Source organism: Nakamurella lactea DSM 19367, assembly GCF_000426645.1.
GTDB lineage: Bacteria > Actinomycetota > Actinomycetes > Mycobacteriales > Nakamurellaceae > Nakamurella > Nakamurella lactea.
On the sequence record NZ_AUFT01000018.1, the window covers coordinates 115,344 to 173,014 of the forward strand.

At 69.9% G+C, this 57,671-nt stretch carries 49 protein-coding genes (1 of these 49 only partly in view); 26 read left to right on the top strand and 23 right to left on the bottom strand.

Features of this window, described 5'->3' with window-relative positions; translation table 11 throughout:
- Positions 1-152: the end of an FABP family protein gene (locus K340_RS0117360; protein ID WP_084614594.1), read on the top strand. The gene continues 685 nt to the left of window position 1, outside the view; only the last 152 of its 837 coding nucleotides appear in the window; its start codon lies beyond the left edge, outside the window; it ends in the stop codon at positions 150-152.
- A gap of 7 nt (positions 153-159) precedes the next feature.
- Here K340_RS0117360 and pgm read toward each other — a convergent pair whose 3' ends face one another.
- The 3 genes from pgm to K340_RS0117375 all read right to left on the bottom strand — a co-directional run bounded on the left by pgm (position 160) and on the right by K340_RS0117375 (position 3,820).
- The gene (gene pgm, locus K340_RS0117365) at positions 160-1,797 is read right to left on the bottom strand and encodes a phosphoglucomutase (alpha-D-glucose-1,6-bisphosphate-dependent) (RefSeq protein WP_037365307.1); all 1,638 of its coding nucleotides are present in this window, start codon (positions 1,795-1,797) and stop codon (positions 160-162) included.
- A 17-nt stretch (positions 1,798-1,814) separates the two neighbouring features.
- On the bottom strand, positions 1,815-2,663 hold the full coding sequence (locus K340_RS0117370; RefSeq protein ID WP_037365309.1) for an aminotransferase class IV: 849 nt from the start codon (positions 2,661-2,663) through the stop codon (positions 1,815-1,817).
- Positions 2,664-2,785: 122 nt separating this feature from the next.
- Entirely contained in the window at positions 2,786-3,820 is a 1,035-nt protein-coding gene (locus tag K340_RS0117375; RefSeq protein ID WP_029137637.1) for an ERCC4 domain-containing protein, read from the bottom strand.
- Positions 3,821-3,906: 86 nt separating this feature from the next.
- On the opposite strand from K340_RS0117375, the gene K340_RS31050 reads away from it, so the two are divergent.
- Both K340_RS31050 and K340_RS34480 read left to right on the top strand, forming a co-directional pair.
- Complete coding sequence (locus tag K340_RS31050) at positions 3,907-4,650, top strand: MerR family transcriptional regulator (RefSeq protein ID WP_051266685.1); 744 nt, start codon at positions 3,907-3,909, stop codon at positions 4,648-4,650.
- Positions 4,651-4,795: 145 nt separating this feature from the next.
- On the top strand, positions 4,796-5,242 hold the full coding sequence (locus K340_RS34480; protein ID WP_029137638.1) for a hypothetical protein: 447 nt from the start codon (positions 4,796-4,798) through the stop codon (positions 5,240-5,242).
- On the opposite strand, the gene coaA is transcribed toward K340_RS34480, so the two are convergent.
- The gene (gene coaA, locus K340_RS0117390; RefSeq protein WP_407662237.1) at positions 5,224-6,093 is read right to left on the bottom strand and encodes a type I pantothenate kinase; all 870 of its coding nucleotides are present in this window, start codon (positions 6,091-6,093) and stop codon (positions 5,224-5,226) included. The two genes, K340_RS34480 and coaA, sit on opposite strands and share 19 nt — an antisense overlap.
- A 379-nt stretch (positions 6,094-6,472) precedes the next feature.
- Here coaA and tdh point away from each other — a divergent pair, with 379 nt between their 5' ends.
- The 8 genes from tdh to K340_RS0117430 all read left to right on the top strand — a co-directional run bounded on the left by tdh (position 6,473) and on the right by K340_RS0117430 (position 20,124).
- A complete protein-coding gene (gene tdh, locus K340_RS0117395) occupies positions 6,473-7,519 on the top strand; it encodes an L-threonine 3-dehydrogenase (protein WP_029137640.1) in 1,047 nt (348 codons plus the stop codon).
- Between the two features lie 166 nt (positions 7,520-7,685).
- The gene (locus K340_RS0117400) at positions 7,686-9,488 is read left to right on the top strand and encodes a sialidase family protein (protein ID WP_029137641.1); all 1,803 of its coding nucleotides are present in this window, start codon (positions 7,686-7,688) and stop codon (positions 9,486-9,488) included.
- 76 nt (positions 9,489-9,564) lie between these two features.
- Positions 9,565-10,755, top strand: a complete 1,191-nt coding sequence (locus tag K340_RS0117405; RefSeq protein WP_029137642.1) for a glycine C-acetyltransferase — start codon at positions 9,565-9,567, stop codon at positions 10,753-10,755.
- 34 nt (positions 10,756-10,789) lie between these two features.
- A complete protein-coding gene (ygfZ, locus tag K340_RS31060; protein ID WP_084614595.1) occupies positions 10,790-11,932 on the top strand; it encodes a CAF17-like 4Fe-4S cluster assembly/insertion protein YgfZ in 1,143 nt (380 codons plus the stop codon).
- An 83-nt stretch (positions 11,933-12,015) separates the two neighbouring features.
- Entirely contained in the window at positions 12,016-13,008 is a 993-nt protein-coding gene (locus tag K340_RS0117415) for a threonine ammonia-lyase (RefSeq protein ID WP_029137643.1), read from the top strand.
- On the top strand, positions 13,005-13,868 hold the full coding sequence (locus K340_RS0117420; protein ID WP_051266687.1) for a class I SAM-dependent methyltransferase: 864 nt from the start codon (positions 13,005-13,007) through the stop codon (positions 13,866-13,868). The genes K340_RS0117415 and K340_RS0117420 overlap by 4 nt, the downstream gene beginning before the upstream one ends.
- A gap of 183 nt (positions 13,869-14,051) precedes the next feature.
- Entirely contained in the window at positions 14,052-16,043 is a 1,992-nt protein-coding gene (locus tag K340_RS0117425) for an elongation factor G (RefSeq protein ID WP_029137645.1), read from the top strand.
- A gap of 262 nt (positions 16,044-16,305) precedes the next feature.
- Entirely contained in the window at positions 16,306-20,124 is a 3,819-nt protein-coding gene (locus tag K340_RS0117430) for a S8 family peptidase (protein WP_029137646.1), read from the top strand.
- Here the strand turns inward: K340_RS0117430 and K340_RS31065 are convergent.
- The gene (locus K340_RS31065) at positions 20,084-20,776 is read right to left on the bottom strand and encodes a GNAT family N-acetyltransferase (RefSeq protein WP_051266689.1); all 693 of its coding nucleotides are present in this window, start codon (positions 20,774-20,776) and stop codon (positions 20,084-20,086) included. The two genes, K340_RS0117430 and K340_RS31065, sit on opposite strands and share 41 nt — an antisense overlap.
- A 185-nt stretch (positions 20,777-20,961) precedes the next feature.
- Between K340_RS31065 and K340_RS0117440 the strand changes: the two genes are divergently transcribed.
- Together K340_RS0117440 and K340_RS0117445 are read left to right on the top strand one after the other, a co-directional pair.
- Positions 20,962-21,930, top strand: coding sequence for an asparaginase (locus K340_RS0117440; protein ID WP_029137647.1), 969 nt, complete (start codon positions 20,962-20,964; stop codon positions 21,928-21,930).
- A gap of 80 nt (positions 21,931-22,010) precedes the next feature.
- Positions 22,011-22,241 (top strand): DUF3073 domain-containing protein, encoded by a 231-nt coding sequence (locus tag K340_RS0117445; protein ID WP_029137648.1) that lies wholly within the window; start codon positions 22,011-22,013, stop codon positions 22,239-22,241.
- Positions 22,242-22,520: 279 nt separating this feature from the next.
- Here K340_RS0117445 and purM read toward each other — a convergent pair whose 3' ends face one another.
- Together purM and purF are read right to left on the bottom strand one after the other, a co-directional pair.
- Positions 22,521-23,603: a phosphoribosylformylglycinamidine cyclo-ligase gene (purM, locus tag K340_RS0117450; RefSeq protein WP_029137649.1), complete on the bottom strand. Its 1,083-nt coding sequence runs from the start codon at positions 23,601-23,603 to the stop codon at positions 22,521-22,523.
- On the bottom strand, positions 23,600-25,186 hold the full coding sequence (purF, locus tag K340_RS31070) for an amidophosphoribosyltransferase (protein WP_084614610.1): 1,587 nt from the start codon (positions 25,184-25,186) through the stop codon (positions 23,600-23,602). Before purF ends, purM begins: the two co-directional genes overlap by 4 nt.
- A gap of 140 nt (positions 25,187-25,326) precedes the next feature.
- Between purF and K340_RS0117460 the strand changes: the two genes are divergently transcribed.
- Entirely contained in the window at positions 25,327-25,764 is a 438-nt protein-coding gene (locus K340_RS0117460) for a hypothetical protein (protein WP_029137650.1), read from the top strand.
- A gap of 70 nt (positions 25,765-25,834) precedes the next feature.
- Here K340_RS0117460 and K340_RS31075 read toward each other — a convergent pair whose 3' ends face one another.
- On the bottom strand, positions 25,835-26,197 hold the full coding sequence (locus K340_RS31075) for a sterol carrier family protein (RefSeq protein ID WP_029137651.1): 363 nt from the start codon (positions 26,195-26,197) through the stop codon (positions 25,835-25,837).
- A 38-nt stretch (positions 26,198-26,235) separates the two neighbouring features.
- Between K340_RS31075 and K340_RS31080 the strand changes: the two genes are divergently transcribed.
- Complete coding sequence (locus K340_RS31080) at positions 26,236-26,895, top strand: alpha/beta hydrolase (RefSeq protein WP_051266691.1); 660 nt, start codon at positions 26,236-26,238, stop codon at positions 26,893-26,895.
- Positions 26,896-26,951: 56 nt separating this feature from the next.
- On the top strand, positions 26,952-27,425 hold the full coding sequence (locus K340_RS0117475; RefSeq protein WP_211229507.1) for a UbiA prenyltransferase family protein: 474 nt from the start codon (positions 26,952-26,954) through the stop codon (positions 27,423-27,425).
- Here K340_RS0117475 and K340_RS31085 read toward each other — a convergent pair.
- The 5 genes from K340_RS31085 to K340_RS0117500 are packed head-to-tail and all read right to left on the bottom strand — an operon-like array spanning position 27,402 to position 32,851.
- The gene (locus K340_RS31085; RefSeq protein ID WP_211229508.1) at positions 27,402-28,238 is read right to left on the bottom strand and encodes a copper homeostasis protein CutC; all 837 of its coding nucleotides are present in this window, start codon (positions 28,236-28,238) and stop codon (positions 27,402-27,404) included. The genes K340_RS0117475 and K340_RS31085 overlap by 24 nt on opposite strands.
- A 17-nt stretch (positions 28,239-28,255) precedes the next feature.
- Positions 28,256-30,556, bottom strand: a complete 2,301-nt coding sequence (purL, locus tag K340_RS31090) for a phosphoribosylformylglycinamidine synthase subunit PurL (RefSeq protein WP_037365313.1) — start codon at positions 30,554-30,556, stop codon at positions 28,256-28,258.
- The gene (purQ, locus tag K340_RS0117490; RefSeq protein WP_029137653.1) at positions 30,553-31,260 is read right to left on the bottom strand and encodes a phosphoribosylformylglycinamidine synthase subunit PurQ; all 708 of its coding nucleotides are present in this window, start codon (positions 31,258-31,260) and stop codon (positions 30,553-30,555) included. The genes purL and purQ overlap by 4 nt, the downstream gene beginning before the upstream one ends.
- Positions 31,257-31,550 (bottom strand): phosphoribosylformylglycinamidine synthase subunit PurS, encoded by a 294-nt coding sequence (gene purS, locus K340_RS31095; RefSeq protein WP_051266695.1) that lies wholly within the window; start codon positions 31,548-31,550, stop codon positions 31,257-31,259. The genes purQ and purS overlap by 4 nt, the downstream gene beginning before the upstream one ends.
- Positions 31,551-31,600: 50 nt before the next feature.
- Complete coding sequence (locus tag K340_RS0117500; protein WP_029137654.1) at positions 31,601-32,851, bottom strand: acyltransferase family protein; 1,251 nt, start codon at positions 32,849-32,851, stop codon at positions 31,601-31,603.
- A 98-nt stretch (positions 32,852-32,949) separates the two neighbouring features.
- On the opposite strand from K340_RS0117500, the gene K340_RS37325 reads away from it, so the two are divergent.
- The 4 genes from K340_RS37325 (at position 32,950) to K340_RS0117520 (ending at position 37,309) form a co-directional block, all read left to right on the top strand.
- Positions 32,950-33,690 carry a CPBP family intramembrane glutamic endopeptidase gene (locus K340_RS37325; protein WP_051266697.1) on the top strand — a complete coding sequence of 247 codons (741 nt, stop codon included), beginning with the start codon at positions 32,950-32,952 and terminating at the stop codon, positions 33,688-33,690.
- Positions 33,691-33,884: 194 nt separating this feature from the next.
- Positions 33,885-34,514 carry an MBL fold metallo-hydrolase gene (locus K340_RS0117510; protein ID WP_029137656.1) on the top strand — a complete coding sequence of 210 codons (630 nt, stop codon included), beginning with the start codon at positions 33,885-33,887 and terminating at the stop codon, positions 34,512-34,514.
- 172 nt (positions 34,515-34,686) lie between these two features.
- The gene (locus tag K340_RS31100) at positions 34,687-36,795 is read left to right on the top strand and encodes a spermine/spermidine synthase domain-containing protein (protein WP_084614611.1); all 2,109 of its coding nucleotides are present in this window, start codon (positions 34,687-34,689) and stop codon (positions 36,793-36,795) included.
- A 10-nt stretch (positions 36,796-36,805) separates the two neighbouring features.
- Positions 36,806-37,309 (top strand): OsmC family protein, encoded by a 504-nt coding sequence (locus K340_RS0117520; RefSeq protein WP_029137657.1) that lies wholly within the window; start codon positions 36,806-36,808, stop codon positions 37,307-37,309.
- An 11-nt stretch (positions 37,310-37,320) separates the two neighbouring features.
- On the opposite strand, the gene K340_RS0117525 is transcribed toward K340_RS0117520, so the two are convergent.
- Positions 37,321-41,619, bottom strand: coding sequence for a glycosyl hydrolase (locus tag K340_RS0117525; protein WP_029137658.1), 4,299 nt, complete (start codon positions 41,617-41,619; stop codon positions 37,321-37,323).
- Between the two features lie 238 nt (positions 41,620-41,857).
- Positions 41,858-42,361, bottom strand: a complete 504-nt coding sequence (locus K340_RS34485; protein WP_029137659.1) for a hypothetical protein — start codon at positions 42,359-42,361, stop codon at positions 41,858-41,860.
- Between K340_RS34485 and K340_RS0117535 the strand changes: the two genes are divergently transcribed.
- The 5 genes from K340_RS0117535 to K340_RS0117555 are packed head-to-tail and all read left to right on the top strand — an operon-like array spanning position 42,327 to position 47,441.
- On the top strand, positions 42,327-43,103 hold the full coding sequence (locus K340_RS0117535; RefSeq protein ID WP_154674327.1) for a cupredoxin domain-containing protein: 777 nt from the start codon (positions 42,327-42,329) through the stop codon (positions 43,101-43,103). The two genes, K340_RS34485 and K340_RS0117535, sit on opposite strands and share 35 nt — an antisense overlap.
- 41 nt (positions 43,104-43,144) lie before the next feature.
- A complete protein-coding gene (locus K340_RS0117540) occupies positions 43,145-45,343 on the top strand; it encodes a sensor histidine kinase (RefSeq protein WP_029137661.1) in 2,199 nt (732 codons plus the stop codon).
- Positions 45,340-46,008 carry a response regulator gene (locus K340_RS0117545; protein WP_029137662.1) on the top strand — a complete coding sequence of 223 codons (669 nt, stop codon included), beginning with the start codon at positions 45,340-45,342 and terminating at the stop codon, positions 46,006-46,008. The genes K340_RS0117540 and K340_RS0117545 overlap by 4 nt, the downstream gene beginning before the upstream one ends.
- On the top strand, positions 45,989-46,351 hold the full coding sequence (locus tag K340_RS0117550; RefSeq protein WP_037365316.1) for a DNA polymerase ligase N-terminal domain-containing protein: 363 nt from the start codon (positions 45,989-45,991) through the stop codon (positions 46,349-46,351). Before K340_RS0117545 ends, K340_RS0117550 begins: the two co-directional genes overlap by 20 nt.
- Positions 46,352-46,388: 37 nt before the next feature.
- Positions 46,389-47,441, top strand: coding sequence for an aldo/keto reductase (locus tag K340_RS0117555; protein WP_029137664.1), 1,053 nt, complete (start codon positions 46,389-46,391; stop codon positions 47,439-47,441).
- On the opposite strand, the gene K340_RS31110 is transcribed toward K340_RS0117555, so the two are convergent.
- Together K340_RS31110 and K340_RS0117565 are read right to left on the bottom strand one after the other, a co-directional pair.
- The gene (locus tag K340_RS31110) at positions 47,391-48,062 is read right to left on the bottom strand and encodes a nitroreductase/quinone reductase family protein (protein WP_154674328.1); all 672 of its coding nucleotides are present in this window, start codon (positions 48,060-48,062) and stop codon (positions 47,391-47,393) included. The two genes, K340_RS0117555 and K340_RS31110, sit on opposite strands and share 51 nt — an antisense overlap.
- Before the next feature lie 99 nt (positions 48,063-48,161).
- Positions 48,162-49,055 carry a hypothetical protein gene (locus tag K340_RS0117565; RefSeq protein ID WP_154674329.1) on the bottom strand — a complete coding sequence of 298 codons (894 nt, stop codon included), beginning with the start codon at positions 49,053-49,055 and terminating at the stop codon, positions 48,162-48,164.
- Between the two features lie 154 nt (positions 49,056-49,209).
- On the opposite strand from K340_RS0117565, the gene K340_RS0117570 reads away from it, so the two are divergent.
- A complete protein-coding gene (locus K340_RS0117570; RefSeq protein WP_029137666.1) occupies positions 49,210-50,127 on the top strand; it encodes an RNA polymerase sigma-70 factor in 918 nt (305 codons plus the stop codon).
- A gap of 132 nt (positions 50,128-50,259) precedes the next feature.
- Here the strand turns inward: K340_RS0117570 and K340_RS0117575 are convergent, their stop codons facing one another.
- The 6 genes from K340_RS0117575 to K340_RS0117600 all read right to left on the bottom strand — a co-directional run bounded on the left by K340_RS0117575 (position 50,260) and on the right by K340_RS0117600 (position 57,666).
- A complete protein-coding gene (locus K340_RS0117575) occupies positions 50,260-51,105 on the bottom strand; it encodes an ABC transporter permease (protein ID WP_029137667.1) in 846 nt (281 codons plus the stop codon).
- Positions 51,102-52,097 (bottom strand): daunorubicin resistance protein DrrA family ABC transporter ATP-binding protein, encoded by a 996-nt coding sequence (locus K340_RS0117580; RefSeq protein WP_029137668.1) that lies wholly within the window; start codon positions 52,095-52,097, stop codon positions 51,102-51,104. The genes K340_RS0117575 and K340_RS0117580 overlap by 4 nt, the downstream gene beginning before the upstream one ends.
- Before the next feature lie 92 nt (positions 52,098-52,189).
- Positions 52,190-52,948, bottom strand: coding sequence for a helix-turn-helix domain-containing protein (locus tag K340_RS31115; RefSeq protein ID WP_084614598.1), 759 nt, complete (start codon positions 52,946-52,948; stop codon positions 52,190-52,192).
- Positions 52,949-53,293: 345 nt separating this feature from the next.
- Entirely contained in the window at positions 53,294-54,604 is a 1,311-nt protein-coding gene (locus K340_RS31120) for an MFS transporter (protein ID WP_051266699.1), read from the bottom strand.
- A 69-nt stretch (positions 54,605-54,673) separates the two neighbouring features.
- Positions 54,674-55,594 carry a phosphoribosylaminoimidazolesuccinocarboxamide synthase gene (locus tag K340_RS0117595; protein WP_245599600.1) on the bottom strand — a complete coding sequence of 307 codons (921 nt, stop codon included), beginning with the start codon at positions 55,592-55,594 and terminating at the stop codon, positions 54,674-54,676.
- Complete coding sequence (locus K340_RS0117600; RefSeq protein WP_029137670.1) at positions 55,591-57,666, bottom strand: M3 family metallopeptidase; 2,076 nt, start codon at positions 57,664-57,666, stop codon at positions 55,591-55,593. The genes K340_RS0117595 and K340_RS0117600 overlap by 4 nt, the downstream gene beginning before the upstream one ends.
- Between the last annotated feature and the right edge of the window lie 5 nt (positions 57,667-57,671).

Genomic DNA, 57,671 nt, shown 5'->3' on the forward strand with positions numbered 1-57,671 from the left:
TGCGCACGCCGACCGCGACGCCGGTGATCGGCGCCACCCGGCTCTACGGGATCACTGCCGACGGCCGGCTCGCGTACGTCGAGGAACGCGCCCACACCGACGCCGAGCTGGCCCCGCACTCATCCGCGCTGCTGGAGCGGTTGGTCGGCTGACGCCTGCTCAGCCGGCGAGGGCAGCGGCGACCACCTCGCGGGCCTCGGCCTGCACCAGCGCGAGGTGCTCCGGCCCCTTGAACGACTCGGCGTAGATCTTGTAGACGTCCTCGGTGCCCGACGGGCGGGCGGCGAACCAGGCGTTCTCGGTGACCACCTTGAGCCCGCCGATCGGCGCCCCGTTGCCGGGCGCCGTCACCAGCCGGTCGACGATCTTCTCGCCGGCCAGCGTGTCCGCCTTCACCGCGTCCGCCGACAGCCTGCCGAGCTTGGCCTTCTCGTCCTTGGTGGCCGGCGCGTCCACCCGGGCATAGGCCGCGTCGCCGAACTGTCCGGTGAGTTCGGCGTACCGGGCGCTCGGCGACTTCCCGGTGACCGCCTGGATCTCCGAGGCCAGCAGGTCAAGAAGGATGCCGTCCTTGTCGGTGGTCCAGACCGTGCCGCGGCGCCGCAGGAACGAGGCACCGGCCGACTCCTCGCCGCCGAACCCGATGCTGCCGTCGATCAGGCCCGGGACGAACCACTTGAAGCCCACCGGAACCTCGACCAGCGTCCGGCCCAGCTCGCCGACCACCCGGTCGATCATCGACGAGGAGACCAGCGTCTTGCCGACGCCGGTGCCCGCCGGCCAGTCGGTCCGGTGCCGGTACAGGTAGTCGATGGCCACCGTCAGGTAGTGGTTCGGGTTCATCAATCCGGCGTCGGGGGTGACGATGCCGTGCCGGTCGGCGTCCGCGTCGTTGCCGGTGGCGATGTCGTACCGGCCGGCGTTCGCGACCAGCGACGCCATCGCGTACGGGGAGCTGCAGTCCATCCGGATCTTGCCGTCCCAGTCCAGGGTCATGAAGGCCCAGCGCGGGTCGACGGTAGTGTTCACCACCTCCAGGTCCAGCCGGTGCCGCTCGGCGATGGCTCCCCAGTAGTCGACCGAGGCGCCGCCCAGCGGGTCGGCGCCGATCCGGACCCCGGCCGAGCGGATCGCATCGAGGTCGATCACGTTGTCAAGGTCGCCGACGTAGGAGGACAAGTAGTCGAAGAAGCCGGTGGTGTCGGCGTCGCGGGCGGCCCGGTACTCCATCCGCTGGACACCATCGAGCCGGCTCTCCAGCAGTTCGTTCGCCCTGGCCGCGATCCAGCCGGTGGCGTCGGAATCCGCCGGGCCGCCGTTCGGCGGGTTGTACTTGAAGCCGCCGTCCCGCGGCGGATTGTGCGACGGCGTCACCACGATGCCGTCGGCGAGCTTGCCGGTCCGGCCGCGGTTGGCCTTGAGGATGGCGTGGCTGACGGACGGTGTCGGGGTGTAGCGATCGTTCACGTCGAGCATCACCGTCACCCCGTTGGCGGCCAGTACCTCCAGGGCGGTCCTGGTGGCCGGCTCGGTGAGCGCGTGGGTGTCGCCGGCCAGGAACAGCGGCCCTGTGGTGCCCTGCTGTGCCCGGAACTCGCAGATCGCCTGGGTGATGGCCAGGATGTGGTTGCGGTTGAACGCCGCGTCCAGGCTCGACCCGCGGTGTCCCGAGGTGCCGAACACCACCCGCTGGTCGGGCACGGACGGGTCGGGTTCGATGTCCTCATAGGCGGCGAGGAGGGCATCGACGTCGATCAGATCTCCCGGCTCGGCCGGCTTTCCTGCACGCGGATCCATGCCGCTATTGAACCCCGTCAGCGGCCGTTCGGCGCACCAGGCAGTTCCAGCAGCGCCGCCAGTTCCGCGGTGCGCGGCCCGATCGGCCGGGCCGTGCCGTCGACGCTGACGATCGGCGCCAGGATCCGGGCACTGGACAACAGGTAGGCGCCCCCGGCACTCAGCAGCCGCTCCGTCTCGAACTCGGCCCTGCGGGTGGTCCAGCCGGCCTTCTCGGCGGCGGCGAACAGTCGGCGGACGGTGATGCCGTCCAGGATGCCGTCCCGCGGCGGCGTGGTCAGCGTGTCACCAACGGCCAGCACCACGGTCGCGGTCGGCCCCTCGAGCACGGTCCCGTCGGTGCCGACGAACACCACGTCCTGGTCGCCCAACGACTTGGCGTGCCGGATGGCAGCCATGTTGATCGCGTACGACAACGTCTTCGCGCCGGGCAGCAACCACGGCATCACGACGATTTCCCGACCGGCGAAACCCCTTGGCAGGACCCGGATCCGGACTCCGTCGCGTTGCGCACAGGTGGCCTCGGGCAATGGGCCGCCGGTGACGTAACAGGTGGGGACGTCGGCGTGCTCGGGGCCGCGGGTGGCGATCAGCCTGAGCACCATTTGTCGATCAGGCAGCGGGGTCCAGGCCTGCAGCACCGCGTCGATGCCGCGGCGCCATTCATCATCCGCCGGTAGTTGCAGGTCGATCATCGTCGCCGACACCGCCAGCCGGGCGAGGTGTTCCTCCAGATCACGGGGCACACCGTCGACCACCAAGGTGGTCTCGAAGACACCGTCGCCGCGGAGCACTCCGACGTCGTCCGGTCGTAGCAGCGGTTGGTCGGAAGGATGCAACACGCCATCGAGGGTGGCGACGATCATTTCGGTCACGATCGTCAGCGTAAGCGGGCCCCGCGCCGATCCGTCGCCGCACCCCGGGCTGACGTCGACCCGAGTGCGCGAGGGACATGGTCCGTGACGTGACCCAGCTCCACCGACAGGGTTCAGCCGGCTCCGTCGGTCGCCCGGTGGGCGAGGTGCCAGGCGGCCCAGACCGACGGCTTGAGCCGGCCACGGTCGGGCACCTCGAGGCCGACTTCCCGGGCCCAGCGCCGCACCTCGGCAGTCTCCGGCTCGGGGGCGAGTGGTGCGGCATCAGCCGCGTCGGCAGCTTCGTCGTCAGCTCCGTCGTCAGGTCCGGCGAAAGTCCGCACGGCGATGTCCGGCCGAAGACTGATCGCGGCCTCGGTCTCGGCCCAGACCCTGGCGGCGCCCAGGAACCGGTAGGTCCACTCGGCCGCCAAGGTCCTGGTCTCGCAGAAAACGATCGGCACGTTCGGGTAGCGCACCTGCAGCTCGGCCAGCCCCTCGGCGACCACCGCCGGCCGGATGACGTCGAGCTTGAACACCGCCGAGTACCGCTCCTCCACCACCACCGCGGCCCGCGGTAGCGCCGCCAACTCACCGAGGGCGAACCGCAGCTTGCCGTTGGTCAGGCTGGACACCAGGTCCGGCAACGACTTCCGCTCCACCGAGGCGACCAGCCGGCCGCCCTCGATCAGCCCGTAGTCCCCGCACGGTAGCGCCCGCCGGACGGTGGTCGCCTGCCGGTCGGCGAACGTGTACGGGTACCGCTCATGCGCGTCGACCACGATCTGCAGGTCCGTCAGCCCCGATGCCCTGGCGGTCGGCACCCGCACGTTCGGGCGGGCCTGCTTGCGGGTCCGCGGTGCCTGCCAGAACACCACGTCGCGGCCCCGCGCCTTCGTATAGACGATCTGCGAACGACTCTCCCGGCCGCGGTCGGCGATCAGGTCGATCGCCGCCCCGCGTCGGATGCAGGATCGCAGGGCGACCCGCTCGACGATCTCCGGTTCTTCCGGCCACTCGTCGGCCGACACGGAATAACAGAACAGTGCCTTGGTCCGCGGCCAGGTGTCGCTGGTCCGAAAGACCGTGCCCCCGGCCAGCGGCAACCTGATCAGGAATCCCAGCCGGGAATCCGGTGACGGGTTGCGTGCGATCAGCAATTCGCTCACGACGGCAGCCTACGGCCGGCTGCGCGATCCAACCGATTCCGTCCGGTTCTTGACATTGACGCGGCGTCAACGTTCATCATCGGTGCATGCGGATCGGCGAATTGGCGGCGTTGGCGGGGGTGAGCACCAGGGCGGTGCGCCACTACCACGCCAGCGGGGTGCTGCCGGATGCCGCGCGCCGGTCCAACGGCTACCGCGACTACACCGCCGCCGACCTGATCCGGCTGCTGCGCGTGGTCCGGCTGACCGCGCTCGGACTGACCCTGGCCGAGGTCAGGTCCGTGCACGCAGATGAACAGGACCTGCGGGTGCTGCTGGCCGATGTGGTGGCCGATCTCGCCGAACAGCAGGCGACCCTGGACCGGCAGCGCGCGGACCTGCTGGCGCTGATGGCCTCCGACCACGACCTGACCTCCTCCCCAGGAGTGGCCGCGTTGCTCGTCGAACTGGCCGCCGTGGCGCCCGAGGTCGCCGGGCGGTCGAGCGAGCGGACATTGCTGGAGCTGATGCGCGCCGGCAGCACCGATACCGAGTTCGCCGAGTTCGCCGGCGCCTATCGGGACTCGCTGCGGGATTCCGAAGCGGTGGCCACCGGCCGCCGGATCGACCGGCAGCTGGCGGAGCTGGCCGACGCGGATCCGGGCGATCCGCGCCTCGAGGCGGTTGCCGCCGAGCTGGCCGCGGTCGGACGTCAGCACTTCGGCTCGATGACGGCCGCCGGATCCGCACTCGCCTGGGAGCTTGCCCTCGACACCATGACCCCCGCCCAGCGCCGCTGCCTGGAACTGGCCGCCGAAGCCTTCGAAACCGAAACCGGATCGACGTCATGAGCTTCCCGCCGCAATGGTTGCTCGCCACCGGCCGGCAGCTTCGGGATGCGCTCGCCTGGGCCAGGGCCACCGCGACATCCCGCCGGGCGCAACGGCTATCGCCTATGGCCGATCGACGACCACCTTCCTCTGGGTCATCATCGCGATGACGGCGGTGGAGACAGCGATCGTCGAGCTGGCGGTGCCGTGGTGGTGGCTGCGGGTCGCGCTCGCCGTGGTGTGCATCGGCAGCCTGCCGCTGATGGCCGGGATGGTGGCCGGCTATCGGATCCGCCCGCATCTGCTGACCGAACGGTCCCTGTTGGTGCGGTGCGGCAACGCGATGGAGGTTCAGATCCCGCTGTCGTTGATCGCCTCGATCGGCACCACCCTCGGCACCCCGCCGCGGCGGCCCGGCGTGGTCGGCCGTGCCCTGGAGTTGGGCATCGGCACCACCGACGTGGTGATCACCCTGCGGTCGCCGCAGCAGGTTCCGGCCGACGAGTCAGGGGCAACGGCAGAGGTTGACCGGATCCGGTGCTCGGCCGACGACCCCGGCACGTTCGTCCGGCTGATCTCCGATGCGCTCTCGCGTCAGAGCTTGCGCAGGTAGATCTTCTCCACCGCGTGCTGAGGGCCCTTGCGGAGCACCAGGTGCGCCCTGGCCCTGGTCGGCAGGATGTTCTCCCGCAGGTTGGGCTCGTTGATCGAGCGCCAGATGCCGGTGGCCAGTTCCACTGCCTGGCCGTCTGTGAGCGCCGAGAACCGGTGGAAGAACGAGTCTGGATCGGCGAAAGCGGTGCGGCGCAACGACAGGAAGCGCTCCACGTACCAGCGTTCGATGTCGTCCGGCGATGCGTCGACATAGATGGAGAAGTCGAAGTAGTCGCTCACCACCTGGGCTCCGGTGGCCGCCTCGCTGGCCCTGGCCGGCTGCAGCACGTTCAGCCCCTCGACGATCAACACATCGGGATGACGGACCACGACCTCGTCATCCGGCACGATGTCGTAGGTCAGGTGGTCGTACTTCGGCGCTCGCACCTCGGTCGCCCCCGACTTGACCTCGGCAACGAAGTTGAGCAGCGCCCGCCGGTCGTACGACTCGGGAAAACCCTTGCGGTTCATCAGGTCCCGCCGCTCCAACTCGGCGTTCGGGTAGAGGAACCCGTCGGTGGTGAGCAGTTCCACCCTGGGGGTGTCCGGCCAGCGGGCCAGCAACTCGCGCAGCACCCTGGCGGTGGTGGACTTGCCGACCGCGACCGATCCGGCCACGCCGATGACGAACGGGGTGCGTTCGGCGCGTTCGCCCAGGAAGGTGGAGGTGATCTTGTGCAGGACGCCGGTGCCGGCCACGTACAGGCTCAGCAGCCGCGACAGCGGCAGGTAGATCTGCTCGGCCTCCCCCGAATCGATCGGGTCGGTGAGGCCACCGAGCCTGGTGACCTCCTCCTGGGTCAGCGTCATCTCGGTCTGCTGACGCAACCCGGCCCATTCGGCCCGGTCCAGTTCCAGGTACGGGCTGACGCCGTTGGCGCCGCCCAACTCCCGGACCGGCGCGTCGGACGGCGGTGGGACCACCGGATCGATCCCGGCCAGCTGGGCCAACTCGTCGGCGACGACCCTGTTCGGGTTGTTCACAACGATCCAGCGATCGTCGGGCCGAAGGTTCGGCGTGGGCGATCGTTCGGGGTGGAACTTCGCGATGGGCGCTCACCCGAGGGAACAACCCGAACCTTGAAGACGACATTGTCTGGTGCCATAGCCAGCGATTGTGCACGGTGCACGGGCCCGATGGTGCCCGGCCGACTGTGAACTATCGCACCCGACAGGACACAATGTGCCGGTGCGAGCACTCTTCAAGGCGACCGCGGCGCCTGGCTTCGAGATGACCGAACGACCCGAACCCGAGGCCGGCCCAGGCGAGGTGAAGATCCGGGTGCTGCGTACCGGGATCTGCGGCACCGACCTGCACATCCACCGCTGGGACGGCTGGGCACAGGGCGCGATCCACCCGCCGCTGATCCCCGGGCACGAGTTCTGCGGCGAGGTGGTGGATCTCGGCGAGGGCGTCCAGGACGTGCGGCTGGGCGATTTCGTCTCCGGCGAGGGGCACATCGTCTGCGGCACCTGCCGCAACTGCCGGGCCGGTCGGCGGCACCTGTGCATCCGCACCTCCAGCATCGGGGTCGACCGCGACGGCGCGTTCGCCGAGTTCGTGGTGATTCCGGAGACCAACGTCTGGGTGCACAAGAAGCGACTCGACGACGCTTCCGGGGTCGACCTGGACATCGGCGCGATCTTCGACCCGTTCGGCAACGCGGTGCACACCGCGTTGAGTTTCCCGCTGGTCGGCGAGGATGTGCTGATCACCGGCGCCGGCCCGATCGGGTTGATGGCCGCGGCGGTGGCCCGCAAGGTCGGCGCCCGGTTCGTGGTGATCACCGACGTCAGCGAGCCGCGGCTGGCGCTGGCCCGGCAGCTCGGGGTCGATCTGGCGGTGAACGTCGCCGACACCCAGGTGTCCCAGGCGCAGGCCGAACTGGGCATGGTCGAGGGCTTCGACGTGGCCATGGAGATGTCCGGCAACCCGGCCGCGCTGCCGGAGATCATCGCCAACCTCAACCACGGCGGGCGGATCGCCATGCTGGGGCTGCCCAGCCAACCGATCCAGATCGACTGGGCGAAGGTGGTGAGCCACATGATCACCATCCGCGGCATCTACGGCCGGGAGATGTTCGAGACCTGGTACGCGATGAGCTCGCTACTGCGCTCCGGACTGGACATCTCGCCGGTGATCACCGACCGGTTCCCGGCCTCGCAGTGGCAGGCAGGGTTCGACGCAGCCGCCCACGGCACCGGCGGCAAGGTGGTCCTCGACTGGACGGTGTGACGGTCGGCCGCCGACTTCCCGGGGACTATTGACCCGCCGAAACACCGGGCCTAGCTTGAACATCGATGCTCTGGCATCACCCGCACGCGACGGCCCATCTGGTCGAGGACGTGACCCACCAGGCCACGTAGGGTGCCCCGCTGCCTCCATACCCAGGAGGTTGTCCATGAGAAAGATCCTGACCCTGTCCGCCGGCGCGGCCGTCATCGCCGCGTTGCTGTTGGCCGGCCCGCCCGCCAACGGTGCGTCCAACGGCGGTGCATCCAGCACCGCGCCGGCGTCCGCACCCAAGTACGACATCTCGACCCTGGCCGGAAAGGTTGCCTCGCTGCACGGCACCGCCGGCCTGCAGATCCGATTCTCGGCCTATCTGGAGGAAGAGGCCGAAGAGGATTCCGCACCGACGGCGCCGCCGATCACCCCGATCAACATCCTGAGCAGCCCGCTGGACGGCACCTCGATCACCCCACCGGCCGTCACGGTGAACCAGGACACCGCCGCCGCCCCGCAGAACGAGACGGCGATCGCCGTCGACCCGAACAACCCGCACCGGGTGGTGGCCGCCGCCAACGACTACGTGACCCGCAGTTGGACCTGCACCATCGCCGGTACCCCGTGCAGCGCCCTCGGCGACGGCTACTCCGGCACCTACTACTCGAACAACGGCGGCACCACCTGGTGCTGCACGTCTTCCGACCCTGCTCATCTCGGCACGCTGATCCCGGGCGTCAACCGGCTGGCCGGCGGCCAGTACGACGCCGGTGGCGACCCGGCGCTGGCCTTCGACAGTCGCGGCACCGTCTACTACGCCGGTCTCGGCTTCAACCGGACCAGCGCACCGAACACGGTCGCGGTGAACCGGGGCACCTTCGACGGCGCCGGCGCCCTGCACTGGAGCGCACCGACGTTGATCAACCCGACGACGTCACCGGCGACGCTGAACGACAAGGAGTGGATCGCGGCCGACGCGTCGACCAGCAGCCCCTTCCGCGACCGGGTCTACGTCACCTGGACCCGGTTCATCTTCAATGCGCACAACGGCAACTACGTCCAGTCGCCGATCTTCTTCGTCTCCTCCTCCGACGGTGGGCGGACCTTCACCACTCCCGCATCGATCAGCCGGAATGTGCTGTACGACCAGGGATCTCGGCCCGTTGTCGGCCCGGACGGCACGGTATACGTGTTCTTCGAAGGGTCGACGAGACAGGCCACCGCCAGTTCCACCTACGTGGTTCGCTCGACCGACGGCGGGGCGAGTTGGGATGCACCGCATGCCATCGCCACCGTGGCGGACAGCCATGTACTGACCGACACCGCGTTCCGGGACAACAGCTTCCCGGCCGCGGCGGTCGCCCCGAACGGTGACCTCTACGCCACCTGGACGACGATGATCGGGAACGTCTCGACGGCCGTCTACAGCAGGTCGACCGATCGCGGCGCCACCTGGACGGCGCCCGCTCGGGTCTTCGCCGCCGCGAACCGAATGCCGGTCGGCTATCCGGCCACGCAGCCCGGCGGCGGCACACTGGCGGCGCCGACGCCGGCCGGCGCGGTGGAGGACATCTTCCCGGCCGTCGATGTCGGTACCAACGGTCACGTCTATTTCGGCGCCTACCGCGGCGACGTGGTCTCGCCGTGGCAGACCTGCCAGGTCGAGCAACCGGCTCCGGTCGGCCGGATCACCTGCGACACGCTGGGTCCGTACATCCACAACACCAGGCTCGACTACGTGGTGACGGATCTGAGCAGCACCTCGACGGTGAGCACTCAGCCGATCAACACCCGCTACGGGTTCGGCGGCGGCTTCTTCGGCGACTACACCGATCTGGCGGTCGGGTCCGACGGCATGTTCCACGCACTCTGGACCGATAGCAACAATGTCCAGACGGTGGTGTGGTTCTACGGCGCCGAGTTCACACCCAGCCAGATCCACCAGGAGGACGTCGCGCACGCCGCCGGCCACCTCTGACCGCCGTCGCTGGAAGACCGGACGCCGTCCTTCGGTACTGTGACGGCGTCCGGCCAGCCAACCCCGGGAGGATCCGATGTACGGAACGGTTCGCGAGCAGCTCGAGGCCACCCTCACCGAGATTCGCGACGCCGGCCTGTACAAGGCAGAGCGGCAGCTCGGCGGACCGCAGGCGGCGACGGTGAGCGCCGGCGGCGCCCGGGTGCTGAACTTCTGCGCCAACAACTATCTCGGGCTGGCCGATCATCCGGCGGTGCTCGACGCTGCTCGAAACGCGTTGGACGACTGGGGATTCGGCATGGCCAGCGTCCGGTTCATCTGCGGCACCCAGACCCAGCACGCCGACCTGGAGAACGCGATCGCGGAGTTCCTGCACACCGACGCGGCGATCCTGTACTCGTCCTGTTTCGACGCCAACGGTGGTCTGTTCGAGGTGCTGCTCGGGCCGGACGACGCGGTGATTTCCGACGAGCTGAACCACGCATCGATCATCGACGGTATCCGGCTGTGCAAGGCCCAGCGGTACCGCTACAAGAACCGGGACATGGCCGACCTCGAGCAGCAGCTGATCGCCGCCGGCGGCGCCGGCCGGCGGTTGATCGTCACCGACGGGGTGTTCTCGATGGACGGCTATCTGGCGCCGCTGGACGAGATCTGCGATCTGGCCGAGAAGTACGACGCGTTGGTGATGGTCGACGATTCGCATGCGGTCGGATTCGTCGGCCCCGGCGGGGCCGGCACCCCCGAGCTGTTCGGCGTGCAGGACAGGGTGGACATCGTCTCCGGCACCCTCGGCAAGGCCCTCGGCGGAGCCTCCGGCGGCTACCTGGCAGCCCACCAGGCGATCGTCGACCTGCTGCGACAACGGTCCCGGCCGTACCTGTTCTCCAACGCCGTCGCACCGCCTGTCGTGGCCGGTTCGCTCGCCGCCCTGCAGCTGATCGCCGGGGGTGACGAACAACGGAAGACCTTGCGGGCGAACACCGAGCTGTTCCGCGAGCTGATGGCCGAGGCAGGCTTCGACCTGCTGCCCGGCGAGCACCCGATCACCCCGGTGATGTTCGGCGACGCCAAGCTGGCCGGCCGGATCGCCGACGCGATGCTGCAGCTGGGGGTGTACGTGATCGCCTTCTCCTACCCGGTGGTGCCGCAGGGCAAGGCCCGGATCAGGGTGCAACTGTCGGCGGCGCATTCCGCCGACGACGTGCGGCGCTGCGTCGAGGCGTTCGTGGCGGCCAGGGCGCAGGTGACGGCGGACGCCGGCTGACCTGGTCGGAATCGGCCACGCCTACCATGGGGTCATGAGTTCCGCTCTGCTCGACCTGCCAGGTGCCGTTTCCAGGGTGACGCAGCCCGGCGGGCTGCAAAAGGGCATCCAAGGCCTCGTGCAGCACGAGACCGCCGCAACGTCCGACCCGGACGACGCCATCGCCTGGCACTACGGCGACCCGATCGGTGAACAACGAGCCGCGGAGGATCGGTCGGCGCTGTTCGACCTGTCGCACAGGGAAGTGCTGGCGATCACCGGCGAGGACCGGTTGAGCTGGCTGCACACCCTCACCACCCAGGCACTGGACACCGCCACCGACGGCACGGTGACGCAGGCGCTGCTGCTCTCGCCGACCGGTCACGTCGAGCACCAGATGGGGGTGACGGTGCTCGGTGACACCGTCTACCTGGACACCGAGCCCGGCCGCGGCGAGGCGCTGCGCGCGTTTCTGGAGTCGATGAAGTTCTGGTCCAAGGTGGAGATCGGCGAGACCGACCTCGGGCTGCTGCGGATCACCGGACCGGAGCGCGCCTTCGCCGGCGCCCCGGAGATCGGCGCCGCGTCGCTTCCCGAGATCGACGGGTTCGGCCGGGTGTCCGGTACCGCGATCGAGATCGCGGTACCGGCGGGTCGGATCGGGGCGGTGGCGGCCGGCATCGTGGCTGCCGGCACCCGGGCCGCCGGCAGTTGGGCGGCCGACGCGCTACGCATCCCCACCAGGGAACCCCGACTGGGCATCGACACCGACGAACGGACCATCCCGAACGAGACCGGATGGCTGGAATCGGCGGTGCACCTGAACAAGGGCTGCTACCGCGGTCAGGAGACGGTGGCCAGGGTCAACAACCTCGGCCGACCCCCTCGGCGGCTGGTGATGTTGAACCTGGACGGCAGCGTCGACCGGTTGCCCGCCAACGGATCCGCCGTACTCACCGTGGACGGCGGCCGGCAGGTCGGCCGGGTCGGCAGCGTCGGCTACCACCATGAGCTCGGGCCGATCGCGCTCGCCCTGATCAAGCGCACGCTGCCGGTCGACACCCCGCTGCTGGCCGACGGGGTCGACGCGCTGATCGACCCGGACGGCTACGCCGACGCCGCCGACAGCGGCACCGAAGGCGGATCTCCGCGCTCGGCGATCGACCGCAAGGCGCTGCCGAACATCCGCCGCCGCTGACGACCGATCCTCGGTCAACACTCGTCATACCCGACCGCATTGACCGCCTCCACCCGCGCAGCAGCCAGACAACAGGGAGCAGCATGTCCGACACGGTGACCACCGACCTGGTAACCATCGATGAGATCCACGCCGCCGCCCGGCGAATCGCCGGCCATGCGCTGCGGACCCCGCTGTTGCCGGCGCCCTGGGCCGACACTGCCGGGGCAGGATCGGACGCCGATGCCCAGTTGTGGTTGAAAGCCGAACTGCTGCAACCGATGGGCGCCTTCAAGATCCGCGGCGCGATCAACGCGATCGCGGCGCTCGATCCGGCGGTGCGGGCCGGCGGAGTACTCGCCCACTCGTCCGGCAACCATGCGCAGGCAGTCGCGTTGGCGGCGAAGTTCTTCGGCATCGACGCGCACATCGTGATCCCGGACAACGCGCCGCCACGGAAGATCGCCGCCACCGAGGCCCTCGGCGCCACCGTCGAGCTGGTCCCGCTGCAGCAGCGGTTCACCCGGCCGCTGGAGATCCAGGCCGAGACCGGTAAGCCGATGATCCCGCCGTACGATGACCGGAACGTCATCGCCGGGCAGGGCACCATCACCCTCGAGATCGCCGAAGAAGCACCGGATGTCGCCGTCATCCTGGTCCCGGTGTCCGGCGGCGGTCTGATCTCCGGCATCGCCGCGGCGGCCGCCGCCGTGCTGCCGAACGCGAAGGTGATCGGCGTCGAGCCGGAACTGGCCGGCGACGCCGCCGCATCGTTCGCGGCCGGTGAGAAGCTCACCTGGAAACCCGAGCAGACGGCCCGCACGATCGCCGACGGCCTGCGCACCTTCAGCGTCGGAGACCTGCCGTGGCAACACATCCGGGCCCAGGTGCACGACATCATCACCGTCACCGAGGACGAGATCCGGGACGCCACCCGGCAGCTCACCCTGCGGGCGCACCTGGCGTCCGAGCCCAGCGGCGCGGTGGCCACCGCCGCACACCTGCATCACAGTGCCCAGCTGCCGCCCGGCAAGCGGGTCGCCATCGTCTCCGGTGGGAACATCGATCCTGCGGTGCTGCGCGACATCCTGTCGTGACCGATCTGCGGGAGCCGAGCCGGACGGCCCTCGGCGCCGCCAGGCACCGGGCGACCCATCAGATCGTCGAACGGGGCCGTACCTTCGCCGACCCGTTGGCCCACCGCATCGTCGGCCTGTCCGCACCGGAGCTGCTGGCCGAGGACCGGGCACATCCCGAACGGCGCCGGATGCGGCTGTTCATCGCCGCCCGCAGTCGATTCGCCGAGGACGCGCTGGCCGCCGCGGTCGACGGCGGCGTTCGTCAGCTCGTGGTACTCGGCGCCGGCCTTGACACCTTCGGCTACCGCAATCCGTATCCAGGGCTGCGGGTGTTCGAGGTCGATCACCCCGCCACCCAGGCCTGGAAGCGGGCCCGACTGGCCGATGCCGGTATCGACGTCCCCGGTTCGGTTCGGCACCTTCCGGTCGACCTCGAACGCGACGAGCTGATGCCGGCCCTGCTGACCGGCGGCGTCGATCCCGGCGCCCCGCTGTTCGTCAGCTGGCTCGGCGTCGTGCCGTACCTGACCTCCGAGGCAATCATCGGCACGCTGGCCGCCATCGGCCGCCTGCCGGGCGCGCACCTGGTGTTCGACTACGCCAATCCGGCGGACGAGCTCACCCCACGGCAGCGCGCCGACCGGGATCGCCGGGCGGCCAACGTGGCTTCGGTCGGCGAACCGTGGCGAACCCACTTCGGCACCGCCGACCTTCATCAGTTGTTGCGGGCCAACGGCTTCACCGTTGCCGACGACCTCGGCCCGACCGAGATCGCGGTTCGCTACTTCGGTGCCCCGGCCGACACCGCGAGCCGGCCGGGCGGCCACGTCGTTCATGTTGTCGCCGCCGGCCGGGTCGCGGCCGAAGACCTCCGCTGAGCCCGGCACCACCTACTGCGTGACTCCCGGGTCGACAGCCATCCGGGCCGCGCACCGAAAACCGTTCGCCCTGGCCGTCGGCAACATGTCATTCTCGGCGCAGATCGACCCGACTTCCAGGAGACGACATGCGAGCAGCTTCCACGCCCCGGACCCCCTTCCGTCCCAGTGTGGAGCTGACCCTTGTCCCCTGCGCCGCCGGTACCGCCGCGGTACCTCAATCTCGGCATCGTCGCGCACGTTGATGCCGGCAAGACCAGCCTGACCGAGCGCCTGCTCTACGAAGCCGGCGCCATCGAGGCGCCCGGCAGCGTCGATGCCGGCACCACCAGCACCGATTCGATGGAGCTTGAGCGCCGCCGCGGGATCACCATCCGTGCCGCCGTCACCTCGTTCGCGATCGGCGGGCTGTCCGTCAACCTGTTGGACACCCCCGGCCATCCGGACTTCATCGCCGAGGTCGAACGCTCCCTCGGGGTGCTCGACGCGGCCGTGCTGGTGCTCTCCGCCGTCGAGGGTGTGCAGCCGCAGACCGTCGTCATCTGGCGTGCGCTGCAACGCATCGGCGTGCCGACGGTGTTGTTCGTCAACAAGATCGACCGATCCGGGGCCGATGTCGGCGCCGTGCTGGACCAGGTCCGGCGCCGCCTCACCCCGCAGCTGGTCGAGTTGGCCCGGCCGGTCGACCAGGGCACCCGCGGCGCCGCCGTCGCCGGCGTGCCGGTCACCAACGAGGCGGTGCTGGCCGCCGTCGCCGAGACCGACGACGGCGTGCTGGCCCGCTGGGCGGCCGGCGAACCGGCCCGCCGCCGCCAGGTGCTGCGCGCCTTGCGGGCCGGGGTCCGCCGCCGCACCCTGACACCGGTGCTCGTCGGGTCGGCGATCACCGGCGCCGGCACGGCCGAACTGCGGCGGGTGCTCGTCGAGCTCCTTCCGCCGGCCGCGAACGACGACGGTCCGCCGGCCGGCACCGTCTTCGCGCTGGACCGCGACGACCGCGGCCGGCGCGCCTGGATCCGGCTCTGGTCGGGTCGGCTGCGGGTCCGCGACCGGATCAGCATCGGCGGACGACCGGCCACAACGCTCACCGAGGTGGCGGTCAGCGAACCCGGCGGTGCACGGGTTCGCCGGGTCGCCGGCGCCGGTCAGATCGCCGTACTGCGTGGCCCGACGGCGCGGATCGGCGACACGGTCGGGCGGCCGCCGCTGCGACGCACGCACCGCTTCGCCCCGGCCACCCTGCAGGCCATCGTCGAGCCCGAGGACCCGTCCCGGCGGATGGCGATGTTCGCCGGGTTGACCGAGCTGGCCGAGGAGGACCCACTGATCGACCTGCATCTGGACGACAGTCCCGGTGATGGCGGGCAATCGGCAGTCGTCAGCCTGCACGGCGAGGTGCAGAAGGAGGTGATCGCGGCGCTGCTGGCCGATCGGTACGGCGTCCGGGCGCGATTCTCCGAGACATCGGTGGTCTGTCTGGAGCGGGTGATCGGCACCGGAACCGCGGTCGATCGGATCCGGCAGAACGACAATCCCTATCTGGCCGGGATCGGCCTGCGCATCGAGGCGGCGTCGCTCGGTCACGGCATCGAGTTCTCCCCCGGCATCGAGCGCGGCAACCTGCCACCGGCGTTCATCAACGCCACCGAGGAAGGGGTGCGCAGGGCACTGCGGCAGGGGCTGCACGGCTGGACCGTGACCGACTGCCGGGTGACGATGACGGCGTCACAGTACTGGCCACGACAGAGCCGGCCGCACCAGAAATTCGACAAGTCGATCTCCAGCGTCGCCGCCGACTTCCGGCACCTGGCGCCGGTGGTCCTGATGGCCGCGCTGCGGCGGGCGGACACCGTGGTGTGCCGACCGGTCGACCGGTTCGATCTGGACGTGCCGGACCGGATGGTCCCGGTGGTGACGCCGGTGCTCGGTCGGCTGGGCGCGGCAGTCATGGACACCTCGGTCGGCGGCGGCTACACCCGGCTGGTGGGGCACCTGCCGTCAGCCGCGGTGCCCGACCTGGCCGCCCGGCTGCCGGACCTGACCAGCGGGGAGGGAGTGCTGGTGACTCGGCTGGACCATCACGCCCCGGTGCCCGACCGGCACCCGCCGACCCGAATGCGCACCGGACCTGACCCGTTCGACCGGCAGCGGTGGTTCCAGCTGGTGCCGCGCTGAGGGGGTCGGCACTCAGCCCCTTGGCAATGTCATAAATGGTCAAGTGTCAGCAAAATGCCATCCTTTGGCACTTTCGAAGAAAATGCGCGGCACCTATTGCGATGCAGACAATTCGCATGGTTGGGTTCGAGTCTCGAATCCATGAGAGGGGATGCTTGCCGCTCGGGTACGCCACGTATCCGTCGCGTTTGCCAGCTCCCCTCCGGAGCGATGGTCAGGTCCCGCCGGGACGGCAACCAACGCTCCCCACCGAGGGGTTTGCGTGAACATCAGAACTGCACGTGCCGGCATCGTCGTTGGCATTGCCTCCATTTCCCTTCTCCTGAACGGACTCTCAACCGGCGCCGCCGCGGCCGGACCGAGCCCGGCAGTCGCCGAAGTGCAGCCGTTCGCCGCCGCCCCGGCGGCCAGCACGGATCCGGGAGTCACCCTGATCACCGGCGACCGGGTCCAGCTGGTGAACGGCGCGGATGGTAAACCCACCATCTCCTTCCAGCCGGCATCGAGAGCCGATGGCAGGCCCGTCAACTATACGAGTTTCGGCAATGACGGTCACCTCTATGTCATTCCCTCCGATGTCGCACCGCTGGTTCCCGACAAGCTCGACCTGAACCTGTTCGACGTCCTGGCGCTGGAGAAATCCGCGCGGGACAAGACGAACGACGGCACGCCGGTGATCGTGCAGACCGCTGCACCCGCGTCCGCACGGGTCGCGACTCCGAACTGGACCGCACTCGGCGTCGATCCCGAACGAACACTCGAATCGATCTCGGCCGTCGCCGGCGAGGTCTCGGCCGACGACGGCGCACCCGCGCTCGTCGACGCCGTTGAGAACGCCCCGACCGTGAAAAAGGTGTGGTTGGACGCGCCGATCCACGTGCTGGACGCCGACTCGATGCCGCAGATCGGCGCTCCCGCCGCATGGGCGGCCGGACAGGACGGCACCGGAGCGACCGTCGCCGTCCTCGACTCGGGCATCGACACCTCGCATCCCGACCTCGATGACGGGGTGGTGACCCTGCAGCGCGACTTCACCGGAAGCGGCAGCACCAACGACGAGTTGGGTCACGGCACCCACGTCGCCTCGATCATCGCCGGCACCGGTGAGGCGTCCGACGGGGCGAACCGGGGCGTCGCCCCCGGCGCGCACCTGCTGAACGGCAGGGTGCTGAACGCGGCCGGCGAGGGCGACACCTCGTGGGTGATCGACGCCATGGAGTGGGCCGCGGCCAACGGGGCCGACGTCATCAACCTGAGCCTCGGTGAGAAGGGGAACTACACCGACGGCTCCGACCCGGCAGCGATGGCGGTCGACTCCATCTCGCAGCGGTACGACACGCTGGTGGTGATCGCGGCCGGGAACGAGGGCAACAACGGGACGTCCGGCACCGTCACCACGCCGGGCACCGCGACCACCGCCCTGACCGTCGGAGCGGTGACCGACAGCGACTCCATCGCGTACTTCTCATCGGTCGGTCCGCGATTCGGGGACGACGCGATCAAGCCCGACATCGTCGCGCCCGGCGACGGGATCGTGGCCGCGCGCGCCGCCGGGACGAACATCGGAGATCCCGTCGACGATCTCTACACCAGCATGTCCGGCACGTCGATGGCGACGCCGCACGTCGCCGGGGCCGCCGCCATCCTGCGGGCCGCGCGCCCGGACCTGAGCGCCCAGGCACTCAAGTCGGTGCTGATGGCCTCGGCACAGCCGACCGGGAATCCGGTCTACTCCGAGGGTGCTGGGCGGCTGTGGATCCCGGGTGCACTCGGCCAGGACGTCTACCCGACGCCGGCATCGCTGTCGTTCGGGGTCTTCTCCTCGCCGCGCGCCACCGAGCAGCCGCGCACCCAGACGGTGACCTATACGAACACCTCCGATGCCGAGTACACGCTCCAGCTGAGCGTCACGGCGACCTCGGCCGACGGGACGGCGGCGCCGACCGGTCTGGTCAGCTTGTCGACCGACACGGTGACCGTGCCCGGACACGGCACGGCGACGGTGGACGTCGTGGTGGATCCGCAGGCCGCCGACCCGAACCGGTTCACCGGCGCGCTCACCGCCGCGAGGGCCGGATTCGCCCCCGTCAGAACCGTTCTCACCTTCCGCACCGAGCCCGACATGCACACCCTGCGGCTCGAGGCGACCCAGCACTCGGGTGCGCCGGCCGCGCCGGGCAGCTCCGGAATGGTGTACGGCATCGACGACCCCAGCATCAATCAATGGTTCGGCTTCACCGACGGCGTTGCCGAGGTCCGGCTGCCAGCGGGTCGCTATGCCGTGATGGGACAGCTGCTCAACGTCACCTCCCCGACCGCGCGGTTCCTGGACGGCTTCACCTCCTATACCCGCGACGTCACGTTGGACGGGGACAAGACCCTGGTCCTCAACGGCCGCCAGGGCATTCCGGTCGACGTCAGGACGGAGAAGGAATCCAAGGAACACAACGTCGACGAGGGGCTCATCCGGACTCTCCCGAACCGCCAGTACCCCGTTCAGACCTACGTCACGACGGGCATCGGCGGTCCGGAAGGCGGGCTCGACCTCGATCTGTACGTGCTCCCGGCCGACGGTGCGCTGGCCGGCGAGGTCAAGGTCAGTACGCGCTACATGATGTTCCAGCCGCTGCTGGACGTCTCGGCGGTCGGCCGCGGACGGCCGATCGATGTGTCCCGCGAGCTGAACTACGGCGTGCTCTCTCCCACCTATGTCGGGGCGCTGTCGGCCCCGCTGGTGGACGGCGGCACCGGCACTCCCGCGGAGTTGGCCGCGGCCGGCGCGAAGGGCGCCGTCGTGCTGGTCGAGGATCACGGCGACCCCACCCTGGACGCCCAGGCGCAGGCGGCGAAGGACGCCGGCGCGAAGGCGGTGATCGTCTACGGCGCCGGCCCCGGCCCCTTCTACGAGTCCGTGGAGTTCCAGCGGTTCCTGTTCATGACCGAAAAGCCGCTGCCGACACTGACCCTCTCCCGCGACATCGGGCTGAAGCTGATCGCGCTGGCCGGCAAGGGCGGCGCCCGGCTGAAGGGAACGGGCATCGCGACGCCGTCCTACCAATACGCTCTCGGGTACCTCGAGGACCACATCCCGAAAAGCCTCACCTACCAGGCGAACTCCCGGACGACGGCGAGGTCCGAGGTCGAGGTCAAGGCGTTCGCGCCGAACACCCCGATGTCGGAGATGGTCATCATGCAGGGCGGCGGGAACTACACCGGATTCAGCTTCGACGTCGACGCGCCGCTTGCCACGCGTGAGGTCTACTACTCCACCGACCGGGACATCACCTTCGAGCGGTCGATCCAGCCGATGACGAAAACCGCCTGGCCGTCCCGGTTCACCAGCGCTCCGAACACCTACCGGCCGCGGCAGCTGGTGAAGGAAACCATGGTCGGTCAGGTTCACCACGGCGGGCTGCTGCCCGCGCCCGACGGGCCGGAGACCTCCTCGGTGTACCGCGACGGAGACTTCCTGGCGATCAACCTGCCCTACCGGGTGGACGGCGCCGGGAACGCGCAGGAATGGGGACCCGACGAGGGCACGACGGGACGGTTCCAGTTCTGGATGGACGACCAGCAGCTGGTCGACAGCGAGGGCGCCAACGCCAGTGGCACGCTGCTCCCGGAGACCCATGCATATCGCATGCGGCTCGAATCGCACCGTGATGTCGACTGGTGGCCGCTGTCGACCGGTGTCACGACCGAGTGGGGCTTCCGGTCCGCGACCACCGCCGAGCCGACCATCCTCCCGTTGCTGCAGCTGGACTACGGGGTCAAGGGCCTTGACGAACTGAACACCGGCGCACGCTCGACCCGGCTCGATCTCCGGGTCTCCCACCAGGACGGCTCGGCCGGAGGCAGCATCAGGGGCCTGAAGCTGTGGTCGTCCGCGGATGCCGGCGCGACCTGGAAGCCGGTGCACGTCGCCGCCGGACGGAAGGCGGGCGAGTACTCGGCGACCGTGGCCGCTCCGCCGGGAGCGACCTCGCTCTCGCTGCGGTCGGAGGCCTGGGACAGCGCCGGGTCGACCTTCAAGGAGACGGTCATCGATGCGTGGGCGGTCGACAGTTCGCACCATCACTGACCGCGGGTTTCGGACGGAACAGCTGCACCGATGCGACCGGGCGGAACCCGGAGCGCACCAGCACCCGGAGGCTGGCCGCGTTCCCCGGGGCAACCGCGGCCAACACCACCGACTCCCGCGGGATCACGGTGAGCGCGTCGGCGACCAGCCGGGTACCGGCTCCGCTGCCCCGAACCCCGGGATCCAGTTCGAAGCCGATCTCGGTGAGGCCGGCGATCCCGGTGGACACCGCCACCAGTGACCGGGATCCGGGATCCGGGTAGCCCCACACCCGCACGCCGTCGCGAACTGCCCGGGAGAACGTCACCCTGGGGTGGTCGGCGAGGTCGGGCCTGGGCACCAGCCGCGGCGGGCCGCCGGCGCCGCGGCGCACCAGCAGCCCGTCCAGGCTGTCGATCCAGCCGTCCGGGCCGGCGAGTTCGCTGATCACCCGCGGGTCGTGGGCGCCGCCGACACCGTCGAACCCGAGCTGTTCGAGCCTGCCGGCATCGAACCGGTCGGCCACCAGTACCGCGTGGCCGGTGAAGGCGACGATCGCCTGCAGGCCCGGTCGCCACTGCGGCAGCCGGTGCCAGCCGCCGTCGGCGGCCGGGAACCGGCCGGCCTCGGCAGCGACCAGCAACTCCGCCAGCGGGTGGGTCGCAGAAGTCATCCGCCCAGTCTGCCGAACCCACCGACGCCGGGAGCCGGGCGGTCGATACCGCGGTGACGGCCGGCTGCCCGATGCTGGACAATCGGGCGGGCCGGCGCCGGCCGAGCAGACTCTGGCCGGCACCGCCGGCAATTCCGGCCGGCCGCGTCCGGCGTACGTCCCGTCTGTCATCCGAGGAGATCTGCATGTCCACCGAGCACTACGTCGAACTCGTCCGAGTGGTCCGCAGCGGATTCGACGAGTGCTCGCACTTCGGCGCGATGGTGATCACCGGGTCTGACGGGGCCGTCCGGTACGCATTGGGCGATCCGGAGCAACCGATCTTCCCGCGCTCGTCGAACAAGCCGTTCCAGGCCATCGCCATGCTGGAGGCCGGCGCCGCGCTGGCCGGGCCGGATCTGGCGCTGGCCGCCGCCTCGCATTCCGGTGAACCCATGCACGTCGAGCGGGCCAGGGCCATTCTCGCCGCCGCCGGGCTCACCGAGGACGACCTGCGCTGCCCGCCGGACCTGCCGGGCGACGAAACCGCGCGGAACGCCGTCATCCGGGCCGGCGAACCGCCCCGGCGGATCTACATGAACTGCTCGGGCAAGCACTCCGGCATGCTCACCGCCTGCGTGGCGGGCGGCTGGGACACCCGCAGCTACCTCGACCCGGCGCACCCGTACCAACAGCTGGTGTCGGCGGCGGTGACCAGGATCACCGGCGAGCTGCCGGCAGCGGTCGGCGTCGACGGGTGTGGCGCACCGCTGCTCGGCACCAGCCTGACCGGCCTGGCCCGCGGCTTCGGCCGGCTGACCACCGCCGAGGAGGGCACCCCGGACCGGGCGGTGGCCGACGCCATGCGGGCACACCCGGAGCTGGTGGCCGGGACCGGCCGGGACGACACGCTGGTGATGTCTGCGCACCCCGGCGTGCTGATGAAGGGCGGCGCCGAGGGGGTGCACGTGGCGGCGCTGCCCGACGGGTCAGCGGTGGCGGTGAAGATCTCCGACGGGGCTGCCCGCGCGCGGATGCCGGTGCTGGTGGCAGGATTGCGGGCACTGGGCCTGGATTCGGACATGTTGACCGAACTGGCGGCCCCGCCCGTACTGGGCGGCGGACTCGCCGTGGGCAGGGTGACCCTCGCCCCCGGTGTTGCACCGACACTGTAAGCTTTGAGGCACGAACAACTACTGATTCCGGGGCCGCCCGTAGCCGGCCGCCCCGCTTCTCACGTGCAAGGGGGTCCGCCATGGGGCGAGGCCGTCAAAAGGCGAAGCAGACCAAGGTCGCTCGGGAACTGAAGTACAGCTCCTCGGCGATCGACGTCACCGCCCTCCAGCGAGAGCTTTCCAGCGCTCCGGTGAGTCCGCCCACTCCCACCAAGGTGGTGGAGGAAGATCCGTACGCCGATCCGTACAGCGGATACGACGAAGAGGACGACGACGGCAACGCCGGGCGTTACGCCTCGGCCGGTTATTGATCGACCTGCCACCGTCGTCGCAGGGCGCTGACCGGCGTTCCCCGCATTCCCGGCCCGGCCGGTGGATGTGAGCTGCCCGGCGTCAGCCCCGATCCGTCGGACGCACCGGGCGAACCCACCGCACCCGATGATGCCCGGCCACCGCTGAGCAGACCAGCGGACGACGCGGCGCTGGTCCGCACGCTCGGTGATCAGTACTGCCCGGTATTCCGGTACGGCCCGGTGCTCAAGTACCGGTCGGTGCTCCAGTACCGGTCGGTACTCAGAACCGCCCGGTGCTCAGAACCGGGGGTGTTCGCCGGTCAGCACCGCACGCGGTGCGTCCACCGCGCTGACCTCGACGGCGCCGAGCACCCACGCGGGCACGTGCCGCGCGGTGAGCATGGCCAGCGCCCGGTCGACATCGTCGGGCGGCAGCACAGCGACCATCCCGACGCCCATGTTGAAGGCCTTCTCCATCTCGGAGCGCTCGATCCGGCCGCGGCCACCGATGTAGTTGAACACCGGTAGCGGTGTCCACGAACGGCGATCCAGCGCCGCGGTCAGGCCACCGGGGATCACCCTGGCCAGGTTGCCGACCAGTCCACCGCCGGTGATGTGCGCGATCGCGTGCACGTCGGTCTCCCTGGCCAGTGCCAGGCAGTCAAGGGCATAGATCCGGCAGGGCTCCAACAGCTCCTCGCCGAGGGTCCTGCCGAACTCCTCGACGTGCCCGTCCAACGGCAGCCGGGCGACGTCGAGCAGCACGTGCCGGATCATCGAGTAGCCGTTGGAGTGCACGCCGGAGCTGCCCATCCCGATCACCACGTCGCCGGGCCGCACCCGATCGGGGCCGATGATGTTGTCGGCCTCCACCACCCCGACAGCGGTGGACGCCAGGTCGTAGTCGTCCGGAGCCATCAGGCCGGGGTGTTCAGCGGTCTCGCCGCCGACCAGCGCGCAGCCGGCCCGCACGCAGCCCTCGGCGATGCCGGAGACGATGGTCGAGATCTTCTCCGGATCGATCTTCCCGCAGGCGATGTAGTCCTGCAGGAACAGCGGCTCGGCGCCGCAGGCCACCAGGTCGTCGACCACCATCGCCACCAGATCGATGCCGATGGTGTCGTGCTTGCCCATCGCCTGGGCGATCGCCGACTTGGTGCCGACCCCGTCCGACGACGACGCCAGGATCGGATCCCGGTACTTGTCCACCGGCAGCCGGAACAGCGAGGCGAACCCGCCGAGGCCGTCCAGCACCTCCGGCCGACGGGTCTTCGCCGCCCACGGCTTGATCTTCTCGACGGCGTCCTCGCCGGCCTGGATCGACACCCCGGATCCGGCATAGGTGGCGCCGGAGCCGAAGGAGGTGCGTGGTTCGGTCATGACCTGCCTGCCTGGGTGGAGTAGTCGAGCTGCGGAGCCGTCGAGCTGTCTGTCCCGGCCGTGCCCGGTGGCGCACCCAGCTCGACCCGGTCCTGCTCGACCCGGTCCTGCTCGACCCGGTCCTGCTCGACCCCGCGGGCGATGTCCTCCAGCACGTGCTTGCCGATCTGCTCCGGGATGGCGATCGGGTACTCGCCGCTGAAACACGCGGTGCACAACCGGTTCCGCGGCTGCTCGGTGGCCGACACCAGCGCATCCAGCGACACGTAGCCGAGGGTGTCGGCGCCCAGCGACTGCCGGACGCCCTCCACCTCGCTGGAACTGGCGATCAGCTCGATCCTGGTGCCGAAGTCGATCCCGTAGAAGCACGGCCACTTGACCGGCGGCGAGGCGATCCGCACGTGTACCTCGAGCGCCCCGGCCTCCCGCAGCATCCTGACCAGCGCCCGCTGGGTGTTGCCGCGGACGATCGAGTCGTCCACCACCACCAGCCGTTTGCCGCGGATCACCTCGCGCAACGGGTTCAGCTTGAGCCGGATGCCGAGCTGCCGGATGGTCTGCGACGGCTGGATGAAGGTCCGCCCGACATAGGAGTTCTTCACCAGACCCTGGCCGTAGGGGATGCCGGACTCCTCGGCATAGCCGATGGCCGCCGGGGTGCCGGACTCCGGAGTGGGGATGACGAGATCCGCCTCGACGGCGTGCTCGCGGGCCAGTCGACGGCCGATCTCCACCCTGGTGGCGTAGATGCCGCGGCCGGCGATGGTGGTGTCCGGACGGGCCAGATAGACGTACTCGAAGACGCAGCCCTTCGGGTCCGAGGGCGCGAATCGTTGGCTGCGCAGTCCGTCGGCGTCGATGGCCAGCAGCTCACCCGGCTCGACCTCGCGGACGAACGAGGCGCCGACGATGTCCAGCGCCGCGGTCTCGGAGGCGACCACCCAGCCGCGCTCCAGCCGGCCAAGCACCAGCGGGTGCACGCCCTGCGGATCGCGGGCCGCGTACAGCGTGTGCTCGTCGCAGAACACCAGGCTGAACGCGCCGGACAGCCTGGGCAGCAACGACATCGCCGCCGATTCGAGGCTCTGGTCGACGCATTCGGCGGCCAGCAGGCGGCTGATGATGTCGGAATCGGTGGTCGAGTTCGGCCGGTCGGCCCGGTGCGGCAGCACATCGACCTGTCTGGCCAGCTCAGCGGTGTTCACCAGGTTGCCGTTGTGGCCCATGGCGATGCCGGAGCCGACCGGGGTGACGGCGAAGGTCGGCGAGGCATTCTCCCAGGTCACCGAGCCGGTGGTGGAGTAACGGCAGTGGCCGACCGCGATGTGCCCGCGCAGCGACCCGAGAGTCTGCTCGTCGAACACCTGCGAGACAAGGCCGAGGTCCTTGAAGACCACGATCGCGCTGCCGTCGGCGACCGCAATGCCGGCCGCTTCCTGACCACGGTGTTGCAACGCGTACAGGCCGTAGTAGGTGAGCTTGGCCACCTCCTCGCCGGGTGCCCAGACACCGAAGACGCCGCACTCCTCGCGGGGCTCGTTCTCGGGTACGTCCGGCTGGCGCTCGTCCTGCGGGGCTGACATCGGGCCCACCGAGGGGTGAACCGGGCTGATGGCCACGAGAGGCTGCTCCTTACGCGGGGTGGGTGTTCAAGGCCGCGTGTACCCACTCTACCGGTCCCACCGGCCTGGACCGCGGCGCCAACTCGGGGAACAGTAGGACCGTGATCACCATCGAGCTGGCCAGGCGGCTCTTGGCCGGCGGGCTGGTCTGGGAGCCGTCCCCCGGCGACCGGTTCGTGGTGCCCGACCGCGGGATGGACGACGAGGTCTTCGTGGTGAGCCAGATGACCGTCGAGGTGCACGACCGGCCGGAGGGCCGGCTGATCGGATTCAACGGCACCACCGAGTGGGCGCTCGACTCGTTGGCGCTGACCGATGTGCTCTGGCTGCCGTGGGAAGGTCGGCTGCGGGAGGAACTCGGCGACCGGTTCGGCGGGCTGTACCCCGACGGCGACGACTGGGTGGTGACGGTGCTGCCGGCCCTGAAGACGCTCGGACCCAAGGGAGTGGCCGGCGAGGGCCACATCGCGACCGAGCATCGTCATCCCGACGCCGAGTGCGCCTACGCGCTGGCCGTCCTCGAGGTGCTGGACTTCTGACCAGCCGGCCGCTCCCGCAGCGACCGACCTGGACCGTTCCGCGCACGGCAGGTCCCAGCGCAATTGTCGGTCAGACCCGCAGCGGCAAGAACTCGGCCAGGTCGGCGCGGGTGCCGCTGGCCCTGACCCGGCCGGCGGCCATGGCATCGGCGAAGCCGAGCCGGCCGCTGACCAGCTCCAGCCAGGTGTCGGCGTCGGTCTCCACCACGTTGGGCGGAGTGCCGCGGGTGTGCCGGGGGCCCTCGATCGCCTGCACCGCGGCGTACGGCGGCACCCGGATCTCCACCGATCGGCCCGGATTGCGCTGGGCCAGCCAGTGCAGGGTCACCCGGACGGTCGCCTTGAGCTCGGCGGCGGCCATGGCGTCGGCCGGTCGCGCCGCGTTCCGCACCGCTGTCTCGGCTTCCTCGGGGGTCACGGGGCGGCGCGGCATGCCTCCAGGATCCCACGCCGGCCCGGCAGACTGGTCCGATGACGGCCACCCAGCGCTCCGCCGACGGCGCTCGGCTGCGTCGGCTCGCCGGGCCTGCCGACCCGGACCGCATCGTGCTGTTGCTGCACGGTGGTGACGAGGGGATCAACCGCCGGCGGGTCCCGCTGCTGTGGCCGCCGGCGCTGCGGATGGCGCTGTTCGCGCCGACGCTGCTGCGGGCGGACTCCCGCCGTGCGGTGTATCTGCTGTGGAACGCGCAGCAGGGCTGGGATGACGGCGGTCCCCCGGTGCGCGATGCCCGTTGGGCGCTGGCGCAACTGCGCGACCGCTGTCCGGGGCGGCCGATCGTGCTGGTCGGGCATTCGATGGGCGGCCGGGTAGGCGCCAGGGTGCTGGCCGAGACCGGGGTCGCCGGGATGGTCGGGTTGGCGGCCTGGCTCCCGGCCGGCGAGACCGCGTCGCCTCCGGTCGGCCGGCGGGTGATGCTGGTGCACGGGGCCGCCGACCGGACGGTGCCGGCCGCCGACGGCGCCCGGTGGGCCCGGCGGGCGGCCACCGGCCCCCCGGACGCCGTGCCGTTCCTGCGCCTGACGGACGGCGAACACACCATGCTCCGGGGGTGGGCGTCGTGGCACCGGCTCGCCGCTCGCGGGGTGGGATGGGTCGCCGCCGGCGCTTCGACACCGGGGCCGGAGTGACCGGCCCCGATTGTGGACAACCGGACGGCCGGACGGCGCGCGCCCTAGTCTCGTCGATGATGGCGAATGCATCGCAGGAACCGACCGATCCGCTGCCCACCGGTCACTGGTGGACGGAGCAGGAACCTGCGCCGCTCCCCCAACCGTCGGTCGTGCCGCCGGAGCCGGAACTTACGCTCGGTGAGGTGTGGCGGGCCCACCAACGACGTCGGGCCCTGCTGAGCCCGTTCCCACACGTCGCGTCGGATCCCTACCCGGCCCGGCTGGCGTTCGCCGTGGCGGTGCTGGCCGCCGGGGTGTTCGCCTGGTTCGTCGGGATGAAGGCCGCGGTGGACGGGTCGCCTTGGTGGCTGGCCGTGCTGCTGGCACCGATGACGATCGGTGTCGTCCTGCTGCTGCTGAGCCGGCGGGTCGAGGGCGACACGCTCCGCCCGGCGCTGAGATACACCGGCCGGGGCCTGCTGTGGAGCAGCCTGATCGTGGGTCTGATCAGCTTCGGCGGGTGGTCATTTCTCCGGGCGGCGCTCTGACCCCGCGCCCTCACCGTCGGCGGCGCCCGCGGGACCACCGACCGCGGCGATGATCGCCCGCACCGTGTCCGGGTCGGTGACGAGACGGGTGTACGGGTCAGCGTCCTCGCTGCCCATCGTGACCGCCGGGTTGCGGTGCCGCATGGCCGACGGCACCCGGGCGCGTCCGGAGAAATGCACCTGGCTGACGCCGGTCGCCCGCACGAGCTCGGCGACGTTGTCGCCTCGGATCCCGCCGCCGGCCAGGATGCCGATCGCTGGGCCGCCGTCGGACGGGCCGGAACGCCGCACCAGCTCGGCCAGCAGGGCCGCGCCGGCGCCGGCGGTGGCCGCCTGACCGCTGGTCAGGATTCGGTCGAACCCGTTACGGCGCACCGTTTCCAGCGCGACGAACGGATCGAGCGCCACGTCGAAGGCCCGGTGGAAGGTGAGTGCCACCGGTATCGACGCGCGGCGGCCGGCGGCCCGGGCGGCGGCAACCAGCCTGGCCAGCACATCGTCGTCGACCGAGCCGTCGACCCGCAGGGCACCGACGACCACCCCGTGCGCGCCGGCCGCCACCGCCGCCGCGATATCCCTTTCCATGCACCGGATTTCGTCGATCTGGTAGTGGAAGTCGCCGGGCCGCGGCCGGATCAGCACCTGTACCTGCAGGCCGGAGCCGGCGGACGCCTGCACCGCCTGCTCGATCAGGCCCATCGACGGCGTCAGCCCGCCGACCTCCAGAGCCGAGCACAACTCGACCCGATCCGCGCCGGCGGCGGCCGCCACCCGCACTCCGCTCGCGGAGTCCACACACACCTCGGTCTGCACGCACCCACGCTGCATGCTCAGCCGAACAGCGCCGGAAGCGTCGCCTGCCAGGCCGTCCGCAGGTCGGCGACGGACAGCGTGGTGACGCCCTCGATGGCCAGCTCCGGCACTCCGTGCCGCTGGTCGGCATCGACCGTGCCGAGCCGGACAGCGGGCTGCTCCCGGTCGGCACACAACGCCAGCAGCTCATCGATCCGGTCCGCGGGCACCGTCACCACTGCCCGCGCCGCCGACTCGGAATACAGCGCCACGAACGGATCCAGCCCGGCCGGGAGGGCGACCGACGCTCCGCGGGCACCGATCACGCACATCTCCACCAGGGCCTGGGCGAGCCCGCCCCCGGACAGGTCGTGCGCAGCCGTCAGCAGACCGACGTCAGCGGCGGCGGCAACGACCTCGGCCAATCGGCGCTCGGCCGCCAGATCGACCTGCGGCGGCATCCCGCCGAGGTGATCGTGCACCACCCTGGCCCACTCGGAACCGTCCAGCTCGTCGCGGGTCTCACCGAGCAGCACCAACACGTCGCCGGCGCCGCCGACTCCCGCCGGAACCCGGCGACGCACATCGTCGATCACCCCGAGGACACCCAGCACCGGCGTCGGCAGGATCGCCGTTGTTCCGGTCTGGTTGTAGAAGCTGACATTCCCGCCGGTGACGGGGATGCCCAGCTGCCGGCAGCCGTCGGCGATCCCGCGCACCGCCTGGGAGAACTGCCACATCACGCCGGGATCCTCGGGCGAGCCGAAGTTCAGGCAGTCGGTGACGGCCAGCGGCACTGCGCCGGTCATCGCCACGTTCCGGTACGCCTCGGCGAGCGAGAGTTGTGCCCCGGCATAGGGATCCAGCGCGGTGAACCGAGGATTGCTGTCGGTGGCCATGGCCAGCCCGCGCACCGAGTCGTCGGCGATCCGGAGCATCCCGGCGTCGGCCGGCTGAGCCAGCACGGTGTTGCCGCGGACGTACCGGTCGTACTGATTCGTCACCCAGTCACGCGAGCACAGGTTCGGCGACCCGATCATGGTGGTGATCAGCCCACCCAGCTCATCCACCGAAGGTCGCGGCAACGAGGCAGAAGTGTTGGCCTGCAACGCGTCCTGCGCCTCCGGGCGCTGCACCGGGCGGTGGTACACCGGACCCTCGTGGGCGACGGTGCGTGGCGGAACGTCCACCACCACCTCACCACCGGAGGTGATTACCAGGCGGCCGGAGTCGGTCACCTCGCCGATCACCGCGGCCGGGACCTCCCACTTGGCGCAGACGGCGAGGAAGGCGTCCACCTTGGCCGGTTCGACGACGGCGCACATCCGTTCCTGCGACTCGCTGGAGAGCACCTCTGCGGGCGTCATTCCGGTCGCCCGGCGCGGCACCTGGTCGAGGTCGACCAGCATGCCGCCGTCGCCGGCGGAGGCGAGTTCCGAAGTGGCGCAGGACAATCCGGCTCCGCCCAGGTCCTGGATGCCGACCACCAGATCGGCCGCGAACACCTCGAGGGTGCACTCGATCAGCACCTTCTCGGCGAACGGGTCGCCGACCTGCACGCTCGGCAGTTTCTTCCGACCGGCGCCGGTCTCGTCGCCAGCGAACGAGTCCGAGGCGAGCACCGAGACGCCGCCGATGCCGTCCAGCCCGGTGGCCGAGCCGTACAGGATCACCTTGTTGCCGACGCCGGAGGCGTGCGCGGTGTACATGTCGGCCGAGCGCAGCACCCCGATGGAACCGGCGTTCACCAACGGGTTTCCGGCATAGGACGCGTCGAACTCGACCTCGCCGCCGATGTTCGGCAGGCCGAGGCAGTCACCGTAGCCGGCCACCCCGGCCACCACACCCGGGACCACCCGCTGCGAATCGGCGGCGTCGGCCGGGCCGAACCGCAGCTGGTCCAGCACCGCGACCGGCCGGGCGCCCATCGCCAGGATGTCGCGGACGATGCCGCCGACCCCGGTGGCCGCGCCCTGGTAAGGCTCGACGTACGAGGGGTGGTTGTGCGACTCGACCTTGAAGGTGACGGCCCAGCCGTCGCCGATGTCGACCACGCCGGCGTTCTCGCCGATGCCGGCCAGCATCTTGGACCGCATCTCGTCGGTGGTGGTTTCGCCGAAGTAGGCAAGATGCACCTTGGACGACTTGTAGCTGCAGTGTTCGGACCACATGATCGAGTACATGGCCAGCTCGGCGTCCGTCGGCCGGCGGCCGAGGATCTCCCGGATCCGTTGGTACTCGTCATCCTTGAGCCCGAGCTCGCGGAACGGCTGCGGCTGATCGGGGGTGCTCGCCGCCCGCGCGACGGTGTCGACGGCGGCCTGCTGTGCGGTGCTCATACCGAGGCCCCGACCGGGCCGCTGATCGCCTGCACGACAGCGGTGAACATGGCCAGCCCGTCGGTGCCGGGGCCGGTCAGCGCGTCGATGGCGTGTTCCGGGTGCGGCATCAGGCCGACCACGTTGCCGGCCGGGTTGCCGATGGCCGCGATGTCGCGCATCGAGCCGTTGGGGTTGCCCTGGCCATGGCCGTCGCCGACGTATCGCATCACCACCAGGCCGTCACCCTCGATCCGGTCGAGTTCGTCCTCGGTGGCCACGAACCGCCCTTCCGCGTTCTTCATCGGGATCAGGATCTCCGCGCCGTCGGCGTAGCCGGACGTCCAGACCGTCCCGGCGTTCTCGATCCGCAGTCGCTGGTCGCGGCAGAGGAACTTGAGTCCGGCGTTGCGGGTCAACGCGCCGGGCAGCAGGCCGGCCTCGCACAGCACCTGGAAGCCGTTGCAGATTCCCAGCACCGGCAGCCCACCGGCGGCCGCATCGATCACCGAGCGCATCACCGGCGCCTGGGCGGCGATGGCGCCGGCCCGCAGGTAGTCGCCGTAGGAGAAGCCGCCGGGCACCAGCACGCCGTCGACGCCGCGCAGGTCGGCGTCGGCGTGCCACAGCGGCACCGCCTCGGCGCCGGCGTAGCGGGCGGCGCGGGCGGCATCGCCGTCATCCAGGGTTCCGGGGAAGGTGATGACGCCGATCCTGGCCGTCACGCGTCAGCCGCCTCGGTGCTCGATGCCTCGGCGACGAACGCCTCGTCGTCGGTATCTTCCAGTCGGTGCACGGTCCAGTTCTCGATCACCGGATTGGCCAGCACGGAGGCGGCGATCTCCTCGAGGTCCGCGTCGCTGACGCTGTCGTCGACCTCCAGTTCGAAGTGCTTGCCCTGGCGCACCGACGTCACCCCCTGGTGCCCGGTCCGTCCGAATGCGGCCAGGATCGCCTTGCCCTGCGGGTCCAGGATCTCGGGTTTGATCACGACGTTCACTGCCACTCGAGCCACAGCGGTGCTCCAATGAGGGTTGGGGCCGGGAGATACTTGACCCGTCCAGATTAGTGCCTGTGGCCGCCGGAGCGGTCCTCAGGCGTCAGCCGTTCGCCGCCGTCGCCGACCTCGTCGTCGGCCACCACCACTCGTTTGGGCACCTTGGCCGGCTTGTTCTGCCAGCGGCGGCCGAACAGGTAGATCACCGGCAGCGTGCAGATCAACGGCCCGATGATGGCGACCGGGCGCATCAGCCACCAGTGCAGGGTCGGCGCCACCGCCTCGGAGTCCCGGCCGAAGATCGACCACTCGATGCCGCGGGACAGCGCCATTCCGGTGGTGTGGAACAAGAACAACGGCAGCGAGAACCGGGTGAAGACGGCCATCGTCCGTGATACCCAGCCGCCCTTGCCCAGCGCCCGCAGCACGCTGGGCCGGACCAGTTCGGCGACCCCGATCTGGAACACCGTGAGCGCCAGGATGCAGACCGTCGGCGGGGCCATGTTCGATCCTTGGCCGGGTACCCCGACCATCGAACCCGGGTACAGCCCGGAGAACACCAAACCGATCAGGGCGAACAGCCCGCCGAGGGTCATCAACCGGCCGAGCTGCCGCGACCGCGGGGACTGGTACTCCCAGTCGATCCGGCCGTCCGAGTAGCGCGGGGCGTCGTCCAGGCCGGTCACCCGGCTGTGGAAGTAGCCGTACTGGAACGCGAAACCCCAGACGAAGATCATGTTCGCGAACTCGACGTACGGGATGTGGTAGCGGAACCGCAGGACGTCGACGATCACCGCGAGACCGGCGAGCACCACCAGCACCACGCTGTCGTAGTGCTTGTGCAGCCAGACGGTGACCGGCATCAGCAGGATGAACGCCAGGTAGGCGGCGATGAACCACAGCGGCGAGACCACCATCACCACGGCCCGGCCCATCCAGCTCACGTCGAACACCGAGCTGATCACGATGCCCAGCACGATCCAGGTCACCAGCAACGCCAGCGACGGGATGGCCAGTGCCTTGGTCTGTCGCCAGACGAACTGCCAGATGGAGTCGCCGCGGGCGGCCGCCCGTTTCCAGGCCTGCAGGTGCACGTAGCCGCCGATGTAGAAGAACAGCGGCATCACCTGCAGCAGCCAGGTGAAGATCCACAGTCCGGAGGTGAAGCCGAGCGGGCTGGTCGCCGACGGACCGTCGTCACCCCAGATCAGGATGGTGAAGCACCAGTGCCACAGGATCACCACCAGTAACGAGAAGGCGCGCAGGAAATCGGCGTACGGATCCCGCTGGCTGGGACGGCGCGACGTCCGGGTGACCATCGTGCCTCCGTTCAGTTCGGGCGGGTGCGCTGTCGTTCACAGCCGATCACCTGGTACTTCATTTCTCGATCGCAACCGGCTGGGTCCACGATAGAAGCATGACGGCCCCTGCCCCGACCTACCCGGTGACGCACCGCCCCGAGTTGCGTCGCTACCTCGGGCTGGCTGCGGTCATTGTGCTGCTGGTCGTGAGCAACGTGATGGCCAACCGGGTGATTCCCCAGTGGGCGTACATCCCGTGGAACCTGTCGATGGCGGTCCTGCTGCTGGTCATCGCCCGGTTCGCCGGGGCCGGCCCGGTGGCCGTCGGGCTCGGAATCAGGCACTGGCACCGGCCGGTCGGCGTCGGGCTGCTGCTGGCCGCCCTCACCGCACTGATCTTCGCCCTGGGGATGGCCATCCCGGCGACCAGGGACGCGTTCGTCGACAGCCGGGCGGCGACCGCATCGGTGCCGATGATGCTCTACCAGGTGCTGGTGCGGATCCCGCTGGGCACGGTGGTGATGGAGGAGGTCGCCTTCCGCGGGGTGTTGCCGGCCCTGCTCGGGGCCTCTCCGGCGATCCGCTGGCGCTGGGGGCCGGTGCTGGGCGCATCCGTCCTGTTCGGGCTCTGGCACATCCTGCCGTCGATCGGCATGGCCACCGGCAACACGGCCGTCAACGAGGTGCTCGGCGGCGATCAGCTGGTGACGACCCTGCTGGCGGTTGCCTCGATGACGATCGCCGGGGTGCTGATGTGCGCGCTGGCCCGGCTCGGCAAGGGGATCAAGACGACCATGCTGCTGCACTGGGCGACCAACTCGCTCGGTTTCGTCGCCGCCTGGCTGCTGATGCACTGAGTCCGCCCGACCCTCCCGAAGTCGGCGCGGCCCTCATGACCTGCCCCTTTGACGATGCTCCGCGGAGCGGAGCAACGCCGCAGCGGTACGCCTGACCTGCACCTTTGACATTGCTCCGCGGAGCGGAGCATTGCCGAAGGGGGCTGCGCCCGGGTGGGCACGGGTACCGGCGGCGGCAGTCGTACAGTCGCGACATGGAGATCACCAAGTACGGACATGCGTGCCTGCAGGTGCGCGACGGCGACGCCAACATCCTGATCGATCCCGGCACCTTCTCCGCCGGTTTCGAGAACCTCACCGGGCTGACGGCGATCCTGGTCACCCATGTGCACGCCGACCATCTGGACACCGCCCGGTTCGGCGCGCTGGCCGCGGCGAACCCGCAGGTGGCGATCCATGCGGAGGCGGCAGCGGTTGAGGAGCTGGCGAAGGTCGGCGTCACCGCGACGGTGGCCACCGCCGGCCAACGGCTGGATGTCGGCACGCCGGTTGAGCCGTTCGGTGAGCTGCACGCGGTGATCCACGCCGACCTGCCGCGGTTCGGCAACATCGGTTACCTGATCGGCGGCCGGCTGCTGCACCCCGGTGACGCCCTGACCGTGCCCGACTTCGACGTGGAGATCCTGGCCGTGCCGACGATGGCGCCGTGGATGGCGCTCAAGGAGGCGATCGATTTCGAGCGGGCCGTGGCGCCGAAGGTGGCGATTCCGATCCACGAGGCGCTGCTGCGCAACACCGACATGTACTACGGGCGGCTGGAGCACATGGGCCCGGCCGGCTTGCGCCTGCTGAACCTGGACGACGGGCACACCGAACAACTCTGACCCGCGCTCTTCGCGGTTCGTCACGCGATCTCCGGGCCAGCGCACGGTTTCGCCCGTCCGGCGTGTCATGATGCACCGGTCCTGACGCTCGGCCGGCGATCCGCCCGGGCGTCGGGCCGTGTCCGTGGAGAACGCACCGCAGGCCGGAACAGCGGCCGTCTGGGGTCAGTTGATGAGCGAACGCACTCAGCGCAGGAACAGCACGACGGCAGGGACCGGCACGACCGTCGCCGGTGCGCGGCCGGAGCCGCCGGCCGGGTCGACGTTCGTCCCGCACCTGGACCCGGGCGCCACCGAGAAGTCGGTGATCGTCCGCCTGGTGCTCGGCAGCTTCGTCATGCTGTTCATCGAACTGGCGCTGATCCGCTGGCTCGGCTCCAACATCCTGCACCTGTCGTACTTCACCAACTTCGTGCTGCTCGGCTCGTTCCTGGGGATCGGGCTGGGCTTCCTGATCGCCCGCAAGAGCTGGTCGATCCTGCCGGTGTCCGGTGGGCTGCTGATGCTGCTGGTACTCGGCGTCTTCCTGTTCCCGGTGGGCCTGGATCGCACCGGGACATCCATCATCTACTTCACCGCGGCCAACCCGTCCGGGCCGCCGGCCTGGTTGGTGCTGCCGCTGATCTTCGTGGTGGTCGCCGTGCTGTTGGCCGGTCCGGCCGAGGTCGTCGGCCGCTGCTTCGGGCAGCTCAAGCCGCTGACGTCCTACCGTTGGGACCTGATCGGCTCGCTCAGCGGCATCCTCACCTTCACCCTGGTGTCGTTCCTGCGGGCGCCGTCACTGGTCTGGGGGTTGATCGCCTCGATCGTGCTGGTCGCGCTGAACCGGCCGGGTCTGAAGCTGCTCACCGGCATCTTCGGGGTCGGCATCGTGCTGGTGCTGCTGGCCGAATCGACCACCGCCGGCGTCTCCTGGTCGCCGTACTACAAGGTGCTGACCGAGGACGCCGGCACCTTCCAGGGCTCGACCCTGGTGAAGATCTCCGTCAACGGCGTGCCGCACCAGCTGATGGGGCCGGCCGAATGGAAGCTGACCGAAGCGGAAGCGCAGTACCGCACCCCGTACGAACGCACGGTCAACCAGTCGCTGGACAACGTGCTGATCGTCGGCGCCGGGTCCGGCTCGGACGTCGCCATCGCGCTGTCCAAGGGCGCCAAGCACGTCGACGCGGTGGACATCGACCCGCGGATCGTGCAGATCGGCGAGCAGCGCAACACCGACCGGCCGTATCAGGACCCGCGGGTCGACGTGCACATCAACGACGGCCGGGCCTTCCTGGAGAGCACCAGCACCAAGTACGACCTGATCCTGTTCGCCCTGCCGGACTCGCTCGCACTGGTCAACGGCGCCTCGCAGATCCGGCTCGAATCGTTCCTGTTCACCGCGCAGGCGCTGCAGGCGGCGCACGATCACCTGAAGCCGACCGGCGCCTTCTCGATGTACAACTACTACCGCGAGCCGTGGCTGATCGACCGGTTGGCCGGGACCGCGGCGGCCGCCTTCGGGCACCAGCCGTGCGTCGACCAGACGGTCGACCACCAGGCCGTCGTCACCATCGCAGTGGATCCGGCGAACCAGAAGTGCGCCAACACCTATCAGGCCAGCGGACCGGTGATCGCGCCGGCCACCGACGACCGGCCCTTCCTGTACTTCGAGGGCGGCGGGATCCCGGCGATGTACCTGTGGACGCTGTTCGGCATCCTGCTGATCTCGCTGATCGCGGTCCGCTCGCTGGGCGGTCCGTTCCGCTCGATGCGGCCCTATGCCGACCTGTTCTTCATGGGCGCGGCCTTCCTGTTGCTGGAGACCAAGAACATCGCCACCTTCGCGCTGCTGTTCGGCACCACCTGGTTGGTCAACGCGATGGTCTTCGCGGGGGTGCTGGTGATCGTGCTGCTGGCCGTCGAGACCACCCGAAGATTCAGGACGCCACCGCTGCCGGTGGTGTGGGGCGCGATCCTGGTGGCGCTGGCGCTCGCCTACGTGGTGAACCCGGACTGGCTGCTGGCCTGGCCGTTCTGGCCGCGGCTGATCGTCGCGGTGCTGCTGGCCTTCCTGCCGATCTACCTGGCCAACATCGCCTTCGCGAAACGGTTCGCCGCCACCGATCACGCGCAGGCGGCCTTCGGGGTGAACCTGCTCGGCGCGATCCTCGGCGGCTGCCTGGAGTACGCCGCGCTGCTCACCGGCTACCGCAACCTGCTGATCCTGGTCGCGGTGCTCTACGGCCTCGCCTTCCTGCTGACCCCACGGCGCGGCGGCAAGCTGATCAGCATCTAGATTGACCGGCATGGAAGCCGCCGAACTCCGCGCCCTACAGAAGCCCGTCAAGGACGCCTACCGCGACGACCCGGCGAAGGCAACGGTCCGCAAGACCGTCGAGGGCCGGTTCACCGCCGACGGCATCACCTGCACGGTGGACACCTGGGCCGGGCCGACCAGGGCCGGGCTGCACCCGGCGACGGGGGGTGACGGGTCAGACGCCTGTTCGGCGGACATGCTGCTGCAGGCGCTGGCCGCCTGCGCCGGGGTGACGCTCCGGTCGGTGGCCACCGCGATGGGCATCGAGCTGCGCGATGCGGTGATCAGCGCCAGCGGGACCTGGGACGCGCGCGGCACCCTCGGGGTCGACCGCAGCGTGCCGGTCGGCTTCACCGCGATCGAGTTGAGCTTCGAGCTGGACACCGACGCCGAGCCGGCCAAGGTGGACAAACTGCTCGAACTCACCGAGCGCTACTGCGTCATCGCCCAGACCCTGCAGGCCCCGCCGACGGTCACCGTCGCCCGCGGCTGATCCCGGCGCCGTCAGCCGCGCGCCTCGAACTCCACCACCCTGCTGTAGCCGTGGTCGTTGCTGTCGGTGATCAGCAGCCGCAGCGCGCCGGTGGTGACCGGCGGAAAGTCCGAGACAACGGTGCCGTCGGTATTGCCGCGGACCTGGGCCAGCGTCGACCATGAGCCGTCGACCAGCGCCTGGACGTCGTAGTCCCGCAGCCCGTAGCCCGACGCCGGGTTGGTGCCGTTGTCGACGGTGAACACCCTGGCCTGTGTGAGCGTCACCGGCTCGCTCCAGGTCAGCGTCAGGGTGTCCGGCCAGGTCGCCTTGTCCGCGTCGTTCCAGCCGTTCCCGGCGTTCCAGACCGCGTAGTCGTGCTGGCCGGCGATCGAACCGTCGTTGACCGCGGCCACCGAGAACTTGGAGTGGGTGCTGGAGGCGCCGGCGGTGGCCAGCTTGGCCAGATTGTCGACCTTCGCGTACACCGACAGTTCGCCGAGCTGGGTGTTGTTGCCCGGCTCGCTGGTGTACCAGCCGCGGGTGACGTGCAGCCGGACATACCTCGCGGTGGTCCGGGCGAACTGCGTCACCTGACCGGTTTTCGGGGCGTCGGTGACGGTGGCCACCGTCGTCCAGGCGCTGCCGTCCAGTGAGGTCTGCACCTGGTAGTCGCGGGGTCCGTAGCTGCTCCGGCCGGACTGCCCGATCGCCATCAACGAGGTCGGATCGCCGAGGTCGACGCCGATCTCGGCCGGGTCGGTCGCCGTCGGCCCCTGGCCGGGGACGTTGCCGCCGGACACCCAGAACGTCGAGGCCTGGCCATCGGTGGCGAAGCTCGCCGGATACCGGTCCTGGTTCGAGGACGCGAAGGCCTGCGGGTACCTGGCGCCAACGGTGTTCAGCGCCAGGTTGTCCGAGTGGCTCAGCAGCACCTCCGCGGACCCGCTGGTCCCGTTCGAACCGTCGACGCCGATCGTCACCCGGCTACTCCCGTCGGTCCGATCACCGTGCAGCAGCACGGTTTCGGTGACGAACGAGTCGGCAGGGATCCGCACCTTCCGCGCCGGGAGGTCGGCACTGACGCCGTCACCGGTGGTCGCGGTCAGCGTCACCTGCACGGTCTTGGATGCGCCGTTGTGGATCCGGATCCTGGCCTGGTTGGTGCCGCCGGCGGCCAGCGGCAGGCGGCGGTCGAGCGCCTCAACCGTCAGCGTCGGCTGCTTCGCGTCAACCGGCGTGAGGGTGACCGGACCGAGTAGCCCGTAGTCCATCCGCTCCCGTCCGGCGGCGCCGGTACCCGGCGCCACCCGGACCGCGTTCAGCAGCGTCGACGCCACCCGGACGGTCACGGTGTTGCGGCCCGGCCGGATCCGGTCGCCGATGTCGATGTGGTGCAGGTCCTGCAGATCGACCGGGTCCAGTTGGGTGCCGTTGACGGCGACCCGCACCGTGTCCACCGCCGACCCGAGATCCAGGTAGCTGCGGCGCACGCCCTGCCACGACGAGCCGACGGTGAAGGTGCTGGTGTAGGTGCCGATGCCGGACACGTCCGCCAGGTCCACCGGGTAGCCGGCGTCCGTGGTGACCGCCGACCAGGGCGGCAGAGTGCCGTCGTCGGCGGCCGTCAGCTGCACGCTGGGCAGCGCGGTCTTGCTGGTGTCGCCGGCCAGGTCCGACGGACCTGCGGTCCAGCTTTCGGTAGCGAGAGTCCAGTCGTCCAGGGCGATCTGGCTGACGCTCCCGTCGTTGCGGGCCGTGGTCACTTGGTGCCCGGGGTGTCCGGCGCCGGGGAAGGTGTCGTCCCGACGGGCGGTCACCGCGATCACCGTGGCGTCGGCCGCCTCCAGCCGGACGTCGACGGTGACCTTCCCGCCGGAGCGCTGGTAGTCGGTGATCGGGGTGATCTCGCCGGTCCAGGTGTTGAGCCGGTACGGCACGCCGGAGCCGGTGAGGGTGATCTGCTGTTCGGCCGTCGACGTCGATTGGTTGAACAGGTAGTAGTAGTTCGTCCCGGAGTCCTGTCGGCGGACGCTGACGATGTCCGACGAGGCACCGGATGCCGTGCCCTGTCCGGGCTTTCCGGGAGTCGCGGCACCCGGCCGGTCGATCGCCCGGTGGGCGGCGGCCGCCGGTACCTTCAGCCGGGCCAGCGCCGCCGGTACCTCGCTCTCGCTGCCGACCCGGATCACCCCTGGGGTCCGGCGGAGCTGGGTCATCACCGCGGCCAGCCGGCGGTCCTTCACACCGGTCGGATCCAGACCCGGTGTGTGGGACGGGAAGTCGCCGATCACCACGACCTTCAGGCCGCTGCGGGCAAAGGACAGCAGCCGCTGCGCGGTGTCCAGCGGCATCGTGCTCTGGTCCTTGAGCAGCATTGCCCGGTAGGCGCTGGACTGCGGGAACAGCGTGCCGTTGGAGACCGACGCATCGTCGCCACGCAGGCTCGCCGGGCTGACGTAGTCGTAGGTGTAACCCTGTCGGGCCAGCGCAGACCTGCTGCTCAGCAACGTGTTCGAGCCGGATCCGGTGGTGCCGTGCCCGGTCATCCCGAAGTCCTGCCAGTACACCGCGACGTCGAACCGCGGCTTGCCCTGCCGGAGCACCAGCTGCAGCCGGGCCACATTGTCGTTGACCTGCTTGTAGTCCGCCCAGTTCGGGCCGCCCTTGGCGCCCCAGGCCTCGGCGAACGAGGTGTTGCCGCCGTACGTCATCCCCGGCCATCTGGTCGAGGCGCTGACGTTGTCCGGTCCCTGCGTCAGGTACGGATAGCCGTGCCAGACCACCTGGGTCACCCCGCCGGCGAAGCCGCGGTAGACCGCCTGCAGGTTGCCTGGGTCCTCGGCGCCGCCGGCGGTGGTGGCCCAGACCTTCTCCCTGGTGGCGCAGCACTCGTTGGACACCATGGTGTTGCCGTTCAGGTGCGCGCCGACGGCCAGCAGCTTGTAGTCCTCGATGTTGTGGTTGAAGGCCAGCGACTCCCCCTCGGGGATGTCGACGAACCGACTCGCCTCGGCCGTGTCGACCGGACCGCCGTAGGGCTGCTCGCGCAGCCCCATGCCGTTCGCCCGGGTCCACTGCTGCAGGAACTTCAGCCGCCGGTCGATGTAGACATCGCTCCAGGTCTGCCGGTAGTCGGTGCGGATCCGGGCGCCGTCGGCGAAGTCGAAGAAGGTGCCGGCCGACAGTCCCTGGGTGCCGGCACCGGCCAGCGCCGGCAACAGCGGGATCGGCGAGTAGCCACGCCGCTGCTGCCACTGCTGGGCGAAGTCCCAGGTCCACTTCTGCGAGCTACCCAGTTCCAGCGAGTCCTCGAACAGGTTGACGCTGCCGACCTGCTTGATCTGCTGCCGGACCTGCGGGGTGAGGATCTGCGAGTCGTAGAAGTCGGTGGTCGCCTCGGCGCCCTGCCGGCTGAGGTAGTCCAGGTAGTAGTTCGGGCTGGTCGCGGTGAGATTGCTGCGACTGGTGCCGTCCGCGGTCTGGTAGAAGGCGATCAGCGCATAGGTGTCGGTGGCCGTCCCGGGAAAGGTGACGGACAGCTTGCCGTCGCTCACCTGTCCGGTCAGCACCTGCACCGAACCCTGGTCGAGCATCCGGGATCCGGACGTCTGGGTGTCGCAATCGGCCTGTTGGCAGCGGGCCACCAGGGCGGCGACCAGGGTGGTGGTGGCGCCCTTGGGCGGAGCCGGCGTGAGGTTCGCCGGCAGCGCCCCGCTGCGCGTGCTGCCGCCCGGCGCGAACTCGTAGGAGTACACCAGTTGCTGGGCCGCCCGCGGATCGTTGAGGTCCGAGACGGTCGGCACCACCGCGGGCCAGCGCGGCCCGATGGTCAGGTCGAGTCCGAGGTCAAGGTCGGCGGCGGCCGCCAGCATGGTGTCGACCTTCTCGGTCCACAGCGGCGTTCCCCAGCCGTACTTCGCCAGGAAGTCCGGGGACTTCCCGTCGGGGCCGTCGACCGAGAATGCGGCCACCTCGGCGCCGCCGGCGCCGGCGGCCTTCATGTCGGCGAGTTCGGCGCGCAGTTCGTCGTTGTCGGTGTAGGCCAACGGCATCCACCACCGGTACTTCGGCCGGACGGTGGCCGGTGGGTCGGCGAACGTGCTCGCCGTCAGGCGCGGTGCCGCAGCGGTGGCCGCCGGCTCGGGCGCAGCGGGTGCCGACGCGGCGGGTGCCGACGCGGCCGGGGCGGGCGCGGCCGGGGAGGCCGGTGCGGGCGCGGCCGCGGCGGGCGCAGCCGGGGCGGGCGCGGCGGCGACGGTCAGCAGACTGCCGGTCAGCACTGCGGAAACGGCGAGCCCGAGGATCGGGCGCCGGCGGACGAGTTTCATGCGTCTCCCTGGATGCGACGGCAGTGTCGAGCCCGACCCACCTTTCAGAACGAAGCCGCGCACGTCAATGACAACGGCCGCAACGAAAGTGCGCGACGGTGCATCGAAACCGATCGCGCGCCGGATCGAAGACCTCGACCGCCGTCGCCGGGACGGCGCTGTCCCGGGACCGGAATCCCGGCCGCCCGGGACACCGGGCCGATGACGGCAGGACCGCTCCCGCCCCACCCTGACCTGGTCAACAGCCAATCGGCCCGGACCGACGCCAGCCCGGCCTGGAACGGGCCCGTTCAGGGGAGATCCAGATGTCGTTACCGAGCACCGCACGCACGAGCCCTACCCGGTTGAACACTCCGCGAGGATCGATGCGCACGTGTGCGCCGATCGTCGTGGCAACGTTGGTACTCACGTTGAGCGCCTGCGGCACGACGAAGAATGCGGCCGGCCCGTCCGTCCCCCCGGCCACCTCGGCGGCCGCGGCGCCGGCGGTCACCGCAGCCGCCGCCGCGGCCCAAACGTCCGCACCGGCAGTCAGTTCCGCGCCGGCTTCCAGCGCCGCCGACCCGTCGATGGATCCCTCGATGGAGATGAGCAGCTCCGCGGACGCGCCGACGTCGCCGGCCGCTTCGTCGTCAGCGGAGTCCTCGAAGGCCGCGCCCCCGAAATCCGCGCCCCAGAAGCCGTCGACCCCGCCCGACCCGGCCGCCGTGCCGAAGGCGCCGATCGAGAACGCCATCACCATCGAGACACCCGGTATGCGCTACAACATTTCCGGGAAACTGCACCCCGGCATCGCCTCGATCACCCTGACCAACTCCGACGACGAGGCGCACATGATGGCCGTCGCCAGGCTGAAGAAGGGCGTCACCCTCAAGCAGGTGCGCAAGGCACTCGGGCAGAGCGAGGGCGCGGCCGCGCCGCTGCTCGCCGACGGGATGGATACCAGCTACGGCACCCCGGATCTGCTCGGCGCCGGGCAGTCCGAGACCGTCACCGCACTGGATCTGCCGGCCGGCACCTACGCACTGATCTGCTTCCTGACCGACGCGAAGGGCATGCCGCACTGGCAGATGGGCATGGTCGATCTGCTGACGGTGGCCGGCCCGGTCGCCACCGAGAAGCCGAAGTCGGACGGCACCATCACCCTCGACGACAAGGCGATCACCCTGCCGAAGGGCTTCACCGGTAGCGGCACCTTCCTGGTCCGCAACGCGGGCAAGGCGCCGCACAACATCTCGATCGCCAAGTTGGACAAGGGCACGCCGCTGCTGGACTACTACCAGCACGTCGGACAGGCAATGAACGGTTCGGGTCAGGTCGAGGGCGGCGGCGGCCACCTGGTCGGCGGGATCGATGCGCTGTCGCCGGGCCAATCGGCCTACCTGACGCTGGCCCTGACCAAGGGTCACTACGCCTACCTGTCGACCACGGATGCGCAGGGCCCGCAGTTGCCGACGCAGCACGGCGAGCTCGACATCTCGTGATCACTCTTCCCGCGGGCACCGCTCGGGGGGATCATGGCGTGATGTCCGGAATCACCAGTGACGCGGCCGTGGGGGATCCGCACCCCGGCCGGGAGCGGCTGGCCAGGGTGCTGGCCTGGCCGGCGCTGCTGATGCCCGCGCTGATCCTGGCGCTGCACCTGGCCAACGCGAACACCCCCGTGCAGACCTGGTGGTTCGGCTTCTTCGTCATCGGCGGCGGGCTGGGCGCGATGGGCGCCCTGCTCGCCACCAAGGTGCCCGACAACCCGATCGGCTGGATCTTTCTGGTCGGCGGGATCGGCGAAGGGTTGACGGGGTTCGGCCGGGAATGGGCGGTGTTCGGGTACGTCACCCATCCTGGCAGCCTGCCGTTCCCGGAGTGGGCGGCGTGGTTCGGCTGGGGCGCCACCATCTCGTTGGCGACCCTTCCACTTGCCCTGCTCCGATTCCCGGACGGCCGGCTGTCCAGCCGGCGTTGGCTCATCGTGCAATGGGCGGTGGTCTGCTTCACCGCGGTGTCGGTGGTCGCCCAGATGCTCACCGCCACCGAGTACACCGAGGAGATGCCCGGGCTGCGCAACCCGATCGGTGTCCCGTGGTCCGGTTGGGACGCCATCGAACTGGTTGCCTGGACGTGCCTGTCCGCAACCGTTGTGCTGGCGGCGCTGTCGCTGGTGCTGCGCTGGCGGGGAGCGACCCCGCAACTGCGCCGACCGCTGCGCTGGGTGACCATCGCCGGGGTCGCCCTGTGCATCGAAACCGTGCTCGAGAACACCCCGATGTCGGACCGCCTGGCCATCTTCGACTGGCTCGGGCCGCTGGTGTTCCTGATCTTCGTCGGGACCGTCACGCTGGCGATCCTGCGATACCGGTTGTGGGACATCGACGTACTGATCGACCTGTCGCTGGTCTACGGCATCCTGACCGTGCTGGTCGGTGGACTGTTCGTGGCCGCGGTCACCCTCGCGGGAAAGGTGCTGGACCAACAAGATGCGCTCTGGCCGGCCCTGGTCGCCATCGGGGTGTTCGCGCTCGCCTTCGTCCCGTTGCGCAATCGGATCCAGCAATTGGTCGACCGCGTTCGCACCGGCGCTCGCACCGACCCCTACCGAATGCTGTCCATCCTGGGTCGCGATCCCGATCAGCCGGCCGGCAGCGCGCTGCTGGCCGAGGCGTTGGAAGTCGCGGTCGGCGAGTCCGGTTGGCTCGACTACCTGTGCGTCACCCCCACGGACAGCCCGCCGGTGACCAGCGGCGCCGCCCGCACCGAGAAACACGGTGTGACGCTGATGTTCTCGGGCGTCCCGGTCGGCGAGATGCAGGTCGCGTTCCGACCGGGCACCACGGGTCGGGTGGGCCCGGCGCAGCTGGCCGAGCTGGCCAACCGGGTGGCCGCGGTGGCACACGCGGTCGGTGTCGGTGAGGCGGTCGCCCAGTCGCGGCGGAACATCGCGGTCGCCCGCGAGGAGGAACGCCGCCGGGTGCGCCGCGATCTGCACGACGGGTTGGGGCCGGCGCTGGCGGCGATCGCGATGCGGGTCGACGGGGCGCGGATGCTGGTGGGCTCCGACCCGCTGCGAGCCACCGAGGTGCTGTCCAAGCTGGGGGATGACGTCCGCACCACCATCGATGACGTCCGCCGACTGGTCTACGACCTGCAGCCGCCGGTACTGGACGCGGTCGGGCTGGTGGCGGCGCTGGCCGAGCAGGCCTCGGCGTTCTCCGGTTCGGCGGCCGTCACCGGCTTGGCCGACGGCACCGATCAGCAGCCCGGGTTGTCGGTGGAACTCGTTGCCCCGACCGACTTTCCCGACCTCCCGGCGGCGGTGGAGATCGCCTGCTACCGGATCGTCTGCGAGGCGCTGGCCAACGTCGCCCGGCATTCACTGGCCTGTCACTGCCAGGTCACGCTGACCCTGGCGGACGACGTCCTGCAGATCGTGGTCGACGACGACGGGCAGGGGGTCGCCACCGGCGCGCGGCCCGGGGTGGGCACCGCCTCGATGATCGAGCGGGCCACCGAACTGGGCGGCGGCTGCCTGCTGAGCGACTCCCCGATGGGCGGAACCCGGGTGACGGCAACGCTTCCGGTGGGACCGACCGGTCCGCCGGCCCGGTCGGTGGTGGCGTCCGGCCCGGCGTCCGGCCCGGCGCCGATCGCGGAGCTCGGCAACACGCCGGTCGCGGCGACCGACCCGGCCATCGGGTCGGGGCCGGCCCTGGTCGAGGTGACGCCATGACCGTCCCTACCCGCCGCGAACCGGTCCGGCTGCTGCTGGTCGACGACCACCCGATGTTCCTCGAGGGCCTGCGATTGGTGTTGTCCGCCGAGGCCGACCTCGAAGTCGTCGGCGAGGCCGTCACCGGCGACCAGGCGGTGACCGCGGCGCTGGACCTGCAGCCCGACGTGGTGGTGATGGATCTGCACCTGCCGGGGCTGCGCGGTACCGACGCGACCCGGCAGATCGTCGCCACCAGCCCACATATCGGGGTGTTGGTGCTGACCATGTTCGACGACGACGACAGCGTGTTCGCCGCGATGCGGGCCGGCGCCCGCGGCTACCTGCTGAAAGGGGCGGCGCACGCGCAGGTGGTCCGCGGCATCCTGGCCGTCGCCGACGGGGAGGTGATCTTCGGTCCGTCGGTGGCGCGGCACATGCAACGCTTCTTCGAGGCGCCGCCGGTGCCGTCGGTCTTCCCGGGGCTGACGCCGCGCGAGCACGAGGTGCTCGACCTGGTGGCCCGCGGCCGGTCCAATACCGACATCGCCCGGTCGTTGGGGGTGTCCGGGAAGACGGTCCGCAACCACGTCTCCAACCTGTTCGCGAAGCTGCAGGTGGCCGATCGGGCGCAGGCGATCGTCCGGGCCAGATCGGTCGGCCTCGGTGTCGACGAGCAGGGCTGACGACCGGCCGGTGTTCGTCCTGCACGAGCATCACCGGCCGCGGCACCACTTCGATCTGCGGCTGGAGCAGGACGGCGTATTGCGGTCGTGGGCGGTGCCACGCGGGCTGCCCACCGAATCCGCCCGCGACCGGCTGGCGGTGCCGGTGGCCGATCACGACCTGGAGCACGCCACCTACACCGACCCGGACAAGGCGATCGCCGACACCGGATGGTGGGAGCTGTTGGACCGCAACGCCAAACGTTTCGTCTTCCGGTTGCACGGCGCCACCGGCAGCCGCCGATACGCGCTGATCGACACCGGCCGCGACTGGTTGCTGCATCTGACCAAGGAACAACCCTGAGGTCCGCGGCGCTGCGAGCCGGCCGTAGGGTTGTCACATGGAATATCGCCAGCTCGGCCGCAGCGGCCTGAAGGTATCCGTACTCACCCTGGGCACCATGGGCTTCGGCGGCGCCGGCGGGTTCAGCAAGGTCGGCAGTCTCGACGTCGCGGATGCCAAGAGCCAGGTCGATCTGTGTCTGGACGCCGGGGTGAACCTCATCGACACCGCCGACATGTACTCCGCCGGGCTGTCCGAGGAGATCGTGGGCCAGGTCCTGCGGGGCCGCCGGGACGAGGTGCTGCTGACCACCAAGGTGCGATTCACCATGGGCGAGGGCCCGAACGATGCCGGGCTGTCCCGGCACCACATCATCCGCGGCTGTGAGGCCAGCCTGCGTCGGCTGGGCACGGATTACCTGGACCTGTACCAACTGCACGAACGGGACGGGGTGACGCCGGTCGAGGAGACCCTCGAGGCGCTGGACCTGTTGGTCGCGCAGGGCAAGGTGCGCTATGTCGGCGCGTCGAACTTCGCCGCCTGGCAGATGATGAAGTATCTGGGCGTCGCCGAGCGGGATCGACTGCCGCGCTTCGTCTCCCAGCAGATCCACTACTCGCTGTTGTCCAGGGACGCCGAGTACGAACTGATCCCGATGAGCATCGACGAGGGCATCGGCAACCTGATCTGGAGTCCGCTGGGCGGCGGCATGCTGACCGGCAAGTACCGGCGTGGCGGCACCGACGAGACGGTCCGTTACGCCGAACTGAACGCCAGTACCGAGCCGCCGGTCCACGATCCGGAGCAGCTGTACGACCTGGTCGAGGTGATCGCGGCAGTTGCCGGCGCCCATGAGGTCTCGCTGGCGCAGGTGTCGCTGGCCTACCTGCTGGACAAGCCGGGCGTCAGCAGTATCGTCATCGCCGGCCGCACCCAGGAGCAGTTGGCCGACAATCTCGCGGCGCTGGATCTGACGCTCAGCGATGACGACGTCGCGCAACTGGACGCGGCGTCGGCGCTCCGACCGATCTATCCGTTCTGGCACCAGGCGGCGACCGCCTCAGACCGGCTGTCGGCCGGCGACCTCACCCTGCTGCAGCGCTACCTGTAGCTGCTCGTTCCGGTCGGTCAGTCGGATCCGCACGGTGACCAGATCAGCGCCGAGCACCCGCACGTTCATCGCATTGAAGGCCCGGAGCGGATGTCCGCGGATGATCCTGCGCTGCCGGGCAAGCGGGTCGTCGTCGGGTAGCACCGTGGCCACCCCGGTGAGCCAGCGGTAGCGGAACCCGATCCGCACCCGCACCCTGACCCGGGGGTCGGCACGGATGTTGCGCACGTAGCCGGCCCGCAGCCCGTGCTCGGCGATGATCCAGAAGTCGTCGCCAGTTCGGCCGTTGCCGACCGGTACCCGACGCGGCCGGCCGGAGGTCCGGCCAGTGGTCTCCAGCAGCGCGAGTCCGAGCGGGTTGAGGCCGACCGCCAGCAGGGTCCGCACCGCAGGGCTCAGCAGCCAGCGCTGGAACGTCCTGGCCAGCAGGATCTTCGCCCGCCGGCTGCACACGGTGATCACGAACAACGTCAGATACACCGCTGTCTGCACGATCGGCAGCGTCGGACCGCCACCCGGGGCGAGCAGGAACAGCGCCCAAGTGATCGCCAGCGCGACAAGGGTTCCGGCGATCAGACCGCGCGGAACCGCGCCGCGGGCCGCTCGAGCGGCATTGCTCATACGAGTGTACAGCTTCATACGACTGTATGATTGCAGATGCGGCGGTCAAGTCAAGCAGTTTGTCCGAAGAAGCGGCGACCATGCGCTGGAGGCGGCGACTCAGGGCGACCAGGGCAACGGCGCGGATCCGATGCCCAGCAGCGAACCGGACAGAGTGCGGGTCGGATCGGCAACGCTCACCCGGCAGCTGGCCGCGGCGCCGCTCCAACTGCCGTCATCGACGGCCTCGACCCGCAGCTGGCCGCCGGCCGTCGGGTCCGTCATTCCAGTTGCGGTCACGGCAAACTGCCGACACGCAGCCTGGTAGTCGTCCGCTGTCGTTGCCCCAGTTGTCAGGTAGACGGACCCGATCTGTTCGACGTTATGTGATCGACCGCAGATCTCCGACATCTCGTCGCGGGTGCCCGGTTCGCTAGTGGTACTGAAGAAGCAGCGCCCGTATATCCGCGCCATTTCGGGGCCAGTCAGCTCGACCGCGGTCGGGATCCCGTCGGGATCGACGGCAACACAGGCAACCCAATGACCGGCCGGATCATCCTCGGTCGGACCTACGAGCTGGGCCGAGGGGATCGCATCGGTCCGAATCCCGATCTGCCGCCCGGCCCGCCGCCAGATCCGCCCGGTCGCACCCACCTTGTCGGCGAGCGCGGCAAGCGCCGGTCCACAGTCGGCTTCCGACTCGGTGAACATCTCCCGCAGGCTCATCACCCGTGGCAGATCGACGCCGACCCGTACGGCTATCACCCGCGCGGCATCGACAGCGGTGCAGTCGCCAGGTGTCCCGCGGGATGTCGACGTTTGCGGTTGGCCGTCGTCCAGGACGATGTTCCCCTGGCCGCCGACGGCGAGCACGCCGGTCAGGCACTCGCCGACGGTCGGGATCGGCACCCCAGCGGCGCTGCCGGCGACGCGCTTGCCGCCGATCACCGGCAGGAAGACCGCGGCGAGCGCCGCCAGCGCCAGCACCGCGAGCCCCGTCGTTCGCCGCTCCACCGCCGAAGTCTAGGACGCCGGATCGGGCCGTGCCGACGGTCAGCTGCCGTGCCTGTCACGGTTCGGCGGACTCCGGTGTCTCATGTCCGGGGTTCGGCTTCGACAGCTTCAGGACGAAGGGATCGACCATGATGGTGTCCGTGGAGCGTCTGCGATGAGCGGAACATCGGGGTCGGGCTCGGCGGAGTCGGCGGCGGCCGTGTTCGCCGAGTACCGGTCGCTGCTGTTCACCGTGGCCTACGAGATCACCGGGTCCGTGGCCGACGCCGAGGACGTGGTGCAGGACAGTTTTCTGCGATGGACCGGCGTCGATCAGTCCCAGGTGCGCTCGCCGCGGGCCTACCTGGCCAAGATCGCCACCCGCGAGGCGCTCAACAAGCTGCGATCGGCGAGCCGACGGCGCGAGGAGTATGTCGGATCCTGGCTGCCTGAGCCGGTGTTGACCGAGCCCGACGTGGCCGACGACCTGGTGCTCGCCGAATCGGTGTCGATGGCGATGATGGTCGTGCTCGAGACGCTGACACCTGACGAACGAGCCGTGTTCGTGCTAGGCGAGGTGTTCGGGTTCTCGCATGCGGAGATCGCCGAGGCGATCGGCAAGAAGGTACCGGCGGTCCGGCAGATCGCCAGCCGTGCCCGCTCGCATGTGCAGGCGCGGCGGCCGGCGCCGGCCGCCGCCGTCGATCACCGAGAGGCCGATTCCCAACTGGTGGACCGGTTCATGCTGGCCGCCACGACCGGGAATCTGCAGGCGCTGATGGATGTGCTGGCGCCGGACGTGGTGTTGCTCACCGACGCCGGCGGCCAGAAGTCAGCGGCGCTGCGTCCGATCAACGGCGCGGACAAGGTGGGACGGTTCTTGGTGGCCGTGATCACCGAGAAGATCGCCGGCACCCTGCGGGCGGAGCCGGCGCTGGTCAACAGCGCCCCCGGCAGCGTCGTTTACATCGATGACGTGGCCGACACGATCGGCACCTTCGATCTGGTCGACGGCCGGATCAGCACCATCTATCTGGTCCGCAATCCCAACAAACTCGCAGGTCACGGCACCCGTCGCCGCCTCGGCCGCTGACTGCCCACTCTCCCCTTTGGCAATGCTCCGCTCAGCGGAGCATTGCCAAAGGGGGCAGGCATACGGTGGGAGCCCAACTCGTGGCCGAGGCGTGATGTCGGCCGCTGGTGCGGCCCTGTCGGTGGTGCGACGTCAGTCGGTGGTGCGACGGCGGTAGGCGCGCATCGCCAGCGGCGCGAAGATCGCGGCCAGCAGGATCGACCAACCGATCGACACGGGCACTGCATGTCGCAGCGGCCAGGATGCACCGGGCGCGGGACCCGGGACGTTGCCCCACAGTTCTCGCAGCGACTGCACGAGGGCCGAGATCGGATTCCATTCGGCGATCGTCCGTAGCCAGCTGCCCATGCTCTCGGTTGGCGCGAAGGTGTTGGCCAGAAAGGTGATCGGGAACATGGTGGTGAACATGACCCCGTTCACCGCTTCGACCGACCGCATCGCCGAACCGACCCAGATGCCGAGCCAGATCATCGCGAAGCCGAACAGCAGCAGCAGGGCGAAGGCCAGTACCGCATCGCCGACGCCGTTGCGGATACGCCAGCCGACGATCAACCCGGTCAGCGCCATCACCACCACCCCGATGCTGGAGTGGAGCAGACCGGCCAGGCTGCGGCCGACGAGGACCGCCGACGGTGAGATGGGCAGCGACCGGAAACGGTCGATGATGCCCTTCTGCAGGTCGTTGTTCAGCCCGATGGCCACGACGAAGGAGGCGAACGTCATCGTCTGACCCATGATTCCGGGCAACAACCATTCGCGATAATTGCCGTTCGCCGTCTGGATGGAGCCGCCGAAGACGAACGCGAACAGCAGCACGAACATCACCGGCTGGATGGTGACGTCCATCAACATCTCCGGCTGACGCTTGATGTGCGTCAAATTCCGGCGAACCAGTACCAGCGATTGGGTCCACAGGCTGGTCGGGTGGATCTGCGGCCGGGCCGAGATGGTGAAATCGGGGATGGCAGTGGTGGTCATGCCGAAACCTCCGTCGAGTCGTCGGTCGCAGTGCCGGCGGCAGTGTCGTCAGCTTCCGCCCGGTGTCCGGTGAGCGCCAGGAACACATCGTCCAGGCTCGGGCGTTTCAGGCCGAGGTCGTCGATCTCGATCGTGCTGCCTTCGAACACCGAGGCGATCCTGGTCATGTCGGACAATCCAGTCGCCGGCGCCGTCAGCTGGCGTGCTGACTCATCGACGTGCACATCGGAAACATGCGACCGCAACAGTTCTGCCGCCGAGGGCAGATCGTCGGCATGCGACACGGTGACCACCAGTGCTGCCTGTCCGGACGAGTCCTTCAGTTGGAGCGCGGTGCCGGCAGCGATCACCTTCCCGTGGTCGATCACCACGATCTCGTCGGCCAGCCGGTCGGCCTCCTCGAGATATTGGGTGGTGAGCAGCAAGGTCGTGCCGTCACGAACCAACTGCCGCAACACATCCCACAGCTCCAGCCGGCTGCGGGGATCGAGCCCGGTGGTCGGCTCGTCCAGGAACAACACCGGAGGGACCGCGACCAGGCTGACGGCCAGGTCGAGCCGGCGGCGCATACCACCCGAATAGTCCTTCACCACCTTGTCCGCTGCGTCGGTCAGCGAGAAGCGTTGCAACAGTTCGTCGGCGATCCGCTTCATGTCACGACTGGACAGGCCGTACAGCCGGCCGATCATCCGCAGGTTCTCCTGCCCGGTGAGCAACTCGTCCACGGTGGCCGCCTGCCCGGTGAGTCCCATCGACCGACGGACGGCGTCCGGCTCACGGATGACGTCGTGGCCGGCGACCCGAGCGGTGCCCGAGGTCGGAATGGACAAGGTGGTCATCATCCGGACGATCGTGGTCTTGCCGGCACCGTTCGGGCCCAGAAGGCCCAGGACCGATCCCTGCGGTACGACAAAGCTGACGTCGTCGACGGCCACCTTGTCGCCGAATCGCTTGACCAGGTTGATCGCCTCGATGGCCGGGGTGGTGGGCATGGCGGCACAGTAGCGATCCGCACCGACAGCCTGCTGGGAATATTCGGCCGCGTAGCGGGTCTGCTACCGGCGATTCACCTGTTCGGACCACCTCAGCCGCTCCCGTCGCCGTCGTCCGGCCAGCCCCGATCGGCCTGGTCGAACCCGAGATCGATGGTGTCCCAACCGATTGGTTCGCACTGGCAACTACACAGCGGCGTGCAGTAGGTGACGCATTCGGGACCGCACCGGCACTGGTCCGCGTCCGAGAACTTCTTGACCTGGTTTCTCGGGTGCATCCAACCGGGTCGGCGGCTTCGTAGGTGCCTGGCCAGCCGCAGGTCGATCTCCGACGAGTGGTCGCGGGGGATCACACAACGGCGGGATCGCCGCTGATCGCGCCAGAAACGGTGGTGGAAAGTGAGTCTGGGCTTGGGGCGATCCGGCCGCCAGCCGCCGAGCGGCTCGTCCGACGAAGTCGGTATCCAGGCGTCGAGATGCGCGGGGTAGCGACGACGCCCGTGGTTGCGGGCGGCATCGGCGCGCATCGGCGCGACCGGCTGGTTCCGCGCATCGACCACCACGAGCCGCAGGCCGCCGGCGGCCAGGATCGCCTCGATCACGGCCAGCGACACCGACCCGTCGTCGCACTCCGCCCGTGCGATGGTCGCCGGCGCCACCCCGATCCGCTCGGCCATACCGCGCTGGCTCAGATCCGCCCGTCGTCGTGCTCGCCGCAGAGTCCCCGACCTGTCCCAACTCTCGGCGACGGCGACGGCCTGCGTGGATCCGGCCGCCGCCGGCGCGCCGAACGAATCGCCTTTCATCAGCGCGACCCGCGCCTTGATCGGCCCTGCTGCTCTCCTGTGCATCGTTACTCCCCCTGGCGTCTCCGGCGATGACGGACAACTCCGCTGATTCCTCCCACGTCGCCGTCATCCCCGATTGGTGCCTGCACTGTGCCAGCCGGTACCGACAGTGCCCGATCATCGGGCCTCGAGCGGCCGGAGCAAGCGACAACCGGGGCCTGCAGCCGGCCCACCGGGGCCGCCCGCCACCCGCCGGATCCACGGTCACCGGCACCATCCTTTGGCAATGCTCCGCGGAGCGGAGCATTGCCAAAGGGGCGGGCGGCCGTGTGCGCGGAGGCGACGCGGCCGTGCACGCACGGATGCGGCGGCTGGACCTACCCAGGGTGTGGGCCGGAATTCTCGTCGTCAGGTTTCGACGGGGTGTTCGACCGGGCGGCCGGCGGCGACGGGGTCGTCGCCGGCGTCCCGGTCGCTGGGTCGATCGTCATCGGGCGCCAGCAGGTTGCGGACGCCGGGCGAGGTCAGCGCGGCGAGAGTGCTGGCCACGATCACTACCGCAGCGCCGATCAGCGCCGGCTTCGGGCCGATCCAGATCGACACCGGTCCGGCGATCAGCAAGCCGATGGGCCCGAACATCATCGAGCCGAGGGCGTCGTAGGAGCTCACCCGGGACAGCGCCTCGGACGGGATCTCCCGCTGCATCGTGGTCTGCCAGAGCACCCCGAAGATCTCGAAGCAGACGCCCAACCCGAAGGCCGCCAGCACCACGGTCCACAGTGGCGCCGAGATGCCCAACAGCAGGTAGGGCAGGGCCGCCGGGAACACCATCAGGGTGGCGAACAGGATGGGTCGCCTCGGTCGCAGCCGCATCGCCACCAGCACGCCGATCACCATCCCGACCGCTTCGCCGGCCAGGATGGCGGACCAGGCCGGCGCACCGCCGAGCTCGGCCTTGGCGACCACCGGCCCGAGCACGCCGTGTGCCGCCTGCAACGCCATCACCAGCACCGAGAACTGCGCCACCACCACCCAGATCCATTGCCGGGAGCGGAATTCGTACCAGCCTTCCTTCAGATCGGCCAGCACCGACGAGGACGTGTTCCTGGCCCTCGCCGACAGCCGGATCCGAGAGATCAGCGCCGCCGAGGCCCCGAACAGCAGCGCACTGCCGATCAGCGCCCAGCCACCACCGATCCACACCACCGCCGCGCCGCTGGCCACGATGCCGGCGATCCTGGCGGTGTTCGCGCCGAGTGCGAGCACCGCATTGCCCGTCTGCAACCGATCCTTGGGCACCACCTCCGGGATGATCCCGGTGAGCGCCGGGAACAGCATCGCCATCCCGATCCCGGTCACTGCTGCCGCGGCAGCCATCGCCACCACCGGGGCGCCCTCGGTCAGCAGCATGTAGCCCAACGCGGCGAACGCACCGGCGTTCATCAACTCGCCGGCCATCATCACCCGCTGTCGGGGCAGCCGATCGGCGATCACCCCACCGGCCAGCATGAACACCACCAGCGGCACCGCCTCCGCGGTCAGCACCACCGACAGGGTGGTGGCGCTCGCGCCCGGCAGATTGAGGACGCCGAACGCCAACGCCACCGGCGCGAACGCACTGGCCAGCATCGAGGCGGTGCGGGCGAACAACAGCAGGGCGAACGGCCGGTGCCGCAGCAAAGTGAGATCAGCGCTCAGCCGGCGAGAGGAGGTCGTCATGGTGCGGTCGATTCTCGTCGTCGTCGCTCGCCGGTAGCCACGGGTTTTCGGCCCGCGGCGGCGCGCCGGCTAGCCCAACCAGTCCTCGAACGAGCGACCGGAGATCAGCTCGTAGGCCTGGACGTACCGCGCCCGGGTCGCCTGCACCACGTCGGCCGGCAGCTCCGGTGGCGGCGCCGCCGCGTGCCGGTCCCAGCCGGACTCGGCCGACGTCAACCAGTCCCGTACGTATTGCTTGTCGAACGAGGGCTGCACCCGACCCTCGGCGAATCCCTCGGCCGGCCAGTACCGCGACGAATCCGGGGTCAGCACCTCGTCGCCCAACACCAGGCGGCCGCCGCTGTCGATCCCGAACTCGAACTTGGTATCGGCCAGGATCACCCCTCGACTCTGCGCATGTTCGGCGGCCCGCCGGTACACCGCCAGCGTCAGCGCCCGCAACTGCTCGGCCCGCTCCGCGCCGAGCATCGAGACCACCACGTCGAACGACACGTTCTCGTCGTGCTCGCCGAGCTCGGCCTTCGCCGCCGGGGTGAAGATCGGCTCGGGCAGCCTGGACGACTCGACCAGCCCGGTCGGCAGCGGCACCCCGCAGACCGCGCCGGTGGCCCGGTAGTCGATCAGCCCGGAGCCGGTCAGGTACCCGCGGGCGACGCACTCCACCGGCAGCATGTCCAGCCGCCGGACCAGCATCGCCCGGCCGCGCACCGAAGCCGGGATCCGCGGATCGTCCACCGCGACAACGTGATTCGGCACCGGCTCGAGGCCATCACCGCCGGCCAGCAGGTCGAACCAGAACATGCTCATCGCGGTGAGGACCCGGCCCTTGTCCGGGATCGGCGTCGGCAGGATGTGGTCGTAGGCGCTGATCCGGTCGGTGGCCACGAACAACAGCGTGTCGTCGTCGACCCGGTAGATCTCCCGGACCTTGCCCGACGCCAGATGCCGGTAGCCGCCCAGGTCGTCAGCCGCCCGATGCCTGCCGGTCACGACTGCTCCAATCCACGGCGGCGCAGCAACGGGCCGATGTCCGGGGCATGCCCCACCACGTCGGAGAATGCGCCGACGGGATCCTTCGATCCGCCGACGCTCAGCAGCTTGCGGCGGAACGCCTCGCCGTTCGCCCTGGTCAGCCCGCCGTTGGCCTTGAACCACTCGACGGTGTCGGCGTCCAGCACCTCCGACCAGATGTAGGAGTAGTAGCCGGCCGAATAGCCACCGTCACCGGCGAAGATGTGTTGGAAGTAAGTGGTCCGGTACCGCGGCGGGATCAGGTCGTTGGCGACTCCGGCGCTCTCCAGCGCCACCGCCTCGAAGTCGGCCGCGTCGTCGATCTCCTCGCCGGCGGCAATCCGGTGCCACGCCTGGTCCAACAAGGTGGCGCCGAGGTACTCGGCGGTGGCGAAGCCCTGGCCCCACAGCTCGGCCGCCTTGATCGCCGCCACCTGTTCGACCGGCAGCTTCTCCCCGGTCTCGTGGTGCACAGCGTAGTTCTCCAGGATCTCCGGCCACTGCACCCACATCTCGTTCACCTGGCTGGGGAACTCGACGAAGTCCCGCGGCACGTTGGTGCCGGACAGCCGCGGGTAGGTGACGTCGGAGAACAGCCCGTGCAAGGCATGCCCGAACTCGTGGAACAGCGTGCCGACCTCGTCGAGGGTGAGCAGCGTCGGCTGCCCCTCCGGCGCCTTCGGGATGTTGAGATTGTTGACCACCACGGACTTCTCGTCGTGCAGGGCATTCTGTTCGACGAAGCAGCTCATCCAGGCACCACCACGTTTGGTGTCCCGGGTGAAGTAGTCGCCCAGGTACAGCCCGATCGCCGAGCCGTCGGCGTCCGACACCTCCCATACCCGCACCTGCGGGTGGTAGGCGGACAGGTCCGGCCGCGGGGTGAAGGTGATGCCGTACAGCTGCTCGGCGGCGAAGAACACCCCGTCGTGCAGGACCCGATCCAGCTCGAAGTACGGCCGGAGCGCCGCGGCGTCGACGCGGTACCGTTCCTGCGCAACCTTGTTCGAGTAGTAGGCCCAGTCCCAGGGTTCCAGGCTGATGCCGTCCCGGTCGGCGATCTCGGCCAGCTGCTCGGCCTCCTTCGCCGCATTCGCCATCGCCGGCCCGACCAGCTTGCCGAGCATCTCGTCGACCGCCGCCGAGCTCTTCGCGGTCTGATCGGCCACCGCCTGGTCCGCGTGGGTGGCGAAGCCGAGCAGCTGCGCTGCCTCGGCCCGCAGCTGCGCGATCTGCGCCGCGACCGGCGCATTGTCGTACTCGCCGGCCGACGCCCGGTTCACCGAGGCCTCGTAGAGCCGGGCCCGCACGTCGCGGTCCGTCAGACTGGCCAGCAGCGGCTGGTTGGACGGCAGGATCAGGGTGATCAGGTACTTGCCGTCGGCACCCCGTTTGGCCGCGGCAGCACCGGCCGCGGCTATCGCGTCCGGGCTGGCGCCGGCCAGTTCGTCCGCGGAGTCCAGCAGCAGCGCGCTGGCCTCGGTGTCCTTGAGCAGGTTCTGGGTGAACGTGGTGCCGAGCGCGGCGATCTGCTGGTTCAGCTCCCGCAACCGCGCCCGGCCGGCCTCGTCCAACCGGGCGCCGGCCAGCACGAAGTCCGTGTGATAGCGCTCGACCAGCGCGATCTGTTCCTCGCTGAGGCCGGCCTGCTGCCGCCCGGCGTGCACCGCATCGATCCGGGCGAACAGCTCCGGGTTCAGCTTGATCGCGTCGTTGTGCGCCGCGTACTGCGGAGCGAGCTCCGACTCGAGCGCCTGCATCTCGTCGGTCGAATCCGACGACGACAGGTTGAAGAACAGGTAGAGCACCCGCTGCAGCAGCCGCCCGGCCCGCTCCATCGCCACGATGGTGTTGTCGAACGTCGCCGGCTCCGGGTCGGCGACGATCGCGTCGATCTCGGCGAGGTGCTCGGCCGTGCCGGCCAGGTACGCCGGCCGGTAGTGCTCGATCCGGATGTCGGCGAATCGGGGCAGCCCGAAGGGCAGGTCGGACGGGGCGGCGAACGGGTTGTCGGAGGGAAGCCGGGTCTCGGCCGTTCCAGGAGACGTCATCCGGC

Excerpts from the sequence above, each read along its gene's own strand:
- K340_RS31120 (WP_051266699.1), bottom strand. The coding sequence starts at position 54,604 with ATGACGACCTCCTCTCGCCGGCTGAGCGCTGATCTCACTTTGCTGCGG.
- purM (WP_029137649.1), bottom strand. The coding sequence starts at position 23,603 with ATGACCGAACCACGCACCTCCTTCGGCTCCGGCGCCACCTATGCCGGA.
- ygfZ (WP_084614595.1), top strand. The coding sequence starts at position 10,790 with ATGAGTTCCGCTCTGCTCGACCTGCCAGGTGCCGTTTCCAGGGTGACG.
- K340_RS0117415 (WP_029137643.1), top strand. The coding sequence starts at position 12,016 with ATGTCCGACACGGTGACCACCGACCTGGTAACCATCGATGAGATCCAC.
- K340_RS31050 (WP_051266685.1), top strand. The coding sequence starts at position 3,907 with ATGCGGATCGGCGAATTGGCGGCGTTGGCGGGGGTGAGCACCAGGGCG.
- purF (WP_084614610.1), bottom strand. The coding sequence starts at position 25,186 with ATGTCAGCCCCGCAGGACGAGCGCCAGCCGGACGTACCCGAGAACGAG.
- K340_RS0117510 (WP_029137656.1), top strand. The coding sequence starts at position 33,885 with ATGGAGATCACCAAGTACGGACATGCGTGCCTGCAGGTGCGCGACGGC.
- K340_RS0117440 (WP_029137647.1), top strand. The coding sequence starts at position 20,962 with ATGTCCACCGAGCACTACGTCGAACTCGTCCGAGTGGTCCGCAGCGGA.
- K340_RS0117545 (WP_029137662.1), top strand. The coding sequence starts at position 45,340 with ATGACCGTCCCTACCCGCCGCGAACCGGTCCGGCTGCTGCTGGTCGAC.
- coaA (WP_407662237.1), bottom strand. The coding sequence starts at position 6,093 with ATGACGCTGACCCAGGAGGAGGTCACCAGGCTCGGTGGCCTCACCGAC.
- K340_RS0117400 (WP_029137641.1), top strand. The coding sequence starts at position 7,686 with ATGAGAAAGATCCTGACCCTGTCCGCCGGCGCGGCCGTCATCGCCGCG.
- K340_RS0117370 (WP_037365309.1), bottom strand. The coding sequence starts at position 2,663 with ATGATCGTCGCCACCCTCGATGGCGTGTTGCATCCTTCCGACCAACCG.
- K340_RS31100 (WP_084614611.1), top strand. The coding sequence starts at position 34,687 with ATGAGCGAACGCACTCAGCGCAGGAACAGCACGACGGCAGGGACCGGC.
- K340_RS0117600 (WP_029137670.1), bottom strand. The coding sequence starts at position 57,666 with ATGACGTCTCCTGGAACGGCCGAGACCCGGCTTCCCTCCGACAACCCG.
- pgm (WP_037365307.1), bottom strand. The coding sequence starts at position 1,797 with ATGGATCCGCGTGCAGGAAAGCCGGCCGAGCCGGGAGATCTGATCGAC.
- K340_RS0117580 (WP_029137668.1), bottom strand. The coding sequence starts at position 52,097 with ATGCCCACCACCCCGGCCATCGAGGCGATCAACCTGGTCAAGCGATTC.
- K340_RS34485 (WP_029137659.1), bottom strand. The coding sequence starts at position 42,361 with ATGGTGATGGCGTTCTCGATCGGCGCCTTCGGCACGGCGGCCGGGTCG.
- K340_RS31065 (WP_051266689.1), bottom strand. The coding sequence starts at position 20,776 with ATGACTTCTGCGACCCACCCGCTGGCGGAGTTGCTGGTCGCTGCCGAG.
- K340_RS0117445 (WP_029137648.1), top strand. The coding sequence starts at position 22,011 with ATGGGGCGAGGCCGTCAAAAGGCGAAGCAGACCAAGGTCGCTCGGGAA.
- K340_RS37325 (WP_051266697.1), top strand. The coding sequence starts at position 32,950 with ATGACGGCCCCTGCCCCGACCTACCCGGTGACGCACCGCCCCGAGTTG.
- K340_RS0117525 (WP_029137658.1), bottom strand. The coding sequence starts at position 41,619 with ATGAAACTCGTCCGCCGGCGCCCGATCCTCGGGCTCGCCGTTTCCGCA.
- K340_RS0117475 (WP_211229507.1), top strand. The coding sequence starts at position 26,952 with ATGATGGCGAATGCATCGCAGGAACCGACCGATCCGCTGCCCACCGGT.
- K340_RS31075 (WP_029137651.1), bottom strand. The coding sequence starts at position 26,197 with ATGCCGCGCCGCCCCGTGACCCCCGAGGAAGCCGAGACAGCGGTGCGG.
- purL (WP_037365313.1), bottom strand. The coding sequence starts at position 30,556 with ATGAGCACCGCACAGCAGGCCGCCGTCGACACCGTCGCGCGGGCGGCG.
- K340_RS0117405 (WP_029137642.1), top strand. The coding sequence starts at position 9,565 with ATGTACGGAACGGTTCGCGAGCAGCTCGAGGCCACCCTCACCGAGATT.
- K340_RS0117520 (WP_029137657.1), top strand. The coding sequence starts at position 36,806 with ATGGAAGCCGCCGAACTCCGCGCCCTACAGAAGCCCGTCAAGGACGCC.
- K340_RS31080 (WP_051266691.1), top strand. The coding sequence starts at position 26,236 with ATGACGGCCACCCAGCGCTCCGCCGACGGCGCTCGGCTGCGTCGGCTC.
- K340_RS31115 (WP_084614598.1), bottom strand. The coding sequence starts at position 52,948 with ATGCACAGGAGAGCAGCAGGGCCGATCAAGGCGCGGGTCGCGCTGATG.
- K340_RS34480 (WP_029137638.1), top strand. The coding sequence starts at position 4,796 with ATGACGGCGGTGGAGACAGCGATCGTCGAGCTGGCGGTGCCGTGGTGG.
- K340_RS0117570 (WP_029137666.1), top strand. The coding sequence starts at position 49,210 with ATGAGCGGAACATCGGGGTCGGGCTCGGCGGAGTCGGCGGCGGCCGTG.
- K340_RS0117540 (WP_029137661.1), top strand. The coding sequence starts at position 43,145 with ATGTCCGGAATCACCAGTGACGCGGCCGTGGGGGATCCGCACCCCGGC.
- K340_RS0117575 (WP_029137667.1), bottom strand. The coding sequence starts at position 51,105 with ATGACCACCACTGCCATCCCCGATTTCACCATCTCGGCCCGGCCGCAG.
- K340_RS31110 (WP_154674328.1), bottom strand. The coding sequence starts at position 48,062 with ATGAGCAATGCCGCTCGAGCGGCCCGCGGCGCGGTTCCGCGCGGTCTG.
- K340_RS0117555 (WP_029137664.1), top strand. The coding sequence starts at position 46,389 with ATGGAATATCGCCAGCTCGGCCGCAGCGGCCTGAAGGTATCCGTACTC.
- K340_RS0117500 (WP_029137654.1), bottom strand. The coding sequence starts at position 32,851 with ATGGTCACCCGGACGTCGCGCCGTCCCAGCCAGCGGGATCCGTACGCC.